General features: G+C 69.2%; 39 protein-coding genes and 1 CRISPR repeat array. Of the genes, 18 read left to right on the top strand and 21 right to left on the bottom strand.

Going from position 1 to position 57,671, the window contains the following annotated elements; translation table 11 throughout:
* Positions 1 to 58: 58 nt before the first annotated feature.
* Positions 59 to 3,292 (bottom strand): efflux RND transporter permease subunit, encoded by a 3,234-nt coding sequence (locus CEK68_RS05460; RefSeq protein WP_043094504.1) that lies wholly within the window; start codon positions 3,290 to 3,292, stop codon positions 59 to 61.
* A 197-nt stretch (positions 3,293 to 3,489) separates the two neighbouring features.
* Positions 3,490 to 4,731 carry an efflux RND transporter periplasmic adaptor subunit gene (locus CEK68_RS05455; protein WP_152238781.1) on the bottom strand — a complete coding sequence of 414 codons (1,242 nt, stop codon included), beginning with the start codon at positions 4,729 to 4,731 and terminating at the stop codon, positions 3,490 to 3,492.
* A 286-nt stretch (positions 4,732 to 5,017) separates the two neighbouring features.
* On the opposite strand from CEK68_RS05455, the gene CEK68_RS05450 reads away from it, so the two are divergent.
* From CEK68_RS05450 to CEK68_RS05435, 4 genes are all read left to right on the top strand, one after another.
* Positions 5,018 to 6,322 carry a M20 family metallopeptidase gene (locus CEK68_RS05450; RefSeq protein WP_152238780.1) on the top strand — a complete coding sequence of 435 codons (1,305 nt, stop codon included), beginning with the start codon at positions 5,018 to 5,020 and terminating at the stop codon, positions 6,320 to 6,322.
* A gap of 382 nt (positions 6,323 to 6,704) precedes the next feature.
* Entirely contained in the window at positions 6,705 to 7,523 is an 819-nt protein-coding gene (queF, locus tag CEK68_RS05445) for an NADPH-dependent 7-cyano-7-deazaguanine reductase QueF (RefSeq protein WP_152238779.1), read from the top strand.
* A gap of 371 nt (positions 7,524 to 7,894) precedes the next feature.
* Positions 7,895 to 8,188: a LysM peptidoglycan-binding domain-containing protein gene (locus CEK68_RS05440; RefSeq protein ID WP_017911040.1), complete on the top strand. Its 294-nt coding sequence runs from the start codon at positions 7,895 to 7,897 to the stop codon at positions 8,186 to 8,188.
* A 47-nt stretch (positions 8,189 to 8,235) separates the two neighbouring features.
* Positions 8,236 to 8,760, top strand: coding sequence for a hypothetical protein (locus CEK68_RS05435; protein WP_152238778.1), 525 nt, complete (start codon positions 8,236 to 8,238; stop codon positions 8,758 to 8,760).
* Between the two features lie 390 nt (positions 8,761 to 9,150).
* On the opposite strand, the gene CEK68_RS05430 is transcribed toward CEK68_RS05435, so the two are convergent.
* From CEK68_RS05430 to CEK68_RS05410, 5 genes are read right to left on the bottom strand one after another with little or no spacing between them, the layout of a single operon-like run.
* Complete coding sequence (locus CEK68_RS05430; RefSeq protein ID WP_152238777.1) at positions 9,151 to 10,275, bottom strand: amidohydrolase family protein; 1,125 nt, start codon at positions 10,273 to 10,275, stop codon at positions 9,151 to 9,153.
* Complete coding sequence (locus tag CEK68_RS05425) at positions 10,272 to 11,054, bottom strand: DeoR family transcriptional regulator (protein WP_017911037.1); 783 nt, start codon at positions 11,052 to 11,054, stop codon at positions 10,272 to 10,274. Before CEK68_RS05425 ends, CEK68_RS05430 begins: the two co-directional genes overlap by 4 nt.
* 27 nt (positions 11,055 to 11,081) lie before the next feature.
* Entirely contained in the window at positions 11,082 to 12,416 is a 1,335-nt protein-coding gene (locus tag CEK68_RS05420; RefSeq protein ID WP_152238776.1) for a D-tagatose-bisphosphate aldolase, class II, non-catalytic subunit, read from the bottom strand.
* A gap of 15 nt (positions 12,417 to 12,431) precedes the next feature.
* Positions 12,432 to 13,370, bottom strand: coding sequence for an ROK family protein (locus tag CEK68_RS05415; protein WP_152238775.1), 939 nt, complete (start codon positions 13,368 to 13,370; stop codon positions 12,432 to 12,434).
* Complete coding sequence (locus tag CEK68_RS05410; protein ID WP_152238774.1) at positions 13,363 to 14,517, bottom strand: SIS domain-containing protein; 1,155 nt, start codon at positions 14,515 to 14,517, stop codon at positions 13,363 to 13,365. Before CEK68_RS05410 ends, CEK68_RS05415 begins: the two co-directional genes overlap by 8 nt.
* Positions 14,518 to 14,840: 323 nt before the next feature.
* Here CEK68_RS05410 and CEK68_RS05405 point away from each other — a divergent pair, with 323 nt between their 5' ends.
* From CEK68_RS05405 to CEK68_RS05390, 4 genes are all read left to right on the top strand, one after another.
* Positions 14,841 to 18,203, top strand: a complete 3,363-nt coding sequence (locus CEK68_RS05405) for a TIM-barrel domain-containing protein (RefSeq protein ID WP_152238773.1) — start codon at positions 14,841 to 14,843, stop codon at positions 18,201 to 18,203.
* 119 nt (positions 18,204 to 18,322) lie between these two features.
* Complete coding sequence (locus CEK68_RS05400) at positions 18,323 to 21,295, top strand: TonB-dependent receptor (protein ID WP_152238772.1); 2,973 nt, start codon at positions 18,323 to 18,325, stop codon at positions 21,293 to 21,295.
* Between the two features lie 64 nt (positions 21,296 to 21,359).
* Positions 21,360 to 22,715: a Gfo/Idh/MocA family oxidoreductase gene (locus CEK68_RS05395; protein ID WP_152238771.1), complete on the top strand. Its 1,356-nt coding sequence runs from the start codon at positions 21,360 to 21,362 to the stop codon at positions 22,713 to 22,715.
* Between the two features lie 76 nt (positions 22,716 to 22,791).
* Complete coding sequence (locus CEK68_RS05390) at positions 22,792 to 23,424, top strand: hypothetical protein (RefSeq protein WP_226977769.1); 633 nt, start codon at positions 22,792 to 22,794, stop codon at positions 23,422 to 23,424.
* A gap of 85 nt (positions 23,425 to 23,509) precedes the next feature.
* Positions 23,510 to 25,950: direct repeats of the CRISPR family, unit length 31 nt; unit sequence GTTTCAATCCACGCACCCGTGAGGGTGCGAC.
* Between the two features lie 187 nt (positions 25,951 to 26,137).
* On the opposite strand, the gene cas2 is transcribed toward CEK68_RS05390, so the two are convergent.
* The 8 genes from cas2 to CEK68_RS05350 form a co-directional block, all read right to left on the bottom strand.
* The gene (cas2, locus tag CEK68_RS05385; RefSeq protein ID WP_017907380.1) at positions 26,138 to 26,428 is read right to left on the bottom strand and encodes a CRISPR-associated endonuclease Cas2; all 291 of its coding nucleotides are present in this window, start codon (positions 26,426 to 26,428) and stop codon (positions 26,138 to 26,140) included.
* A 16-nt stretch (positions 26,429 to 26,444) separates the two neighbouring features.
* Positions 26,445 to 27,479, bottom strand: a complete 1,035-nt coding sequence (gene cas1c, locus CEK68_RS05380; RefSeq protein WP_150410255.1) for a type I-C CRISPR-associated endonuclease Cas1c — start codon at positions 27,477 to 27,479, stop codon at positions 26,445 to 26,447.
* Between the two features lie 2 nt (positions 27,480 to 27,481).
* Positions 27,482 to 28,114 carry a CRISPR-associated protein Cas4 gene (cas4, locus tag CEK68_RS05375; RefSeq protein WP_152238770.1) on the bottom strand — a complete coding sequence of 211 codons (633 nt, stop codon included), beginning with the start codon at positions 28,112 to 28,114 and terminating at the stop codon, positions 27,482 to 27,484.
* Between the two features lie 18 nt (positions 28,115 to 28,132).
* On the bottom strand, positions 28,133 to 28,999 hold the full coding sequence (gene cas7c / locus CEK68_RS05370) for a type I-C CRISPR-associated protein Cas7/Csd2 (protein ID WP_152238769.1): 867 nt from the start codon (positions 28,997 to 28,999) through the stop codon (positions 28,133 to 28,135).
* A complete protein-coding gene (gene cas8c, locus CEK68_RS05365; RefSeq protein WP_152238768.1) occupies positions 28,996 to 30,837 on the bottom strand; it encodes a type I-C CRISPR-associated protein Cas8c/Csd1 in 1,842 nt (613 codons plus the stop codon). The genes cas7c and cas8c overlap by 4 nt, the downstream gene beginning before the upstream one ends.
* Positions 30,834 to 31,508, bottom strand: coding sequence for a type I-C CRISPR-associated protein Cas5c (cas5c, locus tag CEK68_RS05360; RefSeq protein ID WP_039725800.1), 675 nt, complete (start codon positions 31,506 to 31,508; stop codon positions 30,834 to 30,836). The genes cas8c and cas5c overlap by 4 nt, the downstream gene beginning before the upstream one ends.
* 373 nt (positions 31,509 to 31,881) lie before the next feature.
* Entirely contained in the window at positions 31,882 to 34,164 is a 2,283-nt protein-coding gene (locus CEK68_RS05355) for a CRISPR-associated endonuclease Cas3'' (protein ID WP_152238767.1), read from the bottom strand.
* 141 nt (positions 34,165 to 34,305) lie between these two features.
* Positions 34,306 to 35,991, bottom strand: a complete 1,686-nt coding sequence (locus CEK68_RS05350; protein WP_152238766.1) for a hypothetical protein — start codon at positions 35,989 to 35,991, stop codon at positions 34,306 to 34,308.
* A gap of 182 nt (positions 35,992 to 36,173) precedes the next feature.
* Here CEK68_RS05350 and CEK68_RS05345 point away from each other — a divergent pair, with 182 nt between their 5' ends.
* The 3 genes from CEK68_RS05345 (at position 36,174) to CEK68_RS05335 (ending at position 41,357) form a co-directional block, all read left to right on the top strand.
* On the top strand, positions 36,174 to 38,405 hold the full coding sequence (locus CEK68_RS05345; RefSeq protein ID WP_152238765.1) for an NADP-dependent isocitrate dehydrogenase: 2,232 nt from the start codon (positions 36,174 to 36,176) through the stop codon (positions 38,403 to 38,405).
* Between the two features lie 257 nt (positions 38,406 to 38,662).
* Complete coding sequence (aceK, locus tag CEK68_RS05340) at positions 38,663 to 40,402, top strand: bifunctional isocitrate dehydrogenase kinase/phosphatase (protein WP_148828665.1); 1,740 nt, start codon at positions 38,663 to 38,665, stop codon at positions 40,400 to 40,402.
* Positions 40,403 to 40,463: 61 nt separating this feature from the next.
* A complete protein-coding gene (locus tag CEK68_RS05335; protein WP_226977768.1) occupies positions 40,464 to 41,357 on the top strand; it encodes an energy transducer TonB in 894 nt (297 codons plus the stop codon).
* A 57-nt stretch (positions 41,358 to 41,414) separates the two neighbouring features.
* Here CEK68_RS05335 and CEK68_RS05330 read toward each other — a convergent pair whose 3' ends face one another.
* The 3 genes from CEK68_RS05330 to trxA form a co-directional block, all read right to left on the bottom strand.
* Positions 41,415 to 42,215 (bottom strand): hypothetical protein, encoded by an 801-nt coding sequence (locus CEK68_RS05330; protein WP_152238764.1) that lies wholly within the window; start codon positions 42,213 to 42,215, stop codon positions 41,415 to 41,417.
* Positions 42,216 to 42,337: 122 nt separating this feature from the next.
* Positions 42,338 to 44,131 (bottom strand): transcription termination factor Rho, encoded by a 1,794-nt coding sequence (rho, locus tag CEK68_RS05325; protein ID WP_152238763.1) that lies wholly within the window; start codon positions 44,129 to 44,131, stop codon positions 42,338 to 42,340.
* A 241-nt stretch (positions 44,132 to 44,372) separates the two neighbouring features.
* Positions 44,373 to 44,714 (bottom strand): thioredoxin TrxA, encoded by a 342-nt coding sequence (trxA, locus tag CEK68_RS05320; protein ID WP_017908556.1) that lies wholly within the window; start codon positions 44,712 to 44,714, stop codon positions 44,373 to 44,375.
* Between the two features lie 202 nt (positions 44,715 to 44,916).
* Between trxA and rhlB the strand changes: the two genes are divergently transcribed.
* The 6 genes from rhlB (at position 44,917) to rpoH (ending at position 51,082) form a co-directional block, all read left to right on the top strand.
* Entirely contained in the window at positions 44,917 to 46,674 is a 1,758-nt protein-coding gene (gene rhlB / locus CEK68_RS05315) for an ATP-dependent RNA helicase RhlB (RefSeq protein ID WP_152238762.1), read from the top strand.
* A gap of 73 nt (positions 46,675 to 46,747) precedes the next feature.
* Entirely contained in the window at positions 46,748 to 47,434 is a 687-nt protein-coding gene (gene ftsE, locus CEK68_RS05310; RefSeq protein WP_017909423.1) for a cell division ATP-binding protein FtsE, read from the top strand.
* The gene (ftsX, locus tag CEK68_RS05305; RefSeq protein ID WP_017909424.1) at positions 47,431 to 48,375 is read left to right on the top strand and encodes a permease-like cell division protein FtsX; all 945 of its coding nucleotides are present in this window, start codon (positions 47,431 to 47,433) and stop codon (positions 48,373 to 48,375) included. The genes ftsE and ftsX overlap by 4 nt, the downstream gene beginning before the upstream one ends.
* A 7-nt stretch (positions 48,376 to 48,382) precedes the next feature.
* Complete coding sequence (locus CEK68_RS05300) at positions 48,383 to 49,225, top strand: response regulator (protein WP_017909425.1); 843 nt, start codon at positions 48,383 to 48,385, stop codon at positions 49,223 to 49,225.
* A gap of 28 nt (positions 49,226 to 49,253) precedes the next feature.
* Positions 49,254 to 49,985 (top strand): uracil-DNA glycosylase, encoded by a 732-nt coding sequence (gene ung / locus CEK68_RS05295; protein ID WP_152238761.1) that lies wholly within the window; start codon positions 49,254 to 49,256, stop codon positions 49,983 to 49,985.
* A 218-nt stretch (positions 49,986 to 50,203) separates the two neighbouring features.
* Positions 50,204 to 51,082: an RNA polymerase sigma factor RpoH gene (gene rpoH, locus CEK68_RS05290; RefSeq protein ID WP_026143641.1), complete on the top strand. Its 879-nt coding sequence runs from the start codon at positions 50,204 to 50,206 to the stop codon at positions 51,080 to 51,082.
* Between the two features lie 114 nt (positions 51,083 to 51,196).
* On the opposite strand, the gene CEK68_RS05285 is transcribed toward rpoH, so the two are convergent.
* On the bottom strand, positions 51,197 to 51,814 hold the full coding sequence (locus CEK68_RS05285; RefSeq protein ID WP_026143642.1) for a trimeric intracellular cation channel family protein: 618 nt from the start codon (positions 51,812 to 51,814) through the stop codon (positions 51,197 to 51,199).
* Positions 51,815 to 51,871: 57 nt separating this feature from the next.
* Positions 51,872 to 53,176: an NAD(P)/FAD-dependent oxidoreductase gene (locus CEK68_RS05280; RefSeq protein WP_152238760.1), complete on the bottom strand. Its 1,305-nt coding sequence runs from the start codon at positions 53,174 to 53,176 to the stop codon at positions 51,872 to 51,874.
* A 194-nt stretch (positions 53,177 to 53,370) separates the two neighbouring features.
* Here CEK68_RS05280 and CEK68_RS05275 point away from each other — a divergent pair, with 194 nt between their 5' ends.
* Complete coding sequence (locus CEK68_RS05275) at positions 53,371 to 55,104, top strand: VanW family protein (RefSeq protein ID WP_226977767.1); 1,734 nt, start codon at positions 53,371 to 53,373, stop codon at positions 55,102 to 55,104.
* A 254-nt stretch (positions 55,105 to 55,358) separates the two neighbouring features.
* Here CEK68_RS05275 and CEK68_RS05270 read toward each other — a convergent pair whose 3' ends face one another.
* Positions 55,359 to 57,548, bottom strand: coding sequence for a primosomal protein N' (locus CEK68_RS05270; RefSeq protein WP_152238759.1), 2,190 nt, complete (start codon positions 57,546 to 57,548; stop codon positions 55,359 to 55,361).
* Positions 57,549 to 57,671 lie beyond the last annotated feature (123 nt).

The following is a 57,671-nucleotide window of genomic DNA, read 5'->3' as shown; positions in this document are numbered from 1 at the left end:
CAGCGTGCGGACTCGGCGCTTTCCGATTCCCGATTCCCGATTCTCGAATCCCGGCCTCTCACGCCCTTCCCTCCGCCGCCGTCGCCTGCCGCGCCGCACGCCGCTCGCGCCAGCGACGCACGCGCTCGGAGGCGCGTTCCATGTACAGGTAGATCACCGGGGTGGTGTACAGGGTGACCAGCTGCGACAGCAGCAGGCCGCCGACGATGGAGATGCCGAGCGGGCGGCGCAGTTCCGAGCCGATGCCGTCGCCCAGCGCCAGCGGCAGTGCGCCCAGCATCGCCGCGGCGGTGGTCATCATGATCGGGCGGAAGCGCAGCAGGCAGGCGCGGCGGATCGCGTCGTGGGCGTTGGCGCCTTCGCGGCGCGCGTCGATCGCGAAGTCGATCATCATGATCGCGTTCTTCTTGACGATGCCGATCAGCAGCACGATGCCGACGATGCCGTCCACCGACAGGCTCAGTCCGCACAGCATCAGCGCCAGCAGCGCGCCGACGCCGGCCGGCGGCAGCGTGGAGATGATCGTCAGCGGGTGGATGTAGCTCTCGTAGAGCACGCCCAGCACGATATAGATCAGCACCACCGAGGCCAGCAGCAACCACACCACGTCGGTCTGGCTGCCGGTGAACTCGGCGGCCTTGCCGATGAACTCGGCATGCAGCTGCGGCGGCAGCTGCAACTGCGCGCGGGTTTCCTCGATCGCCGCCACCGCCTGCGACAGCGAGTAGCCCTGCGCCAGGTTGAACGACACGGTGACCGCCGGCAGCTGCTGCTGGTGGCTGACCACCAGCGGCGTGGTCGATTGCTTGGCCTCGGCCACCGCCGCCAGCGGCACGGTGCCGCCGCTGCCGACGGTGATGCCGGTGTTCTGCGCGCCGATGCCGGTGGCGGTGGAGGAGTTGCTGGAGGTGGTCTGGCCGAAGCTGGTGGCATTGCTGGCGGTCAGCGCGCCGCTGCCGTTGCTGGCCACCGCCAGCTGGTTGAGCAGCGCGGTGCTGGTGCGGAACTCCGGCGCCACTTCCAGCACCACGCGGTACTGGTTGAGCTGGGTGAAGATGGTGGAGATCTGGCGCTGGCCGAAGGCGTCGTACAGCGTGTCGTCGATGGTCTGCATCGGCACGCCGAGGGTGCTGGCCTTCTCGCGGTCCACGTGCAGTTCCAGCGCACGGCCCTGGTTGGCCAGGTTGTTGTCCACGTCGGCCAGTTCCGGGCGCTTGCGCAGCGCTTCGGTCAGGCGCGTGGCCTGGGTCGCCAGTTCGGCGCTGTCCACGTCCGAGAGCGAGTACTGGTATTCGGTGGCGGCCACGCGGGTGTCCAGGGTCACGTCCTGCACCGGCTTCAGGTACAGGGCGACGCCGGGCAGCCCGGCCACCGCCTTCTGCAGCCGCGGCAGCAGGTCTTCCAGGCTGTCGCGGTCGCTGCGCGGCTTCAGCACGATGCTCAGCTGGCCCTGGTTGAGGGTGGGGTTCATCGAGCCGGCGCCGATGAAGGCGGCCACGCCGGTCACCGCCGGGTCGCGCCGCAGCGCCTCGGCCACCGCCTGCGTGCGCTGCTCCATCTGCGGGAACGCCACGTTCTGGTCGGCCTGGACCACGCCGGTGATCAGCCCGGTGTCCTGCTCGGGCAGCAGACCCTTGGGGATCACCACGTACAGCAGCACGGTCAGCACCATGGTCGCCAGCGCCACCAGCAGGGTGAGCTTCTGGTGGCCCAGCACCCAGTCCAGGCTGCGCTCGTACACGCCCACGGTGCGCGACCACAGCGTGGTCTTGCCGGCCGCCGCGGTGCGCTCGTGCGCGTCCTCGCCCTCGGGCAGGGCGTCGGGCTTGAGCAGGTAGGCGCACATCATCGGCGTCAGCGTCAGCGACACCAGCATCGAGATCACCACCGCGATGCTCAGCACCCAGGCGAACTCGTGGAACAGGCGGCCGGTGACGCCGGGCATCAGGATCAGCGGCAGGAACACCGCCACCAGCGACACGGTCAGCGACAGCACGGTGAAGCCGATCTGGCGCGCGCCGATCTCCGCGGCCTCGCGGCCGCTCTTGCCCTGTTCGATGTAGCGCACGATGTTCTCGATCATCACGATCGCATCGTCGACCACGAAGCCGGTGGCCACCACCAGCGCCATCAGCGACAGGTTGTCCAGCGACATGCCGGCGAAGGCCATCACCGCGAAGGTGCCGGCCAGCGACAGCGGCACCGCCACCGACGGGATCACCGTGGCCCACAGCCGGCGCAGGAACACGAAGATCACCGCCACCACCAGGCCGATGGTCAGGATCAGGGTGAACTTGACCTCGTGCACCGAGGCGCGAATGGTCTCGGTGCGGTCGGAGAACACGTCCAGGTGCACGCCGGCCGGCAGCACGCCCTGCAGCTGCGGCAGGATCGCGCGGATCTGCTCCACCGTCTGCACGATGTTGGCGCCGGGCTGGCGGCGCACTTCCAGCAGCACCGCCGGCTTGCCGTCGGCCCAGGCGGCGAGCTGGTCGTTCTCCACCCCGTCCACCACCTTGGCCACGTCCGACAGCCGCACCGGCGCGCCGTTGCGGTAGCTGATCACGGTGTCGCGGTACTCGGCGGCGCTGGACAGCTGGTCGTTGGTGCCGATGCTGTAGGACTGGGTCTTGCCGTTGAGCGAGCCCTTCGGCGCGTTGACGTTGGTCTGGGTCAGCGCGCTGCGCAGCGCCTCCAGGGTCAGGCCCATGTTCGACAGTTGCGCCGGATTGACCTGGATGCGCACCGCCGGGCGCACGTTGCCGGCGATCGACACCAGGCCCACGCCCGGCACCTGCGACAGGCGCTGGGCCAGGATCGAGTCGGCGTAGTTGTTGACCTCGCGCAGCGGCAGCGTGTCGGAGCTGAGCTTGAGGGTGAGGATCGCCGCGTCGGCCGGGTTCACCCGGTTGTAGACCGGCTGGTAGGGCAGCGAGGAGGGCAGGGTGGACTGGCGGATCGCCGCCTGCACGTCCTGCGCGGCGATGTCGATGTCGCGGTCCATCGCGAACTGCAGCACGATCGTGGACAGGCCGGCCGACGAGTCGGAGGTCATCATCTGCAGCCCGGAGATCTGCCCGAGCTGGCGCTCCAGCGGCGTGGTCACCAGCGAGGCCATGGTGCTGGCGTTGGCGCCGGGATACTGCGTGGTCACCACCAGGCTGGGCGCGTCGATTTCCGGCAGCGCCGACACCGGTAGCTGCCGGTAGCCGAGGATGCCGAGCAGCAGCACGCCTGCCATCAGCAAGGTGGTGGCGATCGGGCGGCGGATGAAGATCGTCGAAAAGCCCACGGGGAAGATCCTTGCTGGTGAGAGTCCGGCGCGGCCAGGCCGGCACCGGGAAAGACGGCGGAATCAGCGGGAGCCGTGGCCCCGTGCCGCGATCGCGACGCAGGGCGGGAACGCCGCCGCCTGCGCGCGATCCGGCCGCCGCCCGCCACGCAGGCGCGGCAGGGCCGTTGCCGCCGCGCGCAGCGTGCGCGGCACGCTCAGCGCGGCCCGCCGCCGCGGCGTCCGCCGCCGCGCTGCTGCTGCTTGCCCTCGGCCGCCTTCAGTTCGGCCTCGGTCGGCTCCGGCGGCGCTTCGCCCGGCTTCAGCGCGTTCACCTTGGTGCCGGGCTTGAGCCGGAACTGGCCTTCGGTGACCACCCGCTCACCGGCCTTCAGGCCTTCGGTCAGCTGCACGTGGCTGTCGCCCACTTCCGCGCCCTGCTTCACCGTCTGCATCTTGACCGTGTTGTCGGCCTGCACCACGTACACGTAGTCGCCGTTGGGTCCGCGCTGCACCGCCTGGGTCGGGACCACCACGCCGTCGGCCACGGTGCGCAGGGTCAGGCGCACGTTGACGAACTGGCCCGGCCACAGCGCGCGGTCGTCGTTCGGGAACACCGCGCGGACCTTGAAGGTGCCGGTGTCGGCGCTGATCTGGTTGTCGATCACGTCGACCTGGCCGTCGCTGGCGATCGGATGCGCATCGGTGCGGTCCAGCGCGGTCACCGGCAGCGGCGCGGCCGCCTGCGCCTGGCGCACGTCCTGCAGCTGGATCTCCGGCAGGTTGAAGGTCACGTAGATCGGGTGCACCTGGGTGATGGTGACGATGGTGCTGCTGGTGCTGACGATGTTGCCCACGTCCACGCCGCGGATGCCGGCGATGCCGTCGCTGGGGGCGAGGATGCGGGTGTACTGCAACTGCACCTGCGCCGCACGCATCTGCGCGTCGTTGGCGGCGACCGCCGCTTCGTACTGCGCCACCTGGTTGCGCTGCGTGTCCAGGTCGGTCTTGGCCACGTACTGGCGGTAGGCCGGCGAGTCGGAGCGCTGGAAGGTGGAACGCGCGGTGGCCAGCAGCGCCTGGTTCTGGCGCTTGCTCGCCGCGGCCTGGTCGTAGCTGGCCTGCAGCGAGCGCGGGTCGATCTGCGCCAGCAGCTCGCCCTTCTTCACTTCCTGGCCTTCGCGGAAGTTCAGGCTCATCAGCTGGCCGCCGACCTGCGGGCTGACGGTGACGGTGCTCAGCGCGGTCACCGTGCCGGTGGCGGTGGCGTAGATCGGCACCGCCTGGTGGGTGGCGGCGACGACCGTCACCGGGACCGGCGTGTTGTCGCTGTCGTCGCCCATGCCGTCACCGGGGCCGCCGCCCTTGTGATGTCCGCCGCCGCGCATGACGCGCATGCCCACCACCACCACGGCCACCGCTGCGAGGATCAGCAGCGCAATCTTCCAGAAACGCGACATCCGGGGAAACTCCTGTGGCGAGGCGGGGTGGAGGGCCCTCCCGCAGTGGCTGGTGACGAGCGAGAAAGCATATCGCCGGCGCGTTGCGATTGGACCATGACTGAAGGGACAGACCCCGCGGGTGGGCAAGGCCGGTCGTCCGCTCTCGCAACGCGCAGGCGGCGCATCGGTTGACACGGATTCGCAAGGGTTTTTTGTCCGCAGCGGGATCCGTGGCCGCCCATCGCCGGCGGCCGATGCACTACAGTGACTGAACGCCCGTTGCGTCCCGATCTGGAGCCCTGCCATGCCGCGCCTGTCCCGCCTGCTGTCCGCGATGCTGTTCGCCGTCCCCGCCCTGGCCTGGGCGCAGAGCGCCGAGCGCCCGGAGGTGACGGCCGCCGCGACCAGGCTGCAGGCCAAGGTGGTGGAGTGGCGGCGCGACTTCCACCAGCACCCGGAGCTGTCCAACCGCGAGGAGCGCACCGCCGCCAAGGTCGCCGAGCGGCTGCGCGCGCTGGGCCTGAAGCCGCAGACCGGCATCGCCCATCATGGCGTGGTGGCCATCGTCAAAGGCGCGCTGCCCGGGCCGAAGATCGCCCTGCGCGCGGACATGGACGCGCTGCCGGTGACCGAGCAGACCGGCCTGCCGTTCGCCTCCAAGGCCACCAGCGAGTACCGCGGCGAGACCGTGGGGGTGATGCACGCCTGTGGCCACGACGCGCACACCGCGATCCTGCTCGGCGTCGCCGAGGCGCTGGTGGCGATGCGCGCGCAGCTGCCGGGCGAGGTCATGCTGGTGTTCCAGCCGTCGGAGGAGGGCGCCCCGGGCAACGAGGAGGGCGGCGCCTCGCTGATGCTCAAGGAAGGCCTGTTCCGCGACTTCAAGCCGCAGGCGATGTTCGGCCTGCACGTGTTCTCCAGCGTCCAGGCCGGCAAGATCGCGGTGCGCGGCGGCCCGCTGATGGCCGCCTCGGACCGTTTCAGCATCAAGGTGATCGGCCGCCAGACCCATGGCTCGGCGCCGTGGAACGGCATCGACCCGATCGTGACCAGCGCCGACCTGATCGGTGCGGCGCAGACGGTGATCAGCCGCCGCGCCAACCTGTCCAAGCAGCCAGCGGTGCTCAGCTTCGGCGCGATCAAGGGCGGCATCCGCTACAACATCATTCCCGACGACGTGGAGATGGTCGGCACCATCCGCACCTTCGACGAGGGCATGCGCCAGCAGATCTTCGCCGACCTCAAGACCGTGGCCGAGCACACCGCCGCCGCGCACGGCGCCAGGGCCGAGGCGCACGTGCCCGACCAGGACGGCAACCCGGCCACGGTCAACGACCCGGCGCTGACTGCGCGCATGCTGCCCAGCCTGCAGGCGGTGGTCGGCGCCGGCAACGTCTACGAACCGCCGCTGCAGATGGGCGCGGAGGATTTCTCGTTCTACGCGCAGCAGGTGCCGTCGATGTTCTTCTTCGTCGGCGCCACCGGCCCCGGCATCGACCCGGCCACCGCGCCCAGCAACCACTCGCCGCAGTTCCTGCTCGACGAGACCGCCCTGGGCGTCGGCCTGCGCGCGATGCTGCAGGTGACGCTGGATTATTTGAAGCAGTGATTGGGGAGTGGGGATTGGGGATTCGCAAGCGCATGGGTGCGGCGGCATAGGGAATCGTCATCGGTGCTGCTCCATCGCATATCCGTTGGAGCGGCGCTTGATCGTCCCCGGTGAGTCAACCGTCATGCAGGCGCGAGGCGCGAGTGGCGCGCTTGCCGATGGCGCAATGCGTCGGGACTGAAGTCCCTCCCACAGTGCATCCGGGGGGCTCGCGGTGAGCCTTTGTGGGAGCGACCTCGGTCGCGACGTGCAACGCCTCGCATCGACGCAAGCACGTCGATCCAAGTGAGCCAGATTTTGCTTCTGCCAATCCCGAATCCCGAATCCCGAATCCCCACCCCATACACCTCCCAGCCAGAACGCGCCCGCTACACTGCACGGCATGAACACCCCCCAGGATTCCAGTCTCGGCCGCGAGGTCGCCTACCCGTCGCAGTACGATCCCGCGCTGCTGTTTCCCATCCCGCGCGCTGCGGCGCGCACCGAGATCGGTCTCGACCCCGCGGCGCTGCCGTTCTTCGGCGTGGACCGCTGGCACGCCTACGAACTGAGCTGGCTCGATGCGCAGGGCAAGCCCTGTGTCGCCACCGCGACCCTGCACGTGCCGTGCGCCTCGCCCAACCTGATCGAATCCAAATCGCTCAAGCTCTATCTCAACTCGCTCAACGCGATGCGCTTCAACAGCGCCGAAGCGCTGCGCAGTTGCATCGTCACCGACCTGTCGGCGCGCGCCGGCGCCGACGTGGCGATGGAATTCGGCCTGCCGCCGATGGACACGCTGGGCGAGGGCGAGTCGCTCGATGCGCTGGACATCGCCATCGACTGCTACGGTCCGCCGCGTCCGGACTTCCTGTCCGCTGCCGACGGCGACGTGGTCGAGGAAACCCTCACCAGCGAATTGCTCAAGTCCAACTGCCCGGTCACCGGCCAGCCGGACTGGGCCTCGCTGCATGTGCGCTATCGCGGCGGCCGCATCGACCGCGAAGGCCTGCTGCGCTACCTGATCAGTTTCCGCGAGCACGCCGGCTTCCACGAGCAGTGCGTGGAGCGCATCTTCAACGACCTGATGACCCGCTGCCGGCCGCAGTCGCTGCAGGTGGAGGCGCGCTACACCCGCCGCGGCGGGCTGGACATCAATCCCTGGCGCGCCACCGCGGACGTGGCCGAGCCGCTGAGCTTCCTGCGCGATCTGCGTCAGTAGAGCGGCGCTGACACCGCGATTGCGCCATCGGCCGCGACGCGCGACTTCATCGACGCGGCCGAGCGTGCTGCAGTCGGGACTGAAGTCCCTCCCACAAGAAGCGCCCTGAGGGGAGCGCTGTCGTCAGCGTCTCTGCGGCAGACCGGGGTTCGCGCAGTCGTCGCCTGGACGATGCGCCCACATGGCGATGGTGGCGAGTGCCCGCGGTCCCGCTGGCATGCACGGTCCCGAGCGTTTGAGCGACACATTTCGCCGCGTTGGAATGCGCGCTGCGCGCCTGAACCGCAGCCGCGCGGTTCACGGCCGCGCGATCCTTTTTTAACAAATCCTGTGACACCGTGGCAGCGTCCCATCACGCAGGAAGCCACGCGATGAACAGCGACAAGCGCGCCGATTTCTCGGCGGTCACCGCCAAGGTGGACACCACCGCCGACGTCGTACAGAAGGCGGATTTTTCCGCCGTGCAGAGCAAGGTCGACAGCACCGCCGAGCAGGTGCAGCAGGTGTACGTGGTCAAGCCTGGCGATTCGTTATCCAAGATCGCCAAGCTGCATTACGGCGACGGCAACGCCTGGACGCGCATCTTCGAGGCCAACCGCGACGTGCTGGCCGACCCCGACAAGATCTATCCCGGCCAGACCCTCAAGCTGCCGGCCGGCGCCTGAGGCGTCGCCACCACCCCCTTTCGTTATTCCGACAGGAGTCCCCACCGATGAAGACCCGCTCGATCTCCGCGTTTTCGCCCCTGATGATCGCCCTGGTCGGCGCGTTGGCACTGGCCGGCTGCAAGAAGCAGGAGCAGCAACAGACCGTGTCGCCCGATCCCACCTCGTCCGCGCCGACCGAGCAGATGCCGGGTCCGCCCGCAGCCCCGGCGGAGCAGCCGGCGCCGGCCGCCGCAGGTGCCAATGCGGTGAACGTGGCCGCCGTCGCTGTCGGCAACACGGCCGCCGCGGACAAGTCCGTCGCGCCGATGACCACGCTCGCCAGCAAGGACAAGATCATCGTTTCGGTGAAGACCGAGGGCTCGGCGACCAACGCCAACGTCGGCGCCAAGCTGGTGTTCCAGGACGGCCAGACCGCCGGCGAGCGCACCGAGACGCTCAATACCAGCGGTGCCGACACCACCAACTTCGAGTTCACCAATCCCAAGGGCTGGCCGGCCGGCCAGTACAAGGCCGAGGTCACCGTGAACGGCCAGGCGGCGGGCACGCCGCAGACGTTCGAGGTGAAGTGATCCAGGGCTGAGGCCCGATCACGGGTCGCACTCGCCGCCTCTCTCCCGGCGCGTGCGACACGCTGGCGCAGCCGCGAGGCTGCGCCTTTTTTATGCGTGGCCCGATGCTCCGACAGCACTGCCGATGCGCTGGAGGAAGAAGGTGTGGGGGGACTTCAGGACACTCCCACAGCCCGGAAACCCGTCATAGGAGCGGCTTCAGCCGCGACCGGCCTTAGCGGGTACGCCCGTCGCGGCTGACGCCGCTCCTGCCACGGAGGCGCAAGCTGCATCCGGCGGATCAGCGGCGCCCTTCCATCCCGTCCCACGTCCTGGACGATGCCTTGCCGTCCACTCGGCGGCGTCTGCGTGCACCACCGCTGGCCAGCACCGCGCAGCCGCGCACGGCGATCAGTGATGCGCGTGCAGATCCAGCATGCGCCCACCCACCACCACCTGGCGCAGGCGCAGGTCGCTGTCCAGCACCACCAGGTCGGCGCGGGCGTCGGGAGCGATGCGGCCGCGGTCGCCCAGGCCCAGGTAGTCGGCCGGGAAGGTGGACACGCGCTGTGCGGCGTCGGCCAGCTCCAGGCCCGCCTGCACCAGGTTGCGCAACGCCTGGTCCATGGTCAGTGCGCTGCCGGCCAGCGAGCCGCTGGCCAGGCGCACGCAGCCGCCGCACTTGTGCACGCGCTGCTCGCCCAGTGCGTATTCGCCATCGGGCATGCCGGTGGCCGCGGTGGCGTCGGTCACCGCGTACAGGCGCGGGATCGCGCGCGCGGCGAGGCGAATCACGCCGGGATGCACATGCTGCAGGTCGGGAATCAGTTCGGCGTACTGCGCATGCGCCAGCGCCGCGGCGGCGATGCCGGGGCGGTAGTGGTCCACGCCGGTCATGCCGTTGAACAGGTGGGTGAAGCCGGCCGCGCCGGCCTGCAGCGCCGCCACGCCGTCCTCGTAGCTGCCGGCGCTGTGGCCGAGCTGCACGCGGATGCCCAGTGCGGTCAGCGCCGGAATCAGCGCGGTGTGCGCACCGATCTCCGGCGCCAGGGTCAGCACCCGGATCGGCGCCAGCGCCTGCCACTGCTGGACCAGGGCGAGGCTGGCCTCGATCGTGCGATCGGGTTGCGCGCCCAGCCGCTGCGGGCTGATGAAGGGGCCTTCCAGGTGCACGCCGGCGATGCAGGCGGCGTCGGCATCGGGCGCGGCCATGGTCGCGGCGACGCCGCGCAGTGCGTGCGCGATCTCCTCGACGCCGGCGGTCATGGTGGTCGCCAGCAGGGTGGTGGTGCCGAAGCGCAGGTGGGCGCGTGCGATGCGCCGTGCCGCGTCGCCGCCCTGCATCAGGTCCAAGCCGTCGGCGCCATGCACATGCAGGTCGACGAAGCCCGGCAGGATCAGCGGCAATTGCGGATCGCCGCCGCCGCTGTGGTCGTCCACCTGCAGCCGGCGCACGTGGGTGTCGAAGTGGACGTGGCCGCGGCGCCAGCCCAGCGGGGTGAGCAGGCGGCCATGCAGGGAACGCGTATCGGTCATGGCGCGGGCTCGGCGACGATCACCTCGATGCCCAACCGCTGCAGCCCCTCGCGGGTGGCCTCGTCGATGCCGGCGTCGGTGATGATGGCGTGGATCTGGTCCAGGCGGGCGATGCGGTGCAGGCTGACCCGGCCGAACTTGGAGGCGTCGGTCAGCACCACGATGCGCCGCGCGCGCTCGACCATGCGGTGGTTGAGCCGCGCTTCGGCCTCGTCGTGGGTGGTCAGGCCGAACTGCAGGTCCAGGCCGTCCACGCCCAGGAACAGCGTATCGAAACCGTAGGCGTTGAGGCTGGCCTCGGCCTGGCTGCCCTGCAGCGACAGCGATTGCTGGCGCAACTGGCCGCCGGTGAGCAGTACGTTGATGCCGGGCGCGTTGGCCAGTTCCCAGGCGATGTTGAGGCCGTTGGTCATCACCGTGACGTCGCGGTGCGCGCGCAGGTGCCGGGCCAGGGTCATCGTGGTCGAACCGGAGTCGATGATGATGTTGGCGCCGGGCTGCACCATGCGCGCGGCGCAAGCGCCGATCGATTCCTTCAGCGGCAGGTTCAGCGCGTCCTTTTCATGGATGTCCTGCTCCTGCGGCGGCGTGCGCACCAGCGTGGCGCCGCCGTGGGTGCGGGTGGCCAGGCCCTGCGCCTCGAAATGGTTGAGATCGGCGCGAATGGTCACCGCCGACACGTCGAAGCGTTCCACAAGGTCGGCAACCTGCACCGTGCCGTGTTCGAGCAGCGACTGCAGGATCTGCTGGCGGCGGGAGCGGGTGTTGCGCATGGCCATTCTCGGATTCGCGGACGACCGGGAAGATTAGCCGTTCGCCGCGACGCCGGCAGCCGCTGTGGCGTGTGGCCGGCGCGCGTCGGCGCGGTTGGCGCTGCAGGCGCGGGCGTATTCGCCCAGGCACAGGCCGATGCGGTGCTGGACCAGCGCCGCCGGGGTAGTGGCGAGCTGGCCGGCGCGCACCGCGCGGTACTGCTCGGGCATGAACTGGCTGAGCAGCACCAGCGGCGGCGCATGCCGTTCCAGGTTGGCGAACAAGGTGTCCACCGCCGCGCGCACCTCCGGCTCGCCCCAGTAGTAGCGGCAGCGGTCGCTGAAGGAATGGCGGCGCAGCAGGCGTTGCGTGGCGGCGTCGCCCGGATAGTAGGACTGCCAATATCCGGGTTGCGCCTGCATCGCCGCGTCCAGCACCTGCGGCAACCGCGAACACTGCGCCGCCGGCAGCAGTTCGGCTTCGATCGCGGCCAGCGCGCACAGCGCCTCGCGATAGGCGAAGGTGGCGGCGGGGCCGACCTTGAGGATGGCGAAGTGGTCGCGCACCAGCGCGTGCAGCGCGTCCTCGCGCTGGTAGTCGGTGGAGTGCGCCTCGAACACGATGCGCGGCTGCTGCTCGAGGAAATCGGCCAGCGCGGCGGCGGCGGCCGGATCGTAGTCGTGCACGCTACTGTGGTCGAAATCCACGCCCGGCTGCACCACCAGCGCGATCACCCGCTGCCACGCGGCGCGCAGCGGCGGCGTGTCGAAGGCCTGCCGGTGGATGGCCAGGGTCTGCGCGGCCGCGGCCGGCGTGGTCACCTGCAGGCCGCCGGCCAGCGAGGCTTCACCGCCGGGAATCGGCACCTCGGTGCCGATCACGTACACCGGTGGTGGCAGCCCATGTGCGGCGGCGGTGCGCTCGGCGATCTCGGCCAGTGCGGCCGACCGCGCGGCGACGACGGCATCGGGCAGCGGCACCGGATCGTCGGCGCAGGCCATGCTGCAGTCCAGGTGGATCTTGTGGAAGCCCGCGGCGACGTACTGTTCGATCAGCACGCGCGCATGCGTCATGGCCTCGGCGGCCGGCCCCTTCTGCCAGGCGTTCGGGCCCAGGTGATCGCCGCCCAGGATCAGCCGCGCGCGCGGGAAGCCTTCCGTGTCGGCCAGTGCGCCGACGTAATCGCGGTACTGCGCCGGGGTCATACCGGTATAGCCGCCGAACTGGTCGACCTGGTTGGAGGTGGCCTCCACCAGCAGCAGCGTGTCGTGGGCCAGCGCGACCTGCATCGCCGCGCGCAGCACCTGGTCGTTGCTGCAGCAGACGCTGTACAGGCCGACGTTGGCGCCGGCGCGATGGGAGGCGAGCAGGGTCTGCAAGGGCGACATGGGGACTCCGGCGGATCAGGAATAGGCGGGATGGCAGGCCAGCAGCGCGGCACCGCGGGCGCCGCCGGCATCGCCGAAGCGCGGCGGCACGATCGGCGGCACCTGCACGCCGGCGAACAGGTGCGCGGCGATGGCGTCGGGCAGTTGCCGGTACAGCGGCGGGTATTGCGACAGCCCGCCGCCGAGCACGATCACGTGCGGGTCCAGTGCCAGCACCACGGCGGCCAGGCTGTGGCCGAGCAGGTCGCGGTGGATGTCCAGCGCCTGCTGCGCGCGCGCATCGCCGGCCTCGGCCAGGGCGATCACCGCGCTGGCGTCGGCGGCGTCGCTGCCGAGATGGCGCGCGATCGCCGCCACGCCGCTGCCGGACACGTAGCGCTCCACGCAGCCCTGCAGGCCGCAGCCGCAGTCCAGCAGCGGCAGGCGATGGCGCTGCAGCAGGTGCCCGGGCACGCTCCAGTGGCCCCATTCGCCGGCGATGCCGTTGCAGCCGGCGAGCAGGCGGCCTTGCACGCAGAAGCCGCCGCCGGCGCCGGTGCCAAGGATGGCGCCGAACATGCTGGGGTAGCCGTCGGCGGCACCGCCGTGCGCCTCGGACAGCGCGAAGCATTGCAGGTCGTTGCCGATGCGCAGCGGACGCGGCAGCCGCGCCTGCAGGTCCTGCGCCACGCACTGGCCGGTCAGCGCCGGCACGTTCGCGCTCAACTGGCGGCCGCTGCGGCGGTCGCGTACACCGGGCAGGGCGATGCCGAGCGCGCTGTCGTGGCGGCCGAGCGCGGCATCGGCCGCGGCCACCAGCGCCACCACCGCCTGCAGGAAGCCAGCGTAGTCGCCCTGCGGCGTGGCCACGCGGTGACGCCACAGCACCTGCAGTGCGGCGTCGCAGGCCACCAGTTCGATCTTGGTGCCGCCGACGTCGAGGCCGTAGCAGGTGGGCGCGCCAGGCTCAGCCATGGTGGATGGTGACGCCCTGGACCACGCGGTTGACGGTGCCGTCGGGGAACGGATTGTCCGGAGTCAGGCCGAGCGCGGCCGAACGCTGCAGCGCAAACAACTGCGCGAAGCCCAGCCACAGCGGCGCCAGCCACAGATCGTCCAGGCCGGCGACGGCGAGCGTGTGGTCGTCGCCCGCGCCGATGTCCGCATGCGGGCCGATCGCCAGCACCTGGCCGGCCACACCGTCGCGGCGCAGTTCGTCGAGCAGATCCTGTTCGTAGCGGCGCGCCAGCGGCTGCACGCTGCGCAGCATCACCACCAGGGTGCTGCGGTCGAGCGTGGACTTGGGGCCGTGGCGGAAGCCCAGCGGCGTGTTGGCCAGCGCCAGCACGCGGCCGGCGGTGAGTTCCAGCACCTTCAGCGCGGCCTCGCGCGCCAGCGCTTCCAGCGGGCCGCTGCCGAGATAGATCACCCGCGCGAACGGGCGCTGCGCCAGCGCCGCCACCGCGCCATCCCATTGCGCCAGGCCGCGGTCGGCCAGTTCGGCCAGCCGCTGCAGGCGCGCGCTGCGCGTTTCCCATGGCGCACGGTCGAACACGCTCAGCGCCGCCAGCAGCATGCAGGTCAGGCTGCTGGTCATGGCGAAGGCGCGGTCGCAGCTGGCCGGCGGCATCAGCAGGGTGCAGGTGTCGGCGCGGCCGGCGCCGCGCTGCGCCAGTTCGCCGTCGGCGTTGCAGGTGATGTCGAGGAAGCGCGCGTCGTCCACGTCGCTGCGCACGCGCTCCACCGCGGCCACGCTTTCCGGGCTGGAGCCGCTGCGCCCGAACGACACCAGCAGGGTCGGCCGCGCGCGCTGCAGGTACAGCGCCGGATGGGTCAGCAGGCTGGTGGTGTGCACCGCGCGCACCTCGGCCGGCCACTGCGCATTGATCGCGTCGGCCACCATCTCGGCGATGAAGCCGGAACTGCCGGCGCCGGTGAACAGCACGCGCTGGTTCGGATCGGCGAGGCGGTCGCCGAGGAAGGACTGCAGGCGGTCGCCGGCCTGCGCCAGATCCTGCGCCAGGGTCCGCCACAGCGCCGGCTGCTGGGCGATCTCGCGGGCGGTATCGGCCCCGCCCAGGCGCTGCCAGGCGGATGCATCGGAAAGCGGAAGGAGGTCCATGCGGTGGTTCCTGTTGGGCCAGCGCACCATCCGGCTTTTCTTTCGAAATGTCAAACATCGAAAGAAAAAAGAAAGTATTTACCGGCGCCCAATATGTCTGCGGATCGCCCGCCCTAAAACGAAAGGTGCAAGTGAATGCCGCTATCGCATGCCGAATCAGCCGATTCTGGTGAGATGAAAGCAAAGTCATGCGAGGCAATATCTTTCGTTTTGCCAAAATAAATCTTGTTTTTTGCTTTCAATTTATTGACATCTTTCAAATTCCTGGCCTAGAGTCGGCGCAACGCTTTCGAAACGCCCGGGGAAACGGGTTTGGGGGTCGTGTGGAGAATCGCGTTCGTCGCTCGTCGCTGTTGCCGGCGATCGCGCTGCCGGCCCTGCTGCTGGTGGCGGCCACCGTCGTCGCCGAGCCGGTCGGCAACCTGCGTACGGTCGCCGCCAGCGCCAGCCGCGACGGCGTGCAAGGCTGGGACCTGCAGACCGACCGTGGCGTGCGCCTGCGCATCGAACTGCCGGCGGCGGACATCGTGCGCGTGCAGGCCGGGCGCCACGGCACGCTCACCGGCGCCGGCGACAAGGCCACGCCTATCGTGCTGCCGCAACCCAAGGCCGCGGTGCAGGCGCAACTGGAAGACGACGCGCAGGAACTGCGCGTGCGTACCGATGCGCTGGTGCTGCACGTGCAGCGGCAACCGCTGCGGCTGCGCCTGGAGCGCCTGGAACAGGGCCGCGCGGTCGCGCTGTGGCAGGAGCTGCAGCCGCTGGACCTGGATGCCGCGCAGAGCGTGCAGGTGCTGTCCTCGCAGGCCGACGAAGCCTATTACGGCGGTGGCCAGCAGAACGGGCGCTTCGAGTTCAAGGGCCGCGAACTGGAAGTGTCGTATTCCGGCGGCTGGGAGGAGGGCGATCGCCCGAGCCCGGCGCCGATGCTGCTCAGCAGCCGCGGCTGGGGCATGCTGCGCAACACCTGGAGCGACGGCAGCTACGACCTGCGCCAGCCCGACCAGGCCACGCTGCTGCACCGCGAAGACCGCTTCGACGCCTACTACTTCGTCGGCGCCGACCTGCCGGCCCTGATCGAGCGCTATACCCGGCTGACCGGCCGCCCGAGCATGCTGGCGCGCTGGTCGCTGTCCTACGGCGATGCCGATTGCTACAACGACGGCGACAACGCCAAGAAGCCCGGCACCGTGCCGGACGGCTGGCACGACGGCCCCACCGGCACCACCCCGGACGTGGTCGACAGCGTGGCGCGGCAATACCGCGAGCACGACATGCCCGGCGGCTGGATCCTGCCCAACGACGGCTACGGCTGCGGCTACACCAAGCTGCCGGAGACCGTGCAGGGCCTGGCCCGCTATGGCTTCCGCACCGGCCTGTGGACCGAGAACGGCGTGGACAAGATCGCCTGGGAAGTCGGCAAGGCCGGCAGCCGCGTGCAGAAGCTGGACGTGGCCTGGACCGGTAAGGGCTACCAGTTCGCGATGGACGCCAACCACCAGGCCTACGACGGCATCCTCGCCAACTCCGACGCGCGCCCGTTCCTGTGGACGGTCATGGGCTGGGCCGGCATCCAGCGCTACGCGGTGGCCTGGACCGGCGACCAGAGCAGTAGCTGGGACTACATCCGCTGGCACGTGCCGACCCTGATCGGCTCCGGCCTGTCCGGCATGGCCTACGCCGCCGGCGACGTCGATGCGATCTTCGGCGGCAGCGCCGAGACCTTCACCCGCGACCTGCAGTGGAAGGCCTTCACCCCGGTGCTGATGGGCATGAGCGGCTGGTCGTCGAACGCGCGCAAGCATCCGTGGTGGTACGACGAGCCGTACCGCAGCATCAACCGCGATTACCTGAAGCTGAAAATGCGCCTGACCCCGTACATGTACGGCCTGGTGCACGATGCCGCGCAGACCGGTGCGCCGCCGGTGCGCGGGCTGATGTGGGAGGACCCGCGCGATCCGCACGCACAGGACGAGACCTACAAGACCCAGTTCCTGCTCGGCCGCGACCTGCTGGTGGCGCCGGTGTACCGCAGCCAGGCGGCCAGCCGCGGCTGGCGGCGCGACATCCATCTGCCGGCCGGCGGCTGGATCGACTACTGGGACGGCCGCCGCGTGCAGGCCGGCGCCGATGGCCGCCAGCTCGATCGCCAGGTCGACCTGGCCACGCTGCCGCTGTTCGTGCGTGCCGGCGCGATCCTGCCGATGTACCCGGCGATGCTGTACGACGGCGAGAAGCCGCTGGACGAGGTCACCTTCGATCTGTATCCGCAGGGGGCCTCGCAGTACACGCTGTACGAGGACGACGGCAATACCCGCCGCTACCAGCAGGGCGAGTCCAGCACGCAGGTGGTGCGCATGCAGGCGCCTGCGCAGGGTAGCGGCCCGGTGCAGGTGTGGATCGATCCGGTGCAGGGCCATTACGACGGACAGCTGCCGCAGCGTCGCTATGCCTTGCGCGTGCTCGCGCGGCAGGCGCCGCGGTCGGTGCAGGTCGGCGAACGCGCGCTGCCGACGATCGCCGGCGCCGCAGCCTTCGCCCAGGCCAGCGAAGGCTGGTACTTCGACGCCAGGGAGCGCCGCGGCACCGTGCACGTGCGCACCGCCGTGCAGGACATCCGCCAACCGCTGCAACTGCGGCTGGACTTCCCGGTCGCCGCCGCTGCGGCCGACGACGCCTATCCGGCTGCGCCGGAGCTGGGCCGCGCGCTGTCCGCCGACAGCCTGCTGGTGGTCAATCGTCCGGCCGAGGAGCCCGGCCATCCGCTGGAGAACGCCTTCGACGACGACCCAGGCACCTGGTTCCGTAGCGTGCGTAATCAGGCCGTGCGCACCGGCGCGCACGAATGGGTGATCGGTTTCGGCGAGCGCAAGATGATCGACGGCATCGAGCTGGCGCCGCGCAACGACAAGAACTGGAAGCACGGCCAGGTGCGCGACTACGAGGTCTACCTGGGCGACAGCAACGGCGAGTGGGGCGAGCCGGTGGCGCGCGGCCATCTGCGCTTGCAGGAAGGCGTGCAGCGCATCGACTTCCCGGCGCATGCCGGCCGCCTGCTGCGCTTCCGCGTGCTGAGCGTGCAGAACCCCGAGGGCGACGGCGCCGACAGCAACGATCCGATGGTCACCGCCGCGCAGCGCCGACCGCGCGCCTTCGATGCGCTGCAGCCGCGCGACGTCGGCCCGATTGCGCTGTCGACCTTCCACATCCTCGAGCACCCGGCGCCGGAACGGCCGGCGCAGCAGCGCTATCTGTCCGAGCTGGCGTTGCCGGCGGCATTGGCCGGTCGCGTGCGCGCCGACCAGGCCTTGCACGGCGATGCCGGCATGCGCATGAACGGCCTGCAGTTCCGCCGCGGCCTGGGCGTGGGCGCCGACAGCCGCCTCGACCTGCGCCTGCACGGCGACTGGCGCCTGCTGCGCGCCGACCTGGGCATCGACGACGCCTGCCGCAGCGCCGGCGGTCTGCAGTTCCAGGTCTGGGGCGATGGCCGCCTGCTCTACGACAGCGGCCTGGTCAGCGCGCCCGGCGTGGTCAAGCCGGAACTGGATATCCGCGGCCTGTCCACGCTGAGCCTGCGCACGCTCGGCGCGCAGGGTCCGCAGCCTGCCCAGGTCTGCGCCAATTGGGCCAACGCCGTACTGATCGGTCAGGAGGGCGACACCGCCAGCTTCGTCGCCCCATGACCGCCCCGTAACACCGCTCCTCCCCCGCCTTTCCCGACTGCGGCCGCCTGGCCGCGGCCCGGGAGCGCTTTGCCCGCCGATTCCGCGTTCGCGCCGCACCCTGCCAGGAGAGAACCCCGATGTTGCCCGCCCGTCACCGCCATCCCCGCTGTCGCCCGCTCGCTCCGTTGACCCTGGCCATCGCCGGTGTCCTGCTCGCCGCCCTGCAGCCCGCCGCCGCGCAGGACAGTCAGGCCGCCACCGACCTGGCCCGGGTCGAGGTCACCGGCTCCAACATCCGCCGTACCGACGTGGAGACCGCCTCGCCGGTGCAGGTGATCAGCAAGCAGGACATCCAGGCGATGGGCGCGCGCACGCTGCTGCAGGTGCTCGACAACCTGCCCGCGGCACGCCCGGCGCAACAGGACGCGCGCTCGCTGTTCACCGGTTCCGATGGCGCCTCGCAGGCCAATCTGCGCGGCCTCGGCGCGCAGGGCACGCTGGTGCTGTTGAACGGCCGCCGCCTGTCGTACTACGGCGCGCCGGCCGGCTTCCAGACCCAGTTCGTCAACATCGATGCGATCCCGGCCGCGGCGATCGAGCGCATGGAGGTGCTCACCGACGGCGCCTCGGCGGTGTACGGCACCGACGCGGTGGCCGGCGTCATCAACGTGATCACCAAGCGCAACTTCCAGGGCGCGGAGATCAATTTCAGCAACGACACCTCCAGCCGCATCGAGTCCTACGGCGAGCACCAGGCCAGCATCACCGCCGGCTTCGGCGACCTCACCGAGAACCGCTTCAATGTCTATGGCGCGGTCAACGTGTACCGGCGCGATGCGATCCCGCTGCGCGACTTCTACGACAAGCGCCCGGCGCAGTACTACGTCAACAATCCCAACTACCTGACCAACCTGCGCCTGGGCGTGGGCAGCAAGCCGGGCCAGTTCAATCCGGGCAGCTACTTCGCCTTCGACCCGCTCACCGGGCGCCGCGTGCAGGAAGCCGCACCGGGCTGCCAGAACGTGCTGACCAGCGAGGCCGCCGGCCCGCGCTGCGTGTGGGAAACCTGGTTGAACAACGAGATCGACGCCGGCGCCAAGTCCGAACGCAACACCGCCTACCTCAACGGCACCTTCCTGGTCGGCGCCAGCACCGAACTGTTCGCCGAGGCCACCTACACCGACATCGACCTGCGCGCCAACGGCGGCACCCCACGCGCGTTCAACACCACCACCGGCAACCCCACCAGCTGGTTCTCGCGCAACACCGGCAACACCGTCAACCGGTTCCTGTATCCGTTCCTCGGGCCCAACAACGAGTACAACCATGCCAGCCCGCAGTTGAAGGCGATGATGGGCGGGGTGGTCGGCCTGCAGTACCTGCTGCAGGACGCCGGCCCCGACTACTTCGGCCAGCGCAACACCGACAAGAGCTACCGCGTGCTCGGCGGCGCGCGCGGCAGCTTCGGCGACTGGAACTGGGAAACCGCCTTCGCCACCGCCGGCACCCACTCGGTCACCTACCAGACCGTCAACGTCAACGTGAAAGGCTTCGAGAAGGCGTTCGGCCCGTTCACCATCGACCCGGGCACCGGCCGGGTGATCATCTCCGACCACCCGGCGTACAGGTTCGGCGAGATCAGCGCCGCCAACGCCGCGCTGATCCGCCAAGCATTCCCCACCTTCGACATCGAATCGTGGACGCGCCTGCACACCCTCGACGGCAAGATCGAAGGCCCGCTGTTCCAACTGCCGGCCGGCGAGATGCGCGCCGCGTTCGGCTTCAACGCCAGCCGCGAGACGTTTTACACCCCCGGCAACCCGGACGCGGCCAACGGCCTGATCACCCAGCAGGGCGGCTCCTGGTTCGATGGCAAGCGCAACACCTATGCGTTGTTCGCCGAGACCGTCGCGCCGATCACCGACAAGCTGGAACTCGACGCCGCGTTGCGCGCCGACAAGTACCCGAACTTCAGTACCAACCTCGCGCCCAAGGTCGGCTTCAAGTACCAGGCCTTCGAGCAACTGCTGCTGCGCGGCACCTATTCCACCGGCTTCCGTGCGCCCAGCCTGGCCGAGTCCGGCAGCGGCGGCGTCTATGCGCAGCTGGGCGGCTATCGCGACGAGGTGCGCTGCGGCGAGACCAACGCCATCGCCAACCTGCTGCTGCAGTCGCGCCGCAGCGGCGACGTGGATCTGGCCAAGAGTCTGCTCAATGCCGACTGCAGCCGCACCGTGGCGCGCATGACCCAGCCGAACCCGGACCTGAAGCCGGAGAAGGCCAAGATCGCCACGCTCGGTTTCGTCTACGAGCCGGCCAACTGGCTGTCGGTCTCGGCCGACTACTGGTTCATCTACCGCGACAACGAGATCGTCGCCCCGGACTACCGCCGCGCCGGCGACATCACCGCCATGACCCGCTCGCCGATCACCGACAGCGACCGCGCCAACCTCGCCCAGCTGGCGGCGATGTGCGCCGATCCGGCCAGTGGCGTGGCCTGCCCGGGCACGCTGCCGGGCTACAGCGTGGGCAATGTCGCCAGTGTGGTCGGCCAGTACCGCAACCGCGGCAAGACCCTGGTCGACGGCTTCGACATCGACGCGCGCAGCCGCTTCTCGCTCGGCCAGTGGGACGGGCTGAACATCGGCCTGGCCGCCACCATCGCCAACCGCAACCGCTTCTACATGGACCAGGACAGCGGTTGGTACTACGGCGACGTGGTCGGCTACTACAACAACCCGCGCCTGCGCGCCACGCTCAACGCCGACTGGACCTACCGCCAGGTCACCACCAGCATGTTCGTCAACTACGTCGGCGGCACCAAGTGGGCCACCGACCGGATCGACGCCGAGGACAACAACCCGCAGACCTGCACCGCCGGCTACCTCAAGCTGCAGCCGAGCAAGTGCGATGGCGCGCCGTCGTGGTGGACCGCCAACCTCAGCGTCACCTGGCGCCCGGACGACGCCTGGAACCTGAGCTTCACCGTCAAGAACCTGTTCGACCGCCTGCCGTTCTACGATCCGAACAGCTTCCTGGGCGATTCCAGCGACTACGCCACCATCTTCGGCCGCGGCTACAGCGTGACCATCGGCTACCGCTTCAAGTGAGCGCACCCGCAGCAGCATGCGTGCCGGCCGACGCCGGCGCGCATCCAAGAGGAGACCGCACATCATGAAACGACGCGACTTCATCGCCGCCGGTGCCGCCATCGCCGCCGGCAGCCTGCTGCCGCAGACACCGGCCTGGGCGCGCAAGCGCACCCTGCGCCTGGCCATGATCGGCACCGGCATGCGCGGCCAGGTGCTGCTGACCGAACTGCTGCGCCGCGACGACGTGGACCTGGTCGCCCTGTGCGATAGCGAGCCGATCATGCTCGGCCGCGCCATGTCCATGGTCGCCAAGGCCGGCAAGCCCGCACCCACCGCCTACGGTCAGGACCGCGACTCCAGCGCCTGGAAGCGCGTGCTCGCGCACAAGGGCCTGGATGGTGTGATCGTGGCCACGCCCTGGGAATGGCATGCGCCGATGGCGATCGCGGCGATGCAAGCCGGCGTGGCGGTCGGCTGCGAAGTGGTGGCCGGCATCACCCTGCAGGACCACTGGGACGTGCTCAACGCCCAACTCGCCACCGGCACCCCGTACATGCTGCTGGAGAACGTCTGCTACCGCCGCGACGTGATGGCCGCGCTGCAGATGGTGCGGCAGGGCCTGTTCGGCGAACTGGTACATCTGCAAGCCGGCTACCAGCACGATCTGCGCGGGGTGAAGTTCAACTCCGGCGACCCGGACCAGCCCTACGACAGCGGCGTGGAGTTCGGTGCCAAGGGCTGGAGCGAAGCGCGCTGGCGCACCGCGCACTCGGTGCAGCGCAACGGCGAGCTGTATCCCAGCCACGGCATCGGCCCGTGCGCGATGTACGCCGGCATCAACCGCGGCAACCGCATCACCCATCTCAACGCCTTCGCCAGCAAGGCCCGCGGCCTGCACGACTACACCGTGGCCAAGAGTGGCGGCAACACCCATCCCAGCACCAAGGTGGCGTTCAAGCTGGGCGACGTCGTCACCACCACCCTGGCCTGCGCCAATGGCCAGACCATCCTGCTGCAGCACGACACCTCGCTGCCGCGTCCCTACTCGATGGGCTTCCGCGTGCAGGGCACCAAGGGCATCTGGATGGATCTCAACCAGTCGATCCACCTCGAAGGCCGCAGCCCGCCGCACCAATGGGAAGCGTTCAAGCCCTACCAGGACCAATACGAACACCCGCTGTGGACGCGCTACGCCGCCACCGCGGCCGGCGCCGGCCACGGCGGCATGGACTGGTTCGTCATCCATGCCTTCGTCGAAGCATTGAAGGCGAGGGCACCGATGCCGATCGACATCTACGACGCCGTGACGTGGAGCGCGATCACCCCGCTCTCCGAACAGTCGATCGCCAGCGGCTTCCAGACCGTCGCATTCCCGGATTTCACCGCGGGCGCGTGGCGCCAGCGCGCGCCGATCTTTGCGTTCGACGGCACGTACTGAGCGCGGTCGCCCCGGTACTCCACGCCTTGCATCCGCGCCGGGTGGCGGCCGGGTGTTTCGCTCCACGGACACTTGCATGTCAAACACCAGCGGCTATAGTGCCGCGCGTGGTGCGCTCCGGCGCGCTTTTTTCTGCGTGTCCAGTGTTGCGGTCGGGCCGATTCGCCTTGGGTGGATGGCCGGCCTGGGCTGGGCGTCGATCATCCTTCAGCCGTCAGTGAGCGCAATGAACGCACCCCTCTTGGAACTCGTCGAGCTTCTTTCTTCCGGCAGCACCGAACCCGACGAACGAAGCGAGATCGTTCGGGACATCGAAGCCTTCCTGCCGGAGCTGGAGTGGACCGAGTGCGAGGAACAGGCGTATGCAGTCGCGATCACCGCGGCGATGGAGCGTTACTCCGCCAACGGCGACAAGATGATCGATGTCCACCACGAGCTCTGCCAGATGATGGGCGACGCATTCCCTGCCTTTCCCAAGAACGTGGGGACGCAGACCGAGTACTACACCTGGCTGGACCGCCACCTTGCCGAGTGGACGGACGAAGGCGACGGCTACGACGTGGTGGAAATCGACGATATGACCACCGAAGACAATCACCTGTTTGTGGTCTACCGGCGCGACGTGCCGCGCATTCTCGAGATTGCGGCGTCGTTGGGCGTGCCCGCCAGGCGTCCGCTGGACTACTGGCGCGGGCTCGGGTACGTCTGAGGTCTGGCACCCTATCCGGGGGATGACGCAAAGCAGGGAGTCGAGCTTCCGGCTCGGAGTGCGGATTCAAAGCTGGCAGGGAGAGGATTCAATCCGCGCACCCGTGAGGGTGTGACTGTTGCCAGCCGGCATGTCCATCAGCACTTCAATCCACGCACCCGCGAGGGTGCGACATGCCATAGCCCGCCATGAACGCAAGTGTTCCTTCGTTTCAACCCACGCACTCGTGAGGGTGCGACCGGTGAGGGCGCCGAGCTGATCAAGGCGATGGAGTTTCAATCCACGCATCCGTGAGGGTGCGACGGGTGGCACCGAGACGTCTATGCCATCTGGCACGAGTATCCACGCACCCGTGAGGGTGCGACTGCCACGATCCTCATTGAGCTTCGCCGGCGCGCAGTTTCAACCCACGCACCCGTGAGGGTGCGACTCAGGGGGCCGACGAACTGACGCCCTCGATCGACGTTTCAATCCACGCACCCGTGAGGGTGCGACGGCCGCAAGGGCCACAAGCAACTCAACGTGTACGAGTTTCAATCCACGCACCCGTGAGGGTGCGACTCCAGGCTTTCGCGCTGGGACACGGAATGCGAGTTGTTTCAATCCACGCACCCGTGAGGGTGCGACCGGGGCCGGTGTAGCCGCCGGTGTCGAAGTCCATGTTTCAATCCACGCACCCGTGAGGGTGCGACAGGTCATGCACAAACGTGGCGGTCTGTCGGCCGTTGTTTCAATCCACGCACCCGTGAGGGTGCGACCTGCTGGTTAATCATGCTGCCCTCGTGATGGTCAGTTTCAATCCACGCACCCGTGAGGGTGCGACGCTAGACGACCTGGCTGCGCGCGTCACGGCACTTGTTTCAATCCACGCACCCGTGAGGGTGCGACGCAGACCGCAAGCAGACTGACGCGGCCCTTATGGGTTTCAATCCACGCACCCGTGAGGGTGCGACACAAGCCAGTAGCCGAACAGGATGATCGGCGAAAGTTTCAATCCACGCACCCGTGAGGGTGCGACGTAGCATCTGTAAAGCTATTCATGTTTTTTACAGGTTTCAATCCACGCACCCGTGAGGGTGCGACATAGGTGCGCCCTGCGAAGTTGTAGAGGTTGTTGCCGTTTCAATCCACGCACCCGTGAGGGTGCGACGCGACCTCGGGTTCAGCCAGGTCACTGTGGATCTGTTTCAATCCACGCACCCGTGAGGGTGCGACCGCGGCTGAAGGTCAATGTGTCGGCGGTCATCAGTTTCAATCCACGCACCCGTGAGGGTGCGACGTCAACGCAGCCGTGGACTTCGCAGTGCATCAGGAGTTTCAATCCACGCACCCGTGAGGGTGCGACTTGGCAGGAGAGTCGGCCATGGCGGTTACGCCGCGTTTCAATCCACGCACCCGTGAGGGTGCGACCCCAGGCCGTCACCGTCGCCATGGCGGCGATCGCCAAGTTTCAATCCACGCACCCGTGAGGGTGCGACGCCACCAGCCGTGAGGTTCCCACCCAGAGTCTGCAGTTTCAATCCACGCACCCGTGAGGGTGCGACTCAATGGGCCAGAGGCTTGCGCCCTGTCGCGCCTGTTTCAATCCACGCACCCGTGAGGGTGCGACGACAGTCGGCGCTAGGAACTGGAACTTGCGCTGGTTTCAATCCACGCACCCGTGAGGGTGCGACCGATGCCGACCCGCACCTTCCGGCCACATCCGAGCGTTTCAATCCACGCACCCGTGAGGGTGCGACGCCCGCCGAATGGAGTTCGGCGCATGCGTAATCGGGTTTCAATCCACGCACCCGTGAGGGTGCGACCTGCGTTACGCCCACCATTTCAGTCCCGATGATGTTTCAATCCACGCACCCGTGAGGGTGCGACCTAAGGCGAGCGCGACCTCGCCCATGATTTTCGGTTTCAATCCACGCACCCGTGAGGGTGCGACCCGGCCAGGATCCTGCAGCCCCCTCCCCTATTGGGTTTCAATCCACGCACCCGTGAGGGTGCGACGTCTCCGACGGCACGCCAAGGGGCAACTTCCAGTTGTTTCAATCCACGCACCCGTGAGGGTGCGACGCCATCCCGGCGCGGCGACAAAAGGACCAAACAATGTTTCAATCCACGCACCCGTGAGGGTGCGACCGTGGTGGAGGCCTGAGCCATGGACTACATCTACAGTTTCAATCCACGCACCCGTGAGGGTGCGACTTAGTAGGCACAGCGCCCTGCGCCACGTCTGGGTCGTTTCAATCCACGCACCCGTGAGGGTGCGACCACGCTGGTGGGCATCGGGATCATGGTGAACATGTTTCAATCCACGCACCCGTGAGGGTGCGACCCCAATGAAAAAGGGGCGGAAGCCCGCCCCTCACAGTTTCAATCCACGCACCCGTGAGGGTGCGACCAGGCGCGGACCTCGTCAGCAGCATCGCGGTCGAGGTTTCAATCCACGCACCCGTGAGGGTGCGACCAGATATTGACGTTCGCCCGTCCCGAGCTATCAAGCTGTTTCAATCCACGCACCCGTGAGGGTGCGACTGCCCCAGCATAAGTGCAGAGACGCGTTGGAGGAAAAGCGGCATTCGCGCGAACCGGCGCCGGGGAGGTGCCGCGCGACCGTGTCGATGTCGGTGTCCAGCGCGGATGGCGAGCGCTTTCCTTCTGCATCAATGGCTTGCGAAATGCGCGAACCTCCCCGGGATGTGCCGGTCGCTTGCGGTTCGCGTCAGAAGATCAGCGGCCCCTTGAGGTCCAGGCTGGGTTTGGCGCCGACGTGTTCGACGCGGGCTTCCCACTTGGCGCCAAGATGGTAGAAGCGCAGGCTGTCGATGCCGGGATCGATCAGGTCGCACAGGCGCTGCCGAAGTTCGGCCCATTGCGCGGGGTCGACTTCGATCTCGAAGACCGAGAACTGGACACGCTGCCCACGGTCTCTGCAGGCCTTGGCGACCTTGCGCAGGCGCTTCTCGCCGCCAGGGGAGCTGGTGCTGACATCGTAGCTGACCAAGACCATCATGCGGCGCGTGTCCCTGTCATTTCCAGAAGAAGGCGGGGTAGCCGTCCAGGTCGCCCCGCAAGTGCCGGGCCAGCAACTGCGCCTGCACGAAGGGCAGCAGGCCGATCTCCACCTTCTCGCCGAGGAAGGCGTGGTGCAGTTGTTCGCGCTTGCGTTCCTGATAGGCCACCAGCACGGTCTTGCGGGCATCGTCCTTCAGCAGAACCGCGCCGTTGTCGAACACCTGGAAGTCGCGTGCATGCAGCTGCCGGCGGTTGATCAGCGACAGCGCCAGGCGTTCGCCCAGGAGCGGGCGGAACTCCTCGGCCAGGTCCAGTGCCAGGCTGGGACGTCCGGGGCGGTCCCGGTGCAGGAAGCCCACCGCCGGGTCCAGGCCCACGGTTTCCAGGGCCGAGCGGCAATCGTGGGTGAGCAGTGTGTAGAGGAACGAGAGCAGGGCGTTGAAGGCGTCGCGTGGCGGACGCCGGTTGCGGCCGCCGAAGCGCAGCAACGGGTGTTCGGCGCGCACGAGTTGGCCGAACACGCCGAAATACGCTTGCGCCGCCTCGCCCTCCAGGCCGCGCAGGACGTCCACGTCGGTTTCGACGAGCACGCGTTGCGGAATGCGCTTGAGCCGCTTCAACGCATGCTGGAATGCCGCGGTGTCGGTCAGCCGGTCGCCGTGGTCGCGCCAGCCGCGCGCCAGGACGGCGCGCTGGTTGTGGATCTTGCCTGCCAGCAGGTGACGGACGATGGCGGCGCAGCCGGCGGGGTCGTCGCTGCGCCGGTACTGCGCGCGACGCAGCAGCACGTTGCCGGAGACCGGCCCTTCGACCCGCGCCAGGAAACGGCCCTGCGGCGTCAGGTAGCAGATGCTGATGCCCTGTTCGGCGCAGAAGCCCAGCAACTGCGGGGAGACGGCGACGCGACCGATGCAGACCAGGCTCTCCAGCATGTGCACGGGCAGGCGGGCGCGCTCCTGCCGCTCGACCTCCAGGACCACGTTGGCGCCATCCTTGCGCAGCCAGGCGCCGTCGGTGGTGGCGTACAGCGTATTGAGTTGGCGGCGCATGGTCAGTCCTCCTCGGCATCGAGTTGGTCGTGCACCCAGTGCGCGACGCTGCCGCGGTCGAGCAGGCGCGGCTGGCACAGGTCGATCAGGGAGCAGGCATCGCAGCGCTTGGCGTCGTAGCGTGCGGACGGGGTCAAGCCGGCTAGCAGCATCGCGCGGGTCGCGGCGATGGTGCGCAGCGTGAGGTCGCGTAACGCCGCGTCGAAGGCCACTTCCTTGCGCCGGCGCGTCTGCCCGTAGAACAGTGCACCGGCCGGCACCGCGCGTCCCAGCATGTGCTCCAGGCACAGCGCCTGCGCGCACAGTTGCACTTCGTCGGCGCGATGCGCCTTGGGGCGCCCGCGCTTGTACTCGACGGGGAAGGCGACGTCGGCGTCGCCGTTGGGATGGAACTCCACCACGTCGGCCTTGCCGGTGATGCCCAGCTCCAGCGCCAGCAGCGGCATCGCGGTCACGGTGCGCACGCCGCGCCGGCGTTCGGCCTGCGGCGCGTCGGCGCGCTGGTGCAGCAGGCGTCCCTCGGCCGTCTGCCGGTTCTCAGCCCATTGCTGCTCCACATGGATGAGCGCGCACTGCCGCGGGCAGTACAGGTAGTGCTGCAGGGCGGAGAGCGGGATCAGGTCGGCATCGTCCATGTCCCGCTCCCGTTTGCCTCAGAACAGATCCGTCACGCTGACGCCGGCCGGCAGGTCGCGGTCGATCGTGACCCGGTAGTCGGCGAAACTGCGTGCCGGGCCGGCGTCGCTGTCGGCGACGCGTTCGACCTTCACCTTGTCGAACAGCACGTGCGCCGGCGCGTTGCCCATCGGGTGGTCGTGCTTGAACACGATCAGCTTGCGCGCCGACATCTCGCCGCGCGCGGCGGAGCGGTCGTGCTCGAACAGGTTGGTCAGGGCCCGCCACAGCAGTTGCAGGTCGTCCTCGGAGAAGCCGGTGCGCTCTGCCAGCTTGGCGGAGATGAAGCCGTGTGCGCGGTACAGACCATAGGGCAGGATGTGCTTGCGGCCCATGGTGCGTTCCTTTTCCAGGTCCTTCTCGTTGGTCACCGCCACGCGGGTGATCGACACTTCCAGCGGCAGCACCGGTTCCACCGAGCTGGCGAAGGCCAGTTGCACTGGGCCGCGGACCTGCCCGGAATTGACTTCGGTGGTCATCACCGCGCCGAAGGTGCGCACGTCGAAGAAGTTCTTGCACATCCAGGCCGTCAGTTCGCGAGCCTTGGCTTCATCCTTGGGCAGCTTCTTGGCTTCCGGTTCGATCTTCAGTGCGGCATAGGCTTGTTTGTGCTGGTTGTTCAGCACCGACTTCTCCTGCATGTAGATCGCATGGCCGGGCTGACCTTCCTGCTCGAGCGCCACGTAGTTGCGGATCTTGCGCTTGAGCGCCACGTCGGTGACCAGGCCGCGGTTGGTTTCCGGGTCCAGGCGCGGCAGGTTGCCGGCATCCGGATCGCCGTTGGGATTGCCGTTGATGACGTCGAACAGGTAGACGAATTCGTAGCGGTTGGCGATGGCGCTCATGCGGTCTCTCCTTCGGAAGCGGTGTCGGGGGCGTCCTGGCCGTCGTTGCGGGCGAAGCGCGCCTGGGTCTGGTGGTAGTAGCCGATCGCGAAGCGGCCTTGTTCCTGGATCGGCAGGCTGCGCGGGAAGCTGGGCGGCAGCGCATCGACGATCTGGCCGATCTCCTTTTCCAGATTCACGGCCAGGCCGGTTTTTTCCTTGCGCAGCTTGCCGAAGTGGTTCTGCGCGCTACGCAGCAGCACCGGGAAGATGCTTGCCGGGGTGGCCGATGCGGCGCCGTAGTAGCGATCGCGGATGGTGGCGTTGATGCGGTCGCCCAGCGCGGCGCGCTGCAGGTTCTCCAGCGACGCGAACAGCCGCCCCAGCAGGTAGCCGGGGTCGGTATTGCCTGTGTCGAGACTCATGGGTGGTTCCTTGTGGTCGGTGGACAGTCCTTGTTGCCTGCTCAGGCGCGCCTCGCGTGCCAGGACCGCCCGGCACAGCGCGATGCGCAATGGAGAGAGTTGCCCGTCGGCGCGGAAGCGCATCACGATGCTGCCGAGCAGGCTCTGCGGATAGCGGGTGCCGGCGAGGATCGCCCTGGTCAGCTCACCTGCCAGCAGGGGCGACACGTCTTCGGCTTTGGGTTTGCCGTGCTCGCCGTAGATCGGCGCGGTCTGCAGGGCGAGGTAAGCGGGTGTGGGCGCGCGCTTCCAGGCAGGCGGCAGCAAGCTCAGGTCGTCGTAGTGGTCGGCCAGGCGTTTGGCGAATCCGGCCAGCGTTTGCGTTTCCCAGAAGCGGATCGACAGGCGCGACGCGTTCGGCGCCAGGCCAAGGACAAAGATGCGGGCGTCGTCGTCCAGTCCGTCTTCCAGATCGCGCAACGGCCGCGCCTGCCGGACCTGCTTCATGACCAGTTCCAGGCGCCGGGTCGCCCGACCGTCGGCGATGCTGGGGTCTTCGGTGTCTTCGCCACGCATCAGGGCGGCGACCACGTCCTCGGCGTTCTGCGCCTGTGTCGTGGTCCTGGCCTGGGCCCAGAACACCACGGTGGTATCGCCGATCTGCACCCGCTGACGGTTGTGCGGGTCGCGGCGCAGCAGGTGGTTGAGCGCGGTGGTGTAGGCGAACGCCGCCTGTTCGGAGATCGGTGCGTTTTCGCCCTGCTGTTTGCCGTAGGAGGTGAAGGCATCGAGGTTGAAGGAGACGATGGAGGCGCCGGAACTCTGCGCGCCGTTCACCCCCTTGATCGCCGGATGCAGCCGCGCCAGCGGCGCCAGCGTGCCGCTGACCAGGCACAGGCCGCGGATACCATCGCCCACCTGGCCTTGTTGCCGGTCCCAGGCCGTACGAGCGGCCGCACGTTCGTGCAGATAGCCAGGGTCGCCCTCCAGCCTGAAGGCCAGGTTGGTATCCAGCAGCGCTTCGCCATGCGGGGCGAACGCAGGATGATCGGCGTATTGCTCGGGCGACCATGTGGCCAGGAACGCTAGCAGCGCCTGCAGTCCGGCGTCGTCGCTGTCGGCCAGGGCCGGCTGGTGCAGCGCCTTGAACGCGGCATGCTCCTGCGCGCTGCGCTTGCTGCTGGCGCTGACGCCAAGGACGTAGCTGGTCTTGTCCCACAGGAAGTTGGACTTGATGCCCGCGGTGCGTTTTTCCGGCTGGGGGACGCGCATGGCCTTGGCGAGGCGCTTCTTGCCCTCGTTGCGGTGCTCGTCCTGGACCGAAACGACGCTGCCGTCGGCGGCCAGTACCACGGTGTAGCCGATGTTCTGCTGGCTGTAGCCGGGTGCGGCGATGCCGGAATCGGGATCGTCCAGAAGCCGTTGGTAGTAGTCGGCGAGGGCGGACAGGATCATGCGCGTACTCCGCCGTCCTGCGGTGGCGGCACCGCGACCAGCCCATCGACCATCTGCGCGCGGAAGAAGCGCGGGGTCATGCCGTCGGCGAAGTCGATGTCGTGCAGCATCCAGCCCAGGTCGTGTTCCCCGGACAAGCCTGGATCGCTGGCCGGCGGCGGGTCGTCGTCACCGAGCAGGGTGAAGCTGGCGGGGAACTCGCGGGTCCCCAGGCAGGGCGCCTGGAAGCACTGCCCGCGCCGCGCGCGGCGGTTGAAGATGTCCAGATGCTTGCCGACGTTGTCGTCCGGGCCGGCCTTGTCGGTCAACTCGAAGTGCGCGGCAATCACGTAGCCGACATCGCGAAGGAGGGTGGCGGCGCGTTGCTGCCGGTCCTCCTCGATGTAGCTGACCAGGCCATCGGTGCGCCCGGCGTTGATCGCCTTGCCGACGCTGGCGGCCGACAGCTTGCCGCCGACTTCGTTGCGGCGGATCGACTCGAAGCGGATCGGCTTGAGCACCTGGATGCTGTCCACCACCCAACGGATCGCCGGCTTCCAGTGAATCGCTTCGAGAATGCCGCGTGCGGCAGACGGCGTGATGATGTCGTAGGACACCCGCTCTACTTTCATTTCCGGGCGCGTGAACAACGCCCGCTCGCCCCAGACATGGAGCCTGACTCCGTAACTCATCCTTGTTCTCCCGCCCATGAGAGCGTGTTTCCACGGAATGCCCCTCTCCGAGGAGAGGGGCATGGTTTACTCCCGTTGCATCACATTAGTTTCAATCCGCGTTCTTTCAGAACAGTTGTTTGAGCAGCCCTCGGAGCCAAGGGGTACCCAGCACAAGCGCAAAGAGAACGACCAGTACCCAAGGCCATACGGAGGGCTTTTCTCGCCCCTCGATGCGCAATCGCAGACTGATGGAATAGCTGGAGTCCTTTTCGTCTTTGGCAGGCTGAGGCATCGCTCGACCATCTGCATGGCATTGGGTGTCCTGACCTTATTTCTAGTTTTAATGCGAAGCAACGGGCTATTTAAAAAATATTTGATTTCCATTCCTTTTTCACCACACGTTGCCCTGAGCCTCCAGGAACTGTGGATCTTCCCAATGCAACCCGAACCGTGCGTCGTACAGCCGCGGGTTGCACAGGCGCACGAACTGCTCGCCGTAGCGATCGGGCGCGACCGGGGCGATGGCATGCGCCTGCCACAGCGCTCGGTATGCCTGTTCGGGAACCTGTACCAGCCATGGTTGCAGGCGGCGGGCGGCGCCGGCCACGCCGACCTGATCGGCGTGTTCCAACTGGCGCAGCACCTCGGCGACTTCGGATACTTCTGCATCCGGGTCGGGAGCGTAGGGCGCGTAGGGCACGATCACCGGACGCATGGCGGTCTCGATCATCTTGAACTTCTGTGCCACTGTGTCGAAGGGCAGGTCGTCGATCAGGGCATCGCGCAACAGCGTCAGGATCGCCTTGTCGTCGAGACTGCCGTCGCCGAGGCGCCGGTACAGTCCCTGGAAGTAGGCGTGGATCGCGTCCAGCGCCAGCAGGTCGTCGCGATGGGTGCGCTCGACGTCGCGGAAGACCTCTGTGAACAGTTTCGTTTCCTGTGGCGGCGGCCAATCGACTGGCGCGAACACCAGGACCTCGCTGGCCTCCGCCGGGCGCCCGCCTTCGCGATTGCAGCGCCCGGCCGCTTGCGCCACCGAATCCAGTCCCGCTTCCGCACGCAGCACAGTGGGGAAATCGACGTCCACCCCAGCTTCGATCAGGCTGGTTGCGATCAGCCGGCATGGCCGGTCCGCTTTCAGATCGCCCCGCACTTGCGCCAACACAACGCTGCGATGCCGCACATGCATCAACGTGGTCAGGTGGCGAGCGCCCGGCTGGTCGATGATGGCGTCGAACAGCGCACGGGCGTGGCGGCGGTTGTTGACGATGCACAGTACTTGCTCGCGTTGCCGCAGCCGTTCGGCCAGCGCGGCATCGTCCAGCGTCCCGGCATGACGCACACGCACCCGGCGCAGTCGCGTGTAGAGCCTCTCCGGCGCATCCACCAGTTCCTGGACGTCTTCGAAGCCGCCGGGAAAACCCTGGTCCTGACGCAACGCCGGCTGGGTGGCGGTGCACAGCACCGGGCTGACCCGGTAGCTGCGGGCCAGTTCGTCCAGCAGTGCCACGCATGGGCGCAGCAGCTTCGGGGGCAACGTCTGGGCTTCGTCGAGGATCACCACGCTGCCGGCGATGTTGTGCAGCTTGCGGCAGCGCGAGGGTCGGTCGGCGAACAGGCTCTCGAAGAACTGCACCGAGGTGGTGGCGACGATCGGCGCGTCCCAGTTTTCCATCGCCAGCTTGCGTTTCTCGATCGCCTGCGGCGCCTTGGTCGGATCGTCGAAGAACGCGCTGTGATGTTCCAGCACGACATCGTCGCTGCCCTGCGCGCCCAGCGCATCGCGGAACACCGCGGCGGTCTGATCGACGATGCTGGTGAAGGGGATCACGTAGATCACCCGGCGCAAGCCATGCGCGATGGCATGATCCAAGGCGAACGCCAGCGAGGCCAGGGTCTTGCCGCCGCCGGTCGGCACGGTGAGCGAGAACAGGCCGGTACGCCGGTGCGCCTTGGCCCGCACCTCGCGCAGGATCGCCGCGCGGACCGGGTTGATGCCGCCTTCGGTGGGAAAGCCGGCCAGGTGCCTGTCCAGCCGTTCGCGCAGTGCCTCCAGGGTCGGCCGCTCGCCGATGTCCTCTGCGCGCGTGCCGCGGCCCTCGATGCGCCGGTAGAACGCGTCGGTATCGACGAAATCGGCATCGACCAGGCAGGAAAAGATCATCCGTGCCAGCACCGTCATCTGGAAGGCGCGGCGCTCGAGGCGGGGATGGATCTTGAGGCTTGTCGGCAACTCCAGCCTTGCCGGTAGCAGAACCTCTCGCTCCCAGTCCGCCAGCAACGGCGGCAACTCGCGCAGGAGATAGTCTTCCGACAAGCGTTCGTGCAACGAGGGGCGGGAGGACAGCTCGTCGCGGCGTCCGTCCGCCAGCCCCGTGTGATGCCCGGCGATGCCGTAGGCCAGCAGCCTGCCGGTCTGGCCATAGCGCTCGCAGGCGATGCGCGCGCCCCAGGTCGCATGATCCACCTTGGCCGGATCGCCCCGCAGGCGCGCTTGGAACTTGCGGGTGTACTTGCCCAGGTCGTGCAGTTGCCCGGCCACCCGCGCCATCACCTGTCCGCCGAACGCAGCGGCATGATCCGCGGCGCGTTCGCCGACGCCATTCAGATGCTCGGCCAGCCCCTGCCAATCGCCACGATCCCGACGCTCGGTCGAGTGCGCGTAGAAGTCCACGATGTCCCCCTGCTTCCATTCCCTATGGAAAGCACGCCAGCGCTGCTGGCAGCCCGCAGAAAATGCGCCATCGGCGCGCGGAAGTCGTAGACAAATGGACGTGGCGGCATGGAGGCGGCGGTCGTCCGCAAGCGCCCGGGCTCAACGCGTTCCGGTCACCAGCGGCAGATGCGCGTCCAACAGTTCGATGAAGCTGCGCTTGCGGTGGTAGTGCTGGCGCAGATGGTCGCAGTAGGCGACGAAACCGGACGCGTCGCCCAGGCTGTGGCACAGTCGCTGTCGCATCTGCAGCAGATCGATCGCCGTCAGGTAGCCCTGGCGATTGGTCTGCGCGACGGCGGTCTCGATCAAGCTGTCGCAGAGGGTCAGGGCGGTCGCGGGGTCGAGCGCCTCGGCCTGCGTCAGCAGGCTGTTGCGGGTCGCGAAGGTGAGGTCGTGCAGATGGTCGCGGGCCAGGTCCAGGGCGCGCGCCGCCTGCCCTTCGGCAAGCAGCAGGACGATGCGCAGGTCGCGCGCGCGGGCCGGGTTGCGGGAGGTGCCGCCCTCCAGCGCCTGCATGGCGCGTTCGCGCCACTGCTCCCAGCCGCCGAGCGCTTGCGCCGTGGCGCGCAGGGCCAGGTAGGTCTCCTCGAACGGCTGCAGGACGTAGGCGTTCCAGCGCAATTGCAGCGCGTCCTCGGCAAAGCCCTCGCGCATGTAGGCGTCGGCGAGCGCGGTGAGCAGCCGCGGTTCCTGCGGATGGGTCTTGACGCCGCGTTCGAGCCATTCGATGGACTGGCGTGCGCGGCCATGCTCGGTGCAGCGCCGCGCCATGTCCAGGTGGTCCCAGGCGCTGTGGCAGCGGTTTGCAAACCACTCCAGCATGGTCTGCACATTGCCCCCGCAATGGGCGAGCTCTTCGAGCAGCGCTTCGGCGGCGAGGCGCACGCTGTGGCCGTCGGCGCCATGCAGTGCGCGCAACGTGTGATGCTCCACGGCGGCGATACCGGAGGGACCCAGCAGTTCGCCATAGTCGCGCAGCGGCGGCAGCAGGCTCCATTCGTCGCGCAGGCGCAAATCGAACAGGCGCTTGGCCAGGTCGCGCGGGTTGGCGCTGCGCACGAACTGCGGATGCAGTTGCGCCAGCGCGCGCAGGCACCGGCCGATATGGCCGCCGGAATCGTCGCAGTCGGCGTAGATCGTCAGCAGGCGGTCGAAGGCGTACTCGTGCAGGTCGAGGGCGGCCACCGGATCGCGTTGCCGCGCCTGTTCGAGCAGGGCATCGAGCGGGCGCAGACGCTTGGCGTAGGCGCTGCTGTCGCGGTGGTCCATGAAGCGCTTGCGTCCGAGCAGCGTCGATACCGCCTTGCGCCAGTCCTGCGGCGGCGCACTGGCCAGTTGTGCCTGGCTGAGCAGCCGCTGGCGCAGCGCCGGGTCGTGCTCGGCGGCCTCCAGCAGCAGCGCCTGCAGGGTTTGCGGTGTCTGTTCGGACAGCCATTGCCGCAGTCTTCGCCCGGGGTCTTCCGTCGGCGTTGCGCCCTTGCGCGGCGCGGCGTCGCCATCTGTCGTGCGCGCCCAAATCAGGGCGGTTGCCACCTGGTGCTTGCAGAACTCCTCCTGCATGCCGACCGGACAGTCGCATTCCCCGTCCAGGCCGCCGTCGCGCCAATGCAGGCGCACGGTGTAGACCTCGCTGCCGGCGACCTCGGCCTCCACGGTGTGCGCGGTTGCGGCGAGCAGGGTCACGCGGTCGTCCTCGGCGTAGGCGAGGCCGCGTTCGTAATGGCGAGTCTCGGTGATCGTCAGCAGCATGCGCCGATCGATCTGTGCGGGCGAGAAGACGGTCATCGACGCATTCTAGAGCGCTGCGCAGGGCATCGCGCACCCGCGCTTTGCCCGCAGCCGGCAGACACGCGACAATGGACGGTCAATGCCGAGCGTTTGGCGGCATCGCGAAACTACAAGAAAACATACGCCGCCGTACTGTCGGTGCTGCCTATTTCCCCCTGCCAGAGGTCATCCGTCGCGTCATGTCGAATATGCCCAAGATCCTGTACACGCTCACCGATGAAGCCCCGTACCTGGCGACGCAGTCGCTGCTGCCGATCGTCGCCGCGTTCGCCGGCACTGCCGGCATCGCCGTGGAGACCCGCGACATCTCGCTGGCTGGCCGCCTGATCTCGCAATTCCCCGAATACCTGCGCGAGGACCAGCGCATCGCCGACGACCTGGCCGAGCTGGGCCAGCTGGCGACCACGCCGGAAGCCAACATCATCAAGCTGCCCAACATCAGCGCCTCGGTGCCGCAGCTCAAGGCCGCGATCAAGGAACTGCAGCAGCAGGGCTATGCGCTGCCGGACTACGTGGACGAGCCGAAGGACGAAAAGGAGAAGGACGCCAAGGCGCGCTACGACAAGGTCAAGGGCAGTGCGGTCAATCCGGTGCTGCGCGAGGGCAATTCCGATCGCCGCGCGCCGGCCTCGGTGAAGAACTACGCGCGCAAGCACCCGCACCGCATGGGCGCGTGGAGCGCCGAGTCCAAGTCGCACGTGGCGCACATGGACGCCGGCGATTTCTACGGCAGCGAGCGTTCGGCGCTGATCGAACAGGCCGGCAGCGTCAGGATCGAGCTGGTCGGCAAGGACGGCGCGGTGACCGTGCTGAAGGAAAAGACCGCGGTGCAGGCCGGCGAGCTGATCGACGCGGCGGTGATGAGCAAGCGTGCGCTGGCCGCCTTCGTGCAGGCGCAGATCGCCGATGCCAAGCAGCAGGACGTGCTGTTCTCGCTGCACCTGAAGGCGACGATGATGAAGGTCTCCGACCCGATCATGTTCGGCGTGGTCGTCGAAGCGTTCTACCGCGATGTGCTGGACAAGCATGCCGCCACGCTCAAGCAGGTGGGCTTCGATGCCAACAACGGCATCGGCGACCTGTACGCGCGCATCGCCAGCCTGCCCGAAGCGCAGCGCACTGCGATCGAGGCCGACCTGCAAGCGCTGTACGCGCAGCGCCCGGCGCTGGCGATGGTCAACTCCGACAAGGGCATCACCAACCTGCACGTGCCCAGCGACGTGATCGTCGATGCGTCGATGCCGGCGATGATCCGCGACTCCGGCAAGATGTGGAACGCCGAGGGCAAGCTGCAGGACACCAAGGCGGTGATCCCGGACCGCTGCTACGCCGGCGTGTACCAGGCGGTGATCGAGGATTGCAAGCTGCATGGCGCGTTCGACCCGGCGACCATGGGCAGCGTGCCCAACGTCGGCCTGATGGCGCAGAAGGCCGAGGAATACGGCTCGCACGACAAGACCTTCCAGATCCCGGTCGACGGCACCGTGCGTGTCACCGATGCCGGCGGCACGGTGCTGCTGGAGCATGCGGTGGAAGCCGGCGACATCTGGCGCATGTGCCGGACCAAGGACGCGCCGATCCAGGACTGGGTCAAGCTGGCGGTCGAGCGCGCGCGCCTGAGCGCCACCCCGGCGGTGTTCTGGCTGGATCCGCAGCGCGCCCACGATGCGCTGATGATCCAGAAGGTGGAGCGCTACCTGCAGGACCACGACCTCAACGGCCTGGACATCCGCATCCTGCCGCCGGTGGAAGCCACCGCGTTCTCGCTGCAGCGCATCCGCAAGGGCGAGGACACCATCTCGGTCACCGGCAACGTGCTGCGCGACTACCTCACCGACCTGTTCCCGATCATGGAGCTGGGCACCAGCGCCAAGATGCTGTCGATCGTGCCGCTGATGGCCGGCGGCGGTCTGTTCGAGACCGGTGCCGGCGGTTCGGCGCCCAAGCACGTGCAGCAGTTCGTCGAAGAGAACTACCTGCGTTGGGATTCGCTGGGCGAGTTCCTGGCCCTGGCCGCGTCGCTGGAGCACCTGGGCCAGCGCCACCACAATGCCGCCATCGGCGTGCTGGCGCGCACCCTGGACCAGGCCAACGGCCAGTTCCTGGACAACGACAAGTCGCCCTCGCGCAAGGTCGGCGGGCTGGACAACCGCGGTAGCCACTTCTACCTCGCCATGTACTGGGCGCAGGCGCTGGCCGCACAGGACGAGGACGCCGCGCTGAAGGCGCGCTTCGCGCCGCTGGCCAAGCAGCTGACCGAGCAGGAAGCGACCATCGTCGCCGAGCTCAACGGCGTGCAGGGCCAGCCGGTCGACATCCAGGGCTATTACCGTCCGAACCTGGAGCTGATCGGCAAGGCGATGCGGCCGAGCAAGACCCTCAACGACGCCCTGGCGACGTTGAACGCCTGATTGCCCAACTGGATGTGACGCAAGGGCCGCCCCTCGGGGCGGCCCTTTGCGTTTGCGGCGCAGGAAGCATCCGGTAGGAGCAGCTTCAGCCGCGAAAGGGCGTTCCCGGTACGGCCGGTCGCGGCTGAAGCCGCTTCTACGGCCGACCTGCGTCCGGCTCGATCCTGGCGAAGCAGGTCGCTGGATGTGCGCACGAGACGGAGCGTGGCAGGGGGCCCGACACCCGCGCGACGCCACCACCTGGGTACACTGCGGGCATGCCCTCCACACCGCTGCCGCTGCCGTCCGAACGCCGTGCCCTGGTCATCGGCCGCATCGTCTTCGAGGCGTTCGAGGACTACCACGCGCGCTTCGCGCAGATCTCTTCGCGTGCGCGCCAACGCTTCGAGGCCCGCGACTGGAGCGCGGCACGCGAAGACGCGATCGAACGCATCGCCTTGTACGACCAGTGCATCGCCGAGTGCATGCTGCGCCTGCGCGCGGTGTTGCTCGGCCAGGCGCACGATCGCGCGCTGTGGATCCGTGCGCGCGACCACTACGCCGAGCTGATCGCCGCGCTGATCGACCAGGAGCTGTACAAGACCTTCTATAACACCCTGACCCGGCGCTTCTTCCGCACCCAGGGCGTGGATGCGCAGATCGAGTTCGTGGCGCTGGACATCGAACCCACCGACGCCATCACCCACCCGGTGGCGCGGCACAACTACGTGGTGTCCGAGGCGCGGCCGGTGGACGCGTTCGTACGTGTGCTCGGCGACTACCGCTTCGATGTGCCGTACGCGCACCGCACGCGCTGCGCCGCCGCCATCGCAGTGCGGCTGCAGGACGACCTCGCCCACTGGGGCGAGAATCCGGTACGCGGCATCGAACTGCTGGAGACGGTGTTCTATCGCGAGCGCCGCGCCTACCTGATCGGCCGCGTGTTCGGCGAACACCGTTTCTCGCCGTGCGTGATCGCCCTGGTCAACGACGAACAGGGCCTGCGCGCCGAGGCGGTACTGACCAAGCGCAACGACGTGGCGCAACTGTTCGGCATCTCGCGCAGCTATTTCCAGGCCGACCTGGCCACCGTCGGCGATGCGGTGGTGTTCCTGCGCAGCCTGCTGCCGCACAAGCCGATCGACGAGCTGTACACCATGCTCGGCCGCGCCAAGCAGGGCAAGACCGAGCGCTTCCGCACCTTCTTCCGCCATTTCCAGGCGCATCCCAACGAACAGCTGGTGCATGCCGAGGGCACGCCGGGCATGGTCATGGCGGTGTTCACCCTGCCCAGCTACCCGCTGGTGTTCAAGCTGATCCGCGACCGTTTCGCCTATCCGAAGACGATGAGCCGCGAGGAAGTGGAGGAGAAGTACGCGCTGGTGTTCAACCTCGATCGCGTCGGCCGCCTGCTCGACGCGCAGCCGTACCGCTCGCTGCGCTTCCCGCGCACGCGTTTCGCGCCGGCGCTGCTGAAAGAGTTGATGGAGGGCTGCGCGCGCAGCCTGCGCGAGGATGGCGATGACCTGATCGTCGAGCTGTGCTACGTGCAGCGGCGCCTGCGCCCGTTGAACCTGTACCTGCGCGAACAGGGTGCCGAGGCCGCGCGCGAGGCCGCGCTGGACTACGCGCAGGCGATCAAGGACATGGCCCGCAACAACATCTTCCCCGGCGACATGCTGCTGAAGAACTTCGGCGTGTCGCGGCAGGGACGCGCGGTGTTCTACGACTACGACGAACTGTGCCTGGTCACCGACTGCAACTTCCGCGACTGGCCGCAGCCGCGCAACGAGGAAGAGGCGATGTCCGCCGAACCCTGGTTCCACGTCGCCCCGCGCGACGTGTTTCCGGAGCGCTTCGCGATGTTCATGGGCCTGCCCGCGGCTTCGCTGGAGGCAGTGCGCCACGCACACGGCGAGCTGTTCGATCCGCAGTGGTGGCGCGACCTGCAGGCGCGGCTGCGCGAGGACGACTATCCGGACGCGCCGCCTTACCCGGACGCGCTGCGCCTGGCCTGAGTTGCCGGCGGGCCGCGAGTGCGTTGTAATCGGCGCCTCATCCCAGGCAAAGGAATGCGCGATGCACCGTCGATCCCTCCGTTCGTGGTGGCGCTGGAGCGCCGTGCTCTCGCTGCTGCTGGCGTTCGCCGCCGTGGCCGCCGACGGGGCGGGTCCCGGCGCAGTGCGCAAGCAGATCGAAAGCAGCATGCTGGTGAGCGGCACCATCGACATCGAACCCAGCGGCGCGGTGTCGGCGCTGGCGCTGGACCAGCAGGAGCGTCTGCCCGAGGGCGTGGTTGGCTTCGTCCGCAACAGCGTGATGCAGTGGAAGTTCGAGCCGGGCATGCGCGATGGCAAGCCGGTGCCGGCGCGCGCGCCGATGACCCTGCGCCTGGTCGCCAAACGCCTGCAAGGCGACGACTATCAGATCGAGATCCGCAGTGCCGACTTTACCCGCTACGATCCGAGCGATCACAGCGTGGTGACCGCGATTCAGATGAAGCCGCCGGCCTATCCGCAAGCGGCCTACAGCGTCGGTGCCGCGGGCTCGGCGTATCTGGTGCTCAAGGTCGGCCGCGATGGCCGCGTGGCCGATGCCGTTGTCGAGCAGGTCAATTTGCGCGTGGTGGCGTCCGAGCAGCAGATGCAGCAACTGCGCGACCTGCTGGGCAAGAGCGCGCTCGGCGCGGCGCGCAAGTGGACCTTCCGCCCGCCGAGCGAAGGCAAGCACGTGGATGCGCCGTACTGGAACGTGCGCGTGCCAGTCGATTACGCGCTGCTCGACCAGCCCCGCCAGGGTGCGCCGTCGGCTTACGGCCGCTGGATGAGCTACGTGCCTGGCCCGCGCCAGCGCGCGCCGTGGAGTGCCGACGAGGATGCTGCCGGCTTCTCGCCGGACCTGTTGCCGGCTGGCGGCGTGTACATGGCCGACGGCGCCGGTCCGCGCCTGCTGACGCCGCTGCAGGGCGGCTGAGCGGCGACGGGTCGCCTGGTCTAGGCCGGGCGACCCCGCATAGACCACCCGCCAACGTTAGCGCGCCGCGCGGCGGTCGTCGTCGCGGCGCCGGGTCGAGACGACCAGCACCGCCAGCAATAACGCGGCCAGCAGCAGCGACGCGCCGACCGTACCCAGGTCCAGCCCGCCTTTGCCGGCCGGCTTGCTGAGCAGGTCGCCGAGGGTGGCGCCGAACGGACGGGTCAGCACGAACGCCGCCCAGAACAGCGCCGTGCGCGAGACCCGGGTGAACGCATAGGCCAGGGCGATCGCCGCCAGCAGCGCCGCGATCAGCAGCGCGCCGCCGGCGAAGCCCAGCCCCGAACTGTCGGCCAGGTAATCGCCCAGCGCGGTGCCCAGGGTGTTGGAGACCAGGATCGCCAGCCAGTAGAAGACCTCGGCGCGGCCGCTGCCGATCCGCGCGACCGACAGGCTGCGTTCGCATAGCCACCAGGTCGCCAGCACTGCGACCAGCAAGCTCACCAGCAGCAGCGCGCCCTGCGCGTAGCCCAGGCCCAGGCTGCGGTCCATGTAGTCCGACAGCGTGGTGCCGGCGGTGCTGGTGGTCAGGATCACCCACCAGTAGCGCCATGGCTGGAAGTTGCGAGCGTGCAGTTGCGCCCACAGCGAGACCAGGAAGACCCCGAGCAGCAGCACGCTGCTCAGCGCATAGCCGACATCCAGGGTCATCGACAGCAGATCGCCGCCGGTCTCACCCAGAGTGGTGGCGCAGATCTTCATCACCCAGAAGCCGAGGGTGACCGGGGCGACCTTGCTGACGGCGGTGTTGGCGGTGACGGGCATGGCGGCGGGCGCGGCGGGGCGAATGCCGCCCATCTCACCCGCGCCCACGTCGAAAGACCGTCGGACCCTGTATCGGCACGTCACCGGGCATGCCGATGGCCACAAACGCGAACGCCCCGCCGAAGCGGGGCGTTGCGGTCGAATCGGCGCTGGACTCAGCGCTTCATCGAACCGAAGAACTCGTCGTTGGACTTGGTGTTCTTCATCTTGTCCAGCAGGAATTCCATCGCCGCGATCTCGTCCATCGGATGCAGCAGCTTGCGCAGGATCCAGATCTTCTGCAGCAGTTCCGGCTCGATCAGCAGGTCCTCGCGGCGGGTGCCGGAGCGGTTGATGTCGATGGCCGGGTACACGCGCTTCTCGGCGATACGGCGGTTCAGGTGCACTTCGCTGTTGCCGGTGCCCTTGAACTCTTCGTAGATCACCTCGTCCATCTTGCTGCCGGTCTCGACCAGCGCGGTGGCGATGATGGTCAGCGAGCCGCCTTCCTCGACGTTGCGCGCCGCGCCGAAGAAGCGCTTCGGGCGGTGCAGGGCGTTGGCGTCGACGCCGCCGCTGAGCACCTTGCCGGAGGACGGCACCACGTTGTTGTAGGCGCGGGCCAGGCGGGTGATCGAGTCGAGCAGGATCACCACGTCCTTCTTGTGTTCGACCAGGCGCTTGGCGCGCTCGATCACCATTTCGGCGACCTGCACGTGGCGCGCGGCCGGCTCGTCGAAGGTCGAGGAAATGACCTCGCCGCGCACGGTGCGCTGCATTTCCGTCACTTCTTCCGGGCGCTCGTCGATCAGCAGCACGATCAGGTGCACGTCCGGGTGGTTGGTGGTGATCGCCGTGGCCACCTGCTGCATCAGCATGGTCTTGCCGGCCTTCGGCGGGGACACGATCAGCGCGCGCTGACCCTTGCCCTGCGGCGCCATCAGGTCGAGGATGCGGCCGGAGATGTCTTCCGAGGAACCGTTGCCGCGCTCCAGGGTGAAGCGCTTGCGCGGGAACAGCGCGGTCAGGTTCTCGAACAGGACCTTGTTCTTGCTCGCTTCCAGCGGTTCGCCGTTGATGGTGTCGACGATCGACAGCGCGAAGTAGCGCTCGCCGTCCTTCGGGAAGCGGATGCGGCCGGACAGGTGGTCGCCGGTGCGCAGGTTGAAGCGGCGGATCTGGCTGGGCGAGATGTAGGTGTCGTCCGGGCCGGCCAGGTAGCTGGCCTCGGCCGCGCGCAGGAAGCCGAAGCCGTCCGGCAGGATTTCCAGCACGCCGTCGGCGGCGACGCCTTCGCCGTGGCGGGTGAGCACCTTCAGCAGGGCGAAGATCACATCCTGCTTGCGTGCGCGGGCCACGCCGTCCTGGATGTTGAGCTGCTCGGCGATGTCCAGCAGCTTCTGCGCCGGCATCTTCTTCAGGTCGCTCAGCGAGTAGATCGGGAAGCCTTCCGGCACGCTGGCGTGCGGGCGCGGCACGAACGGCTCGTTGCCGCCGTTGTCGCTGGGCAGGCCGTTGTCCTGGAAGCGGTCGCCGCCGCGCTGGTTGCGGTCGCGGTCGCGGCGATTGCGGAAGCGGTCGCGGCGGTTGCCCTGCTGGTTGTTCTGGTTCTGATTGTTGAAGCGGTTGTTGTTGCCGCCGTCGCGCGGCTCACGGCCTTCGCGCGGCTCGCCGCCTTCGGACGCCTGGCCGCCGCCACCCTGATGGGCCGGCGCGTCGCCGCCGCCGTGGCTCTGGCCGCCGCTCGAGGCCGGGGCCGGAGCCGACTCCGTGGCCGCGGCGCGCGGCGCCTCGGTCTGGACGGGCGCAGGCGCGGGCGCGGGATTCAGCGGCAGGGTCGGCTGTGCCGGTGCGCCGTGCTCGGCGGCGCCTTCCGCGCCGCTCGCGGCCTTGCTGACGCGCGGCTTGCGCACGCGCTTCTCGGCGGGGGCGTCGGCGCTCCCGGGTTCGGACATGGTGTGATCGGACAAGTGGTGTTCCTCGCTAAGAGTGCGAGCGCCCAGCGTGGGGGCATACGGGGTTGGGAGGAGGTCTGGGAGAGAATCTTCCAGAGGGGGTGCGGTGTGCGAATGCCACCGGATGTATCGACACTATCACCGCCACGCAGGCACGGCAAGCAGGCGTTCGTGGGCGATTCAGCCGCCGGCGATGCTGCGCCGGCCGGGCTGCCGCGGCGCCGCTCCGGTTGCGGAGCGGTGCCGGCAGCGGGCGTCAGGCAGCGCTGCCGCCCAGGGTCTTGTCGATCATCTGGGTCAGCTGGCCCTTGCCGACCGCGCCGATCTGGGTGGCCTGGATCTGGCCGTTCTTGAACAGCAGCAGCATCGGGATCGAGCGCACGTGGTACTTGATCGCGGTGGCGCGGTTCTCGTCCACGTTGACCTTGGCGACCTTGAGGCGGCCGTCGTAGGCGTCGGCGAGGTCGTCCAGCACCGGCGCGATCATCTTGCACGGGCCGCACCACTCGGCCCAGAAGTCCACCAGGACCGGCTCGTCGGACTGCAGCACCGTGGCATCGAAATCGGCGTCGCCGACGTAAAGGACCTTGTCGCTCACTTTGGGGGTTCTCCTGGGCCAATGCGACTGGCCGGACCGGGTGGCCGCCGCATTGCGGTAAACTGGGGCATTGCGCGGCGATCTCAAGGGATTCCCCCTGTCGCGCGACCCGGCATGGAAGACGCCAGTGTGCGACGCTGCCGGGACCGATGCAAGCCGCGACCTTACGCTTCGGGCGGGGTGGCCTCACGAAGATGGAATGATGAGCGACAAACCGCTGACCGATGTGACTTTTTCCGCGTTCGAACTGCAGCCCGCGCTGCTCGCAGGCCTCGAAAGCGCCGGCTTCACCCGCTGCACCCCGATCCAGGCGCTGACCCTGCCGGTGGCCCTTCCCGGCCGCGACGTGGCCGGCCAGGCCCAGACCGGTACCGGCAAGACCCTGGCGTTCCTTGTGGCGGTGATGAACCGCCTGCTCAGCCGCCCGGCGCTGGCCGACCGCAAGCCGGAGGATCCGCGCGCGCTGATCCTGGCCCCGACCCGCGAACTGGCGATCCAGATCCACAAGGACGCGGTCAAGTTCGGCTCCGAACTGGGCCTGCGCTTCGCCCTGGTCTACGGCGGCGTGGACTACGACAAGCAGCGCGAACTGCTGCAGCAGGGCGTGGACGTGATCATCGCCACCCCCGGCCGCCTGATCGACTACGTCAAGCAGCACAAGGTGGTGTCGCTGCACGCCTGCGAGATCTGCGTGCTCGACGAAGCCGACCGCATGTTCGACCTGGGCTTCATCAAGGACATCCGCTTCCTGCTGCGGCGCATGCCCGAGCGCGGTACCCGCCAGACCCTACTGTTCTCCGCCACCCTCAGCCACCGCGTGCTGGAGTTGGCCTACGAGCACATGAACGAGCCGGAAAAGCTCGTCGTCGAGACCGAGAGCATCACCGCCGCGCGCGTGCGCCAGCGCATCTACTTCCCCTCCGACGAGGAGAAGCTGACCCTGCTGCTGGGTCTGCTGTCGCGCAGCGAGGGCGCGCGCACCATGGTGTTCGTCAACACCAAGGCCTTCGTCGAGCGCGTGGCGCGGGCGCTGGAGCGCAACGGCTACCGGGTCGGCGTGCTGTCCGGCGACGTGCCGCAGAAAAAGCGCGAGACCCTGCTCAACCGCTTCCAGAAGGGTCAGCTGGAGATCCTGGTGGCCACCGACGTGGCCGCGCGCGGCCTGCACATCGACGGGGTCAAGTACGTCTACAACTACGACCTGCCGTTCGACGCCGAGGACTACGTGCACCGCATCGGCCGTACCGCGCGGCTGGGCGAGGAGGGCGACGCGATCAGCTTCGCCTGCGAGCGCTACGCGATGAGCCTGCCGGACATCGAGGCCTACATCGAGCAGAAGATCCCGGTCGAACCGGTCACCGCCGAACTGCTGGTGGCACTGCCGCGCACCCCGCGCGCCCCGGTGGAGGGCGAGGCGGCCGAGGCCGATGGCGAGGAGAGCATCGGCGAGATCTTCCGCGAGGCCCGCGCCCAGCGCGAGGCCGACGAGCAGCGTCGTGGCGGCGGTCGCGGCAAGCCCGGCGGCGGTCGCAGCGGCCCGGGCGGCCGTGGCGAGTCGCGCAGCGCCGACGGCAAGCCGCGGCGTCCGCGCACGCCGCGTCCGGCCGATGCCACCGCCGCTGCGGCCGACGGCACTGCGCCGGCTGCCGCCGCGCCAGCGTCTGCCCCCAAGCCGCCGCGTGCCGCGCCGGCCGAGGGCGCAGCGCCCGCGGGCGAGGGCGAGCGTGCGCCGCGCAAGCGCCGTCGCCGTCGCGGCGGGCGTCCGCTGGAAGGTGCCGAGGGCGCACCGGCCGGCAACGGCAGCGCCGCCCCGGCGACCGCGGCCCCGGCCAAGCCGGTGCAGGTCGTGGCCACCCCGGTCAAGGCTGCGCGCCAGGCCGAGCGTGGTGCGGCGGCGAAGAACGATTCGTTCCTGACCCGCCTGGGCCGCAAGCTGCGCTCGCTGGTGTCCAGCTCCTGAGCCGGACCGGCCGTCCGCCGCGTGCGACGCGCGCGGTGGACGAACACCCGGGCCGCTCCGGCATAATCGCCGGATGAGCGTTCTGCGGTTCGACAATGTCAGCAAACAGTACGCCGGCGGCCACGCGGCGCTGGTGGACGTCAGCTTCGAGGTCGAGGAGGGCGAGATGCTGTTCGTCACCGGCCATTCCGGTGCCGGCAAGAGCACCTTGCTCAAGCTGATCCACCTGAGCGAGCGGCCCTCGCGCGGCGCGGTGCTGTTCGGCGAGCGCAACCTGCTGAAGGTGCGCGGCCGCCGCGTGCCCCTGCATCGGCGCGAGGTCGGTGCGGTCTATCAGGACCACCGCCTGCTCACCGACCGCAGCATCGCCGAGAACGTCGCCCTGCCACTGATCCTGCGCGGCACCCGTCGCGCCGAGATCGGCAAGCGCGTGCGCTCGGTGCTCGAGCGCATGGGCCTGGGCCATCGCGAGAAGGCGCTGCCTTCGCAGCTGTCGGCCGGCGAGCAGCAGCGCGTCGGCATCGCCCGGGCGATGGTCGGCGAGCCGCGGCTGCTGGTCGCCGACGAACCCACCGGCAACCTCGACCCGACCCTGGCCGCGGAGATCATGCAGCTGTTCGCCGAACTGCCGGCGCGCGGCACCAGCGTGCTGGTGGTCAGCCACGACCTGGCGCTGCTCAAGCAGATGCGCAAGCGCGTGCTGATCCTGGACCACGGCCGCCTGATCGACGACATCTCGCCGCAGGACCTGGCCGAATGAGCGCACGCAACGCCGGCGCCGCGGCGCCCTCGCGGCTGGGCGTGTGGTGGGATCACCACCTGCACAGCATCGTCTACAGCCTCGGCCGCGCCATGCGCAAGCCGTGGGCGACGCTGCTGACCATGGCGGTGATGGCGCTGGCGCTGACCCTGCCGCTGGGCCTGTCGATCGCCCTGGACAACCTCAAGCAGTTCGCCGGCAGCGTGCAGCAGTCGCGCGACATCAACGTGTTCCTGAAGACCGACGTCGACGCCGCCGCGGCGCAGGCGCTGGCGCAGACCCTGCGCGGCCGTGGCGACGTGGCCGCGGTAACGCTGCGCACCCCCGCCGAGGGCATGGCCGAACTGCGCGACAGCGCCGGCCTGGGCGAAGCGCTGGACGCGCTGCAGGACAACCCGCTGCCGACGCTGCTGATCGTCACCCCCGCCGCGGCCGACGACACCCCGCTGGCGACCGCGCTGACCGCGCTGCCGCAGGCCGACCTGGTCCAGCACGACGCGCTGTGGCGCAAGCGCCTGGACGGCTGGCTGCATTTCGGCGAACGCCTGGTGCAGGTGCTGTCGCTGCTGCTCGGCGCCGGTGCGGTGCTGGTGGTCGGCAACACCGTGCGCCTGGACATCCAGTCGCGACGCGAGGAGATCGGCGTGCTGCAGCTGCTCGGCGCCAGCGACGGTTTCATCCGCCGCCCGTTCCTGTACCTGGGCGCCTGGTACGGTTTCGGCGCCGGGGTGCTGGCGCTGGGCCTGCTCGCCGCCTCCGGCATGGCCCTGGGCCAGCCGCTGGCGGCGCTGGCCGACAGTTACGGCAGCCACTTCGTGCTGCACGGGCTGGACGCGCTGCACGCCGGCTTCGTGCTGCTCGGCACTCTGCTGCTGGGCTGGCTCGGCGCCTGGCTGGTGACCGGCCACTTCCTGCGCCAGACGCGGCCCACCGACACCTGAGGCGCACATGGCCGGGCACGAGCTCAAGCATCTGATCAGCGCCGCCCCCCGGGTGATGGTGGTCGATGGCTCCAAGCTGGTGCGCAAGCTGATCGCCGACGTGCTGCACCGCGAACTGCCCGACGTGACCGTGGTCGGCTGCGCCAGCATCGCCGAGGCGCGCGCCGCGCTGGAGGCCGGCCCGGTCGATCTGGTCACCACCTCGCTGGGGCTGCCCGACGGCGACGGCCTGACCCTGGCGCGCAGCGTGCGCGAGGCCGCCGGCCAGGCCTATGTGCCGGTGATCGTGGTCTCCGGCGACGCCCAGCAGCACCTGGTCGAGCGCCGCTTCACCGAGTACGTCACCGACTATTTCGACAAGGCGCTCGGCCACGAGGCGCTGGCCACCTTCATTCGCGGCTACGTGCAGCCGCAGCCGGTGGCCGGCGCCACCGTGCTCTACGTCGAGGACAGCCGGGTGGTGGCCGAAGCCACCAAGCGCATGCTCGAGCGCCAGCAGCTGCACGTGGTGCACGTGCTCAGCGCCGAGGACGCCTTCGCCCTGCTGACCGCCGAGTCGCTGGGCCGCACTACCCGCCGCATCGATTTGGTGCTGACCGACGTCACCTTGAAAGGCGAGCTCAACGGCCGCGACGTGGTCCAGCGCATCCGCGTCGACTTCGCCTACGGCAAGCGGCGCATGCCGGTGCTGGTGATGACCGGCGACAGCAACCCGCACACCCAGTCCGAGCTGCTGCGCGCCGGTGCCAACGACCTGGTGCAGAAACCGATCGAGGAGCGCCTGCTGGTCACCAAGGTGCTGTTCCAGTTGCGCCTGGCGCGGCTCGACGAGATCGCGGTGACCTTCTGACCGATGTGATGTCCCGAGCCTGGAAGCGATGAGCAACAACGAAGACGAAAGCCGGATCCAACTGGAGCCGTCGTGGAAGGCGCAGGTCGGCGACTGGCTGCTGCGTCCGGAGATGCGCGAGCTGGCCACCTTCCTGCGCCAGCGCAAGGCCGCCGGTGCGCGGGTGTTCCCGCCGGGGCGGCAGATCTTCGCCGCCTTCGACGCCACCCCATTCGAAAAGGTGGAGGTGGTGATCCTCGGCCAGGACCCGTACCACGGCTACGGCCAGGCGCACGGGCTGTGCTTCTCGGTGCTGCCGGGGGTGCCGGTGCCGCCGTCGCTGCTGAACATCTACAAGGAGATCGAGGACGACCTGGGCATCCGCCGGCCGGACCACGGCTGCCTGCTGCCGTGGGCGCAGCGCGGCGTGCTGCTGCTCAACGCGGTGCTGACGGTGGAGGAAGGCCGCGCCGGCGCGCACCAGGGCAAGGGCTGGGAGGGCTTCACCGACCACGTCGTGGAGACCCTCAACCGCGAGCGCGAGGGTCTGGTGTTCCTGCTCTGGGGCAGTTACGCCCAGGCCAAGGGCAAGGTCATCGATACCCGCCGCCACCGCGTGCTGAAGGCGCCGCACCCCTCGCCGCTGTCGGCGCACCGCGGCTTCCTCGGTTGCAAGCATTTCTCCGCGGCCAATGAGTACTTGAAGCGCCGCGGCGCCGCCCCCATCGACTGGAGTCTGCCGCCGCGCGCGGAGCTGGAAGCGGCGCTGGGCGGCGCCTGAACCGCGGTTGGACAGGGCGACGCTGTCGCCTGACGTGGACGCCATTTTCGCGAACCGGCTGCTACTTTTGCGGTCAGAGAACGGGATGACGATGCGTCCCGATTGTTTCAGTGGCTTGTGATGCAGTGTCATTCCTGATTCATATGTTGCATAAACAGAACACAGGAACTTTTTACTGTACCCAGCAGTCCAATTAGTAGACTGCTAAGATGAGCCCTATGAGCCAGACGCTTACTTCCAACGCATTGGTTGCCAACAACCTCCCGATCCCCAGTCCGCTCGGTTCGCTGGATGCCTATATCGGCGCCGTGCATCAGATCCCGGTGCTGACGTCCGACGAGGAACGTGCACTGGCGGTGCGATATCGCGACCAGGAAGACCTGGACGCGGCCCGCGAACTGGTCCATTCCCACCTGCGCTTCGTGGTGCACGTGGCCCGCGGCTACAACGGCTACGGCCTGCCGCTGGGCGACCTGGTCCAGGAAGGCAACATCGGCCTGATGAAGGCGGTCAAGCGTTTCGACCCGGACATGGGCGTGCGCCTGGTCAGCTTCGCGGTGCACTGGATCCGTGCCGAAATGCACGAGTACATCCTGAAGAACTGGCGCATCGTCAAGGTCGCCACGACCAAGGCGCAGCGCAAGCTGTTCTTCAACCTGCGCAAGTCCAAGACCCGCCTGGGCTGGATGAACGCGGCCGAGGTCACCGCCGTGGCCAAGGACCTCAACGTGTCCGAGCGCGAGGTGCTGGAGATGGAGTCGCGCCTGTCCGGTCGCGACATCGGTTTCGATGCGCCGTCCGACGAGGACGACGACCACGCGCCGCCGTCGCCGGCCGCGTATCTGATGGCCAACGAGGAAGATCCCTCGCAGGCCTACGAGCGCGCCGACAGCGAGGACAACCAGCTGCAGCTGCTGCGCGAAGGCCTGGCGGAACTGGATGCGCGTTCGCGCGACATCATCAAGCGCCGCTGGCTGGATGCCGACAGCAAGATCACCCTGCAGGAACTGGCCGACGAGTACGGCGTGTCGGCCGAGCGCATCCGCCAGATCGAGGCGAACGCGCTGAAGAAGATGAAGGCGCTGTTCGTCGCCTGAGTCGCCTGCGGCGAGCGATTGCAACGCGCGAGAAGGCCCGGCATTGCCGGGCCTTTTTCTTGTCCTGGGCGGCGGTGACTGCCGGCTGCGGAAGTCCATCCGCACGCCGCTGGATCACGACTCCGGCGGACGCGCCACCGGCAGGTGCCAGCCGTAGCGGATCGCCATGAAGCGCAGGCCGAAGCACAGCACCGCACCCACCCCCAGGCCCCAGGGCTGCGGCAGGTGCAGCACCTGCGCCGCGGCCACCACGCCGCCGCCGAGCAGCGCCGCCACCGCGTACAGCTCGGCCTGCAGTACCACCGGCGTGCGCGCCACCAGCAGGTCGCGGACGATGCCGCCGCCGATGCCGCTGAGCATGCCCAGCAGCGGCGCGCTGAGCGGCCCCAGGCCGAACGCCAGCGCCTTGCTGGTGCCGTAGACCGCGAACAGCGCCAGGCCCATCGCGTCGAAGATCTGCACCGGATTGCGCAGGCGCTCGACCGTGTGGTGGCTGTAGAAAGCCAGCAGCCCGGCCAGGCAGGCGACGCCGAGATAGCGCACGTCGGCCAGCGCCGCCGGCGGGGTGGCGCCGATCAGCACGTCGCGGGCGATGCCGCCGGAGACCGCGGCCGCGCACGACAGCACCAGCACCCCGAACAGGTCCAGGCGGTGGCGCACGCCGACGGTGGCGCCGCTGATCGCGAACACGAAGGTGCCCAGCAGGTCGAGCAGGAACAGGAAGGTGGCCAAAACGGCACTGCGCTGCAGCAAAAAGGCCGGCTAGGATCGCAGCCCGGCCTTGCAGTGTCACCTGTCCACGGGCGGTGCGGGCTGCGCCCGCGTGTCCTCCGCCGCGGGCGGGTCGCCGAGGATGATGCGCGCGGCGCGCTGGTAGCTCCAGTACGCCCAGGCCCAGTTGAGCAGCACCACCACGCGGTTGCGGAAGCCGATCAGGAAGAACACGTGCGCGGCCAGCCAGAACCACCAGGCCAGCACCCCGGAGAGCTGCAGCCGGCCCAGGTGCACGATCGCGGCCATGCGCCCGATGGTGGCCAGGTTGCCGTAGTCGGCATAGCGGAACGGCACGCTGGCGGTGTCGCCGCGCAGCCGCCGGCGCAGGGTGTCGGCGACGTGCCGGCCCATCTGCTTGGCGGCCGGTGCCACCCCGGGAACCGGGCGGCCGTCGGCCTGCTGCAGCGCGGCCAGGTCGCCGGCCACGAACAGCTCCGGATGGCCGGGCACGCTCAGGTCCGGCTGCACCTGCACGCGGCCGCTGCGGTCCAGCGGCGCCTGCAGGGTCTTCGCCAGCGGCGAGGCGGCCACGCCTGCGGCCCAGACCACGGTGCGCGCCGGCACGAAGGCGTCGCCAAGGCGATAACCATGGGCGTCGATGTCGGCGACCGGCACCCCGGTCAGTACTTCCACGCCGAGCTTTTCCAACTGCTGCTGCGCCTTGGCCGAGAGATGTTCGGGGAAGGAGGACAGCACTCGCGGGCCGGCCTCAATCAGCCGCACTCGCGCCTCGGCCGGGTCGATGTGGCGGAACTCATGCTTGAGCGTGTGCCGGGCGATCTCGGCCAGGGTGCCGGCCAGCTCGACGCCGGTGGGACCGCCGCCGACGATGGCGAAGCTGAGCAAGGCCGCGCGCGCGGCCGGGTCGGTTTCCGCCTCGGCACGCTCGAACGCCAGCAGCAGGTGCCGGCGCAGTTGCAGGGCATCGTTCAGGGTCTTCAGGCCCGGCGCGTGCGCGGCCCAGTCGTCGTGGCCGAAATAGGCGTGGGTGGCGCCGGTGGCGACCAGCAGGTAGTCGTAGGCCAGCGCCTGGCCATCGGCCAGGCGCACTTGCCGCGCCTGCTTGTCGATGTCGACGACTTCCCCAAGGCGCACCTCGACGTTGTCCTGGTGGCGCAGGATCTGCCGCAGCGGCGCGGCGATGTCCGGCGCCGACAAGCCGGCGGTGGCGACCTGGTACAGCAGCGGCTGGAACAGGTGATGGTTGCGGCGGTCGATCAGGGTGATGCGCAGCGGCGTCCTGGCCAGGGCGCGGGTGGCCCACAAGCCGGCGAAGCCACCGCCGACCACGATCAGGTGCGGCACGGGTGTGTCGTTCATGCAGGACTCAAGGAGCGGGAGAAAGAGGAGAGCGTCCGGTATCGGCGCGGCGGTCGCCTCGCAGTCGCGCACGCACCGATCCGCCGGAACGCGCGCTGCCGAAAAGGCGCTGCGCGCTCGTCGAGGGCCGGACCTGCATGTCCGTATAGTAGCGCGATGCCAAGCGCGGTCAGCGACAGGGAGGACGCACGCTCATGCCAGCGACAGTGAAGCCGCGCGCATCGGCGCCGCCGCCGGCGCCGCTGCCGTCGCGCTGGCGCAGCCTGCTGTTCTGGGCCAAGACGCGGACGCTGCAACTGCGCCGCGCGCTGCACGATCTGCGCGGCGGACCGCGTCGGCATCGGCGCGACGCCGGCCTGGCGATCGCCGACGGCACCTGTGCCGAATCGGTCACCGCGCTGTGGCCCGACCGCGAGGAGACCGCGCCGCAGCTGGTGGCCGGCAAGATCCACAACCTGCGCCTGGCCGCGCGTGCGCTGCACGGCGTGGAGGTGCCGGCCGGGGCGACCTTCGGTTTCTGGCGCCAGCTCGGCCGCGCCACCGGCCGTCGCGGCTTCGTCGCCGGCCGCGAACTGCGCGAGGGCTGCCTGGTGCCGTCGATCGGCGGTGGCCTGTGCCAGGTGTCCAATGCGATCTACGACGCGGCGCTGCGGCAAGGCCTGGAGATCGTCGAGCGGCACCGCCACACCCAGGTGATTGCCGGCTCCCTGGCCGAGCGCGACCGCGACGCGGTGGTGTTCTGGAACTACGTGGACCTGCGCCTGCGCGCCGCCGCGCCGTGGCGGCTGGAGGTGTGGCTGGACGGCGAAGCGCTGCACGTGCGCATCCGTGGCGGTGCCGTGGCGCCGGCGGCGTTGCCGTTGTCGCCGCTGCAGCGACGCACCGCGCCGGCCGGTGTCGACGCCGCCAACGACTGCACCCGCTGCGGCCGCAGTGCCTGCCATCGCCATGTGCCAGCGGTGCCCGATGGGCTGCACCGCACCTGGCTGGTCGACGAGGACTGGCCGGAATTCGCCGAAGACCGCCGACGCCGGCAGCAACCCGGCGACCGCGTGCTGGCGCTGCCGCGGACCAGCGTCGCGGCCTTGCGCGCGGCGCTGCTGCGGCGCTGGTGGTTGTGGCGCGGCATGCCGTTGCCGCAGGCGCGCCAGCGCGCGCAGCGCATCCGCTTGCAGGCGCTGCGGCGGCGACTGGGCGCGCGCGATGTCGACCTGGTGGTGCCGCAGAGCCTGTTGCCGGAGCTGTGGCTGGCCGGCGAGTTGCAGGGCCGGCGCTGGGACGTGTGCATGACCGCTTTGCCGATGCATCTGCTGCAGGCGCGCCTGGACGTGGCCGCGCAGCGGCATCCGCACAGTCCCACCCTGCGCGATTTCCGCGCCGATCCGGCGCTGGTCGCCGCCGAGCGTGCGGCACTGGCGCAGGCGCGGCGCTGGATCACCCCGCACCGCGAACTGCTGGCGCTGGCCGGCAGCCGCGGCCTCGCGCTGGCATGGCAACGGCCGGCGCTCCCGACGGTCGCGGGGGAGCATGCGGCCATCACGGCGGACGCCGCGCCGCGGGTACTACTGGCGGCCTCGGCGCTGGCGCGCAAGGGCGCCTACGAACTGCGTGAGGCGGTGCGTGATTTGCCGCTGGTGTTGCTGCTGCCGCCCGGTGCGCAGGAGACGCCGGACTTCTGGAACGGCATCGCGGTGCAGCGGGTCGCGTCGATGGCCGAAGGCGTGCACGCTGCTTGCCTGGTGCTGCTGCCGGCGTGGATCGAACAACAGCCGCGCGGCCTGTTGCTGGCCATGGCGCTGGGCAAACCGGTGATCGCCACCGCCGCCTGCGGCCTGTCCGCGGACGCTGGCGCGTGGCGCTGCGTGGAGGCCGGCGACAGCGCCGCGCTGCGCGCGCAGGTGATCGACGCCTTGGGTCTGGCGGGCTGAGCAACGCACGAGGTGTCACGGCCGCTGGCGCGTTGCCCGCCTGCCTCGCTACGCGTCAAGCGGATGCGCTGTTCCTCTAGAGCGGCTCCGGGGGGAATACGGGTGGTGTCGCGATACGCGCCATTGCCTCATGCCTCGTAACAGCGGCTTCAACCGCGACGAAGCACTCCCGGTAACGCCTCATCGCCGGCTGAAGCCGTTTCTACGGCATTGGACAGCGCGTCGGTTCTGCCGAGCTGCCACCACTCGCCGTGTCAGTACAGATCCTGCGGATCCACATCCAGCGACCAGCGCACCCGCCGTGCCTGCGGCAGCGCGTGGATCGCCGGCACCGCCGCGTCCAGCAACGCGTGCAGCGCGCGCCGCGTGTTGGCCGACAGCAGCAACTGGGTGCGCTGGAAACCGGCGCGGCGCGGCATCGGCGCCGGCATCGGGCCGAAGCGCTGCACCTCGTCCTGCACCGGCAGCAGTGCGCGTACCGCGGCGAGGAAGGCGTTGGCGTGCTCGACCTGCTTGGCCTCGGCGCGCAGCAGCGCCAGGTGCGCGAACGGCGGGAAGCCGGCGGCCTCGCGCTGCTCCAGTTCCGCGGCGGCGAAGGCGTGGTAGCCGCCGTGCACCAGGGTCTGCAGCAGCGGATGCGCGGGGTGGTGGGTCTGCAGCCAGACCTCGCCCGGACGCGCGGCGCGGCCGGCGCGCCCGGCGACCTGGATCAGCTGCTGCGCCAGCTTCTCGCTGGCGCGGAAATCGGCGGAGAACAGCCCTTCGTCGATGCCCACCACCACCACCCGGCTCAGCTGCGGCAGGTCGTGGCCCTTGGCCAGGATCTGGGTGCCGACCAGGATGCCGGGCGCAGTGCCGAGCGTGGCCAACTGCGTCTCCAGCGCATCGCGGCGCTGGGTGGTGCTGCGGTCGATGCGCAGCACCGGCACGTCCGGGAATGCCTGCACCAGGCGCTCCTCCAGGCGTTCGGTGCCGATGCCCTGCGGCTGCAGGGCCAGGCTGCCGCAGTCCGGGCAGGCCAGCGGCGCCGGCTGGCGCGCGCCGCAGTGGTGGCATTGCAGGCGCCGGCCGCCGGCGTGCACGGTCATCGGCGTGGCGTGCAGCGGGGTGCTGCAGCGCTGGCACGGCGCGGTCCAGCCGCAGTCGTGGCACAGCAGCACCGGCGCATAGCCGCGGCGGTTCTTGAACACCAGCACCTGGCCGCCGTCGGCCAGTGCCGTGCCGATCCCGGCCAGCACCTCGGGCGACAGCCCGTCCTGCAGCGGGCGCTTGCGCACGTCGAGCACGCGCACCGTGGGCGGCTTGGCGTCGCCGGCGCGGCGGGACAGGCGCAGGTGCGCGTAGCGGCCGCTGGCGGCGTTGTGCAGGCTCTCCAGCGACGGCGTGGCGCTGCCCAGCAGCACCGGCACGTCCAGCGCCTTGCCGCGGACCAGGGCGAAATCGCGGGCGTGGTAGCGGATGCCATCCTGCTGCTTGTAGCTGCCGTCGTGTTCCTCGTCGACCACGATCAATCCTGCCTGCGGCAGCGGCACGAACACCGCCGAGCGGGTGCCGACCACCACCTGCGCCTCGCCGCGCCAGGCGGCGGCCCAGACCCGGGCGCGTTCGTTGTCGTTGAGCCCCGAATGCAGCGCGTGCACCGGCACCCCCAGGCGGGCACGGAAGCGGGCCAGGGTCTGCGGGGTCAGGCCGATCTCCGGCACCAGCACCAGCGCCTGGCGCCCGCGCGCCAGACAGGCGGCGATCGCCTGCAGGTAGACCTCGGTCTTGCCGCTGCCGGTCACACCGTCGAGCAGGAACGGGGCGAAGCCGGCGGCGGCGACCACCGCGTCGATGGCGGCCTGCTGTTCGGCATTGGGGATCGGACCGGGTTGTGGCTGCGGCGCCGCAGCGCTGGCCGGCACCGCGATGCGCTCGGCGTGGCTGCGCTTGGCCAGCGCGCGCGCGGCGCTGCGCCAGTCGTCCATCGCCTGGTCCAGCCGGTCCTCGTCCATGGCGCCGTCCGCCAGCAGCGCGGCGAAGCGGTGCGGGCGGGTGCCGGCGCGGGCGCGGTGGCTGGCGCCGGCCTCGGTCAGGCGCCAGGCCCAGGCGTGGGTGTCGGGCAGCGGTTCGCCGCGGCGCAACGGCACCGGCAGGGCGGTCGCCAGCACCTCGCCCAGCGGCGCGTGGCTGTAGCGCGCCAGCCAGCGCAGCGACTCGGCCAGTTCGCCGTGCAACAGGGGCACCGGGTCCAGCCAGGCCAACGCCGCGCGCAGGCCGTCGGCGTCCTCGACCTGGCCGATCGCCGCCACCACCCCGCTCAGTTCGCGGTTGCCGAACGGCACCTGCACCCGGCGGCCGACGTCGCCGTCGGCGACCGCGCCGCCGGGCGGCGGCAGGTAGTCGAACAGCTGCGGCAAGGGGACGGGCAGGGCGACGCGGAGCGTGGCGGCGGGGGAGGGCATCCACCTAGTCTAGGGCGTGTCACCAATCCCCGAGCATGCCGCGTTGGGTCTGGCAGGCGCGCAGCCGGCGTTGCGGGCGCAGCGCCTAACTGGCCGTCAGGTCAAGCTACTCGGCGCCGGCTG

Source organism: Xanthomonas sp. LMG 12461 (genome assembly GCF_009192935.1).
In the GTDB taxonomy this organism is placed as follows: domain Bacteria; phylum Pseudomonadota; class Gammaproteobacteria; order Xanthomonadales; family Xanthomonadaceae; genus Xanthomonas_A; species Xanthomonas_A sontii.
The sequence above is the reverse complement of the archived record's forward strand: the minus strand, read 5'-3'. Positions and strand labels throughout refer to the sequence as shown.

Excerpts from the sequence above, each read along its gene's own strand:
- CEK68_RS05455 (WP_152238781.1), bottom strand. The coding sequence starts at position 4,731 with ATGTCGCGTTTCTGGAAGATTGCGCTGCTGATCCTCGCAGCGGTGGCC.
- CEK68_RS05450 (WP_152238780.1), top strand. The coding sequence starts at position 5,018 with ATGCCGCGCCTGTCCCGCCTGCTGTCCGCGATGCTGTTCGCCGTCCCC.
- queF (WP_152238779.1), top strand. The coding sequence starts at position 6,705 with ATGAACACCCCCCAGGATTCCAGTCTCGGCCGCGAGGTCGCCTACCCG.
- CEK68_RS05440 (WP_017911040.1), top strand. The coding sequence starts at position 7,895 with ATGAACAGCGACAAGCGCGCCGATTTCTCGGCGGTCACCGCCAAGGTG.
- CEK68_RS05435 (WP_152238778.1), top strand. The coding sequence starts at position 8,236 with ATGAAGACCCGCTCGATCTCCGCGTTTTCGCCCCTGATGATCGCCCTG.
- CEK68_RS05430 (WP_152238777.1), bottom strand. The coding sequence starts at position 10,275 with ATGACCGATACGCGTTCCCTGCATGGCCGCCTGCTCACCCCGCTGGGC.
- CEK68_RS05425 (WP_017911037.1), bottom strand. The coding sequence starts at position 11,054 with ATGGCCATGCGCAACACCCGCTCCCGCCGCCAGCAGATCCTGCAGTCG.
- CEK68_RS05420 (WP_152238776.1), bottom strand. The coding sequence starts at position 12,416 with ATGTCGCCCTTGCAGACCCTGCTCGCCTCCCATCGCGCCGGCGCCAAC.
- CEK68_RS05415 (WP_152238775.1), bottom strand. The coding sequence starts at position 13,370 with ATGGCTGAGCCTGGCGCGCCCACCTGCTACGGCCTCGACGTCGGCGGC.
- CEK68_RS05410 (WP_152238774.1), bottom strand. The coding sequence starts at position 14,517 with ATGGACCTCCTTCCGCTTTCCGATGCATCCGCCTGGCAGCGCCTGGGC.
- CEK68_RS05400 (WP_152238772.1), top strand. The coding sequence starts at position 18,323 with ATGTTGCCCGCCCGTCACCGCCATCCCCGCTGTCGCCCGCTCGCTCCG.
- CEK68_RS05395 (WP_152238771.1), top strand. The coding sequence starts at position 21,360 with ATGAAACGACGCGACTTCATCGCCGCCGGTGCCGCCATCGCCGCCGGC.
- CEK68_RS05390 (WP_226977769.1), top strand. The coding sequence starts at position 22,792 with ATGTCAAACACCAGCGGCTATAGTGCCGCGCGTGGTGCGCTCCGGCGC.
- cas2 (WP_017907380.1), bottom strand. The coding sequence starts at position 26,428 with ATGATGGTCTTGGTCAGCTACGATGTCAGCACCAGCTCCCCTGGCGGC.
- cas1c (WP_150410255.1), bottom strand. The coding sequence starts at position 27,479 with ATGCGCCGCCAACTCAATACGCTGTACGCCACCACCGACGGCGCCTGG.
- cas4 (WP_152238770.1), bottom strand. The coding sequence starts at position 28,114 with ATGGACGATGCCGACCTGATCCCGCTCTCCGCCCTGCAGCACTACCTG.
- cas7c (WP_152238769.1), bottom strand. The coding sequence starts at position 28,999 with ATGAGCGCCATCGCCAACCGCTACGAATTCGTCTACCTGTTCGACGTC.
- cas8c (WP_152238768.1), bottom strand. The coding sequence starts at position 30,837 with ATGATCCTGTCCGCCCTCGCCGACTACTACCAACGGCTTCTGGACGAT.
- cas5c (WP_039725800.1), bottom strand. The coding sequence starts at position 31,508 with ATGAGTTACGGAGTCAGGCTCCATGTCTGGGGCGAGCGGGCGTTGTTC.
- CEK68_RS05350 (WP_152238766.1), bottom strand. The coding sequence starts at position 35,991 with ATGACCGTCTTCTCGCCCGCACAGATCGATCGGCGCATGCTGCTGACG.
- CEK68_RS05345 (WP_152238765.1), top strand. The coding sequence starts at position 36,174 with ATGTCGAATATGCCCAAGATCCTGTACACGCTCACCGATGAAGCCCCG.
- aceK (WP_148828665.1), top strand. The coding sequence starts at position 38,663 with ATGCCCTCCACACCGCTGCCGCTGCCGTCCGAACGCCGTGCCCTGGTC.
- CEK68_RS05335 (WP_226977768.1), top strand. The coding sequence starts at position 40,464 with ATGCACCGTCGATCCCTCCGTTCGTGGTGGCGCTGGAGCGCCGTGCTC.
- CEK68_RS05330 (WP_152238764.1), bottom strand. The coding sequence starts at position 42,215 with ATGGGCGGCATTCGCCCCGCCGCGCCCGCCGCCATGCCCGTCACCGCC.
- rhlB (WP_152238762.1), top strand. The coding sequence starts at position 44,917 with ATGAGCGACAAACCGCTGACCGATGTGACTTTTTCCGCGTTCGAACTG.
- ftsE (WP_017909423.1), top strand. The coding sequence starts at position 46,748 with ATGAGCGTTCTGCGGTTCGACAATGTCAGCAAACAGTACGCCGGCGGC.
- ftsX (WP_017909424.1), top strand. The coding sequence starts at position 47,431 with ATGAGCGCACGCAACGCCGGCGCCGCGGCGCCCTCGCGGCTGGGCGTG.
- CEK68_RS05300 (WP_017909425.1), top strand. The coding sequence starts at position 48,383 with ATGGCCGGGCACGAGCTCAAGCATCTGATCAGCGCCGCCCCCCGGGTG.
- ung (WP_152238761.1), top strand. The coding sequence starts at position 49,254 with ATGAGCAACAACGAAGACGAAAGCCGGATCCAACTGGAGCCGTCGTGG.
- rpoH (WP_026143641.1), top strand. The coding sequence starts at position 50,204 with ATGAGCCAGACGCTTACTTCCAACGCATTGGTTGCCAACAACCTCCCG.
- CEK68_RS05280 (WP_152238760.1), bottom strand. The coding sequence starts at position 53,176 with ATGAACGACACACCCGTGCCGCACCTGATCGTGGTCGGCGGTGGCTTC.
- CEK68_RS05275 (WP_226977767.1), top strand. The coding sequence starts at position 53,371 with ATGCCAGCGACAGTGAAGCCGCGCGCATCGGCGCCGCCGCCGGCGCCG.
- CEK68_RS05270 (WP_152238759.1), bottom strand. The coding sequence starts at position 57,548 with ATGCCCTCCCCCGCCGCCACGCTCCGCGTCGCCCTGCCCGTCCCCTTG.